General features: G+C 37.0%; 50 protein-coding genes, 2 riboswitches and 1 other annotated feature (2 of these 53 cut by a window edge). Of the genes, 14 read left to right on the top strand and 36 right to left on the bottom strand.

The window, feature by feature from the left end:
- Window positions 1-482, bottom strand: the 5' end (the start) of a protein-coding gene (locus JOD07_RS07440; protein WP_204613142.1) for a FecR domain-containing protein. Its footprint begins 2,200 nt before the window's first position; only the first 482 of its 2,682 coding nucleotides appear in the window; its start codon is at window positions 480-482; its stop codon lies off the left edge, out of view.
- A gap of 232 nt (window positions 483-714) precedes the next feature.
- On the opposite strand from JOD07_RS07440, the gene JOD07_RS15645 reads away from it, so the two are divergent.
- Window positions 715-2,253 (top strand): HD family phosphohydrolase, encoded by a 1,539-nt coding sequence (locus tag JOD07_RS15645; protein WP_279380847.1) that lies wholly within the window; start codon window positions 715-717, stop codon window positions 2,251-2,253.
- Here the strand turns inward: JOD07_RS15645 and JOD07_RS07430 are convergent.
- Entirely contained in the window at window positions 2,248-3,093 is an 846-nt protein-coding gene (locus JOD07_RS07430) for an MBL fold metallo-hydrolase (protein WP_158740045.1), read from the bottom strand. The two genes, JOD07_RS15645 and JOD07_RS07430, sit on opposite strands and share 6 nt — an antisense overlap.
- 249 nt (window positions 3,094-3,342) lie before the next feature.
- Between JOD07_RS07430 and JOD07_RS07425 the strand changes: the two genes are divergently transcribed.
- The 6 genes from JOD07_RS07425 (at window position 3,343) to hydG (ending at window position 9,670) form a co-directional block, all read left to right on the top strand.
- Window positions 3,343-4,068, top strand: coding sequence for a hypothetical protein (locus JOD07_RS07425; protein ID WP_201800579.1), 726 nt, complete (start codon window positions 3,343-3,345; stop codon window positions 4,066-4,068).
- 43 nt (window positions 4,069-4,111) lie between these two features.
- Window positions 4,112-5,416, top strand: coding sequence for a polysaccharide deacetylase family protein (locus JOD07_RS07420; RefSeq protein ID WP_204613140.1), 1,305 nt, complete (start codon window positions 4,112-4,114; stop codon window positions 5,414-5,416).
- Between the two features lie 265 nt (window positions 5,417-5,681).
- Entirely contained in the window at window positions 5,682-5,942 is a 261-nt protein-coding gene (locus JOD07_RS07415) for a TM1266 family iron-only hydrogenase system putative regulator (RefSeq protein ID WP_158740042.1), read from the top strand.
- A 13-nt stretch (window positions 5,943-5,955) separates the two neighbouring features.
- The gene (gene hydE / locus JOD07_RS07410) at window positions 5,956-7,026 is read left to right on the top strand and encodes a [FeFe] hydrogenase H-cluster radical SAM maturase HydE (protein ID WP_158740041.1); all 1,071 of its coding nucleotides are present in this window, start codon (window positions 5,956-5,958) and stop codon (window positions 7,024-7,026) included.
- Window positions 7,016-8,212, top strand: a complete 1,197-nt coding sequence (gene hydF, locus JOD07_RS07405) for a [FeFe] hydrogenase H-cluster maturation GTPase HydF (RefSeq protein ID WP_204613138.1) — start codon at window positions 7,016-7,018, stop codon at window positions 8,210-8,212. The genes hydE and hydF overlap by 11 nt, the downstream gene beginning before the upstream one ends.
- 30 nt (window positions 8,213-8,242) lie before the next feature.
- Entirely contained in the window at window positions 8,243-9,670 is a 1,428-nt protein-coding gene (gene hydG / locus JOD07_RS07400) for a [FeFe] hydrogenase H-cluster radical SAM maturase HydG (RefSeq protein WP_158740039.1), read from the top strand.
- A gap of 117 nt (window positions 9,671-9,787) precedes the next feature.
- On the opposite strand, the gene JOD07_RS07395 is transcribed toward hydG, so the two are convergent.
- Window positions 9,788-12,289: a beta-mannosidase gene (locus JOD07_RS07395; RefSeq protein WP_158740038.1), complete on the bottom strand. Its 2,502-nt coding sequence runs from the start codon at window positions 12,287-12,289 to the stop codon at window positions 9,788-9,790.
- A 131-nt stretch (window positions 12,290-12,420) separates the two neighbouring features.
- Here JOD07_RS07395 and JOD07_RS07390 point away from each other — a divergent pair, with 131 nt between their 5' ends.
- Complete coding sequence (locus JOD07_RS07390; protein ID WP_158740037.1) at window positions 12,421-13,296, top strand: AraC family transcriptional regulator; 876 nt, start codon at window positions 12,421-12,423, stop codon at window positions 13,294-13,296.
- A gap of 13 nt (window positions 13,297-13,309) precedes the next feature.
- Here the strand turns inward: JOD07_RS07390 and JOD07_RS07385 are convergent, their stop codons facing one another.
- The 14 genes from JOD07_RS07385 to yeiL form a co-directional block, all read right to left on the bottom strand.
- Window positions 13,310-14,128: an ABC transporter ATP-binding protein gene (locus JOD07_RS07385; RefSeq protein WP_158740036.1), complete on the bottom strand. Its 819-nt coding sequence runs from the start codon at window positions 14,126-14,128 to the stop codon at window positions 13,310-13,312.
- Window positions 14,118-15,128 carry an ABC transporter ATP-binding protein gene (locus JOD07_RS07380; RefSeq protein WP_158740035.1) on the bottom strand — a complete coding sequence of 337 codons (1,011 nt, stop codon included), beginning with the start codon at window positions 15,126-15,128 and terminating at the stop codon, window positions 14,118-14,120. Before JOD07_RS07380 ends, JOD07_RS07385 begins: the two co-directional genes overlap by 11 nt.
- 15 nt (window positions 15,129-15,143) lie before the next feature.
- On the bottom strand, window positions 15,144-16,412 hold the full coding sequence (locus JOD07_RS07375) for an ABC transporter permease (protein WP_204613136.1): 1,269 nt from the start codon (window positions 16,410-16,412) through the stop codon (window positions 15,144-15,146).
- Between the two features lie 11 nt (window positions 16,413-16,423).
- Entirely contained in the window at window positions 16,424-17,428 is a 1,005-nt protein-coding gene (locus JOD07_RS07370; protein WP_158740111.1) for an ABC transporter permease, read from the bottom strand.
- A 76-nt stretch (window positions 17,429-17,504) separates the two neighbouring features.
- Window positions 17,505-19,352 (bottom strand): ABC transporter substrate-binding protein, encoded by a 1,848-nt coding sequence (locus JOD07_RS07365; protein ID WP_158740033.1) that lies wholly within the window; start codon window positions 19,350-19,352, stop codon window positions 17,505-17,507.
- Between the two features lie 305 nt (window positions 19,353-19,657).
- Complete coding sequence (locus JOD07_RS07360) at window positions 19,658-21,505, bottom strand: ABC transporter ATP-binding protein (protein ID WP_204613134.1); 1,848 nt, start codon at window positions 21,503-21,505, stop codon at window positions 19,658-19,660.
- On the bottom strand, window positions 21,502-23,718 hold the full coding sequence (locus tag JOD07_RS07355; protein WP_204613132.1) for an ABC transporter ATP-binding protein: 2,217 nt from the start codon (window positions 23,716-23,718) through the stop codon (window positions 21,502-21,504). The genes JOD07_RS07360 and JOD07_RS07355 overlap by 4 nt, the downstream gene beginning before the upstream one ends.
- A 147-nt stretch (window positions 23,719-23,865) precedes the next feature.
- A complete protein-coding gene (locus tag JOD07_RS15805; RefSeq protein ID WP_204613124.1) occupies window positions 23,866-26,136 on the bottom strand; it encodes a putative bifunctional diguanylate cyclase/phosphodiesterase in 2,271 nt (756 codons plus the stop codon).
- 226 nt (window positions 26,137-26,362) lie between these two features.
- Window positions 26,363-28,003: a class I adenylate-forming enzyme family protein gene (locus JOD07_RS07345; protein WP_158740029.1), complete on the bottom strand. Its 1,641-nt coding sequence runs from the start codon at window positions 28,001-28,003 to the stop codon at window positions 26,363-26,365.
- Window positions 28,004-28,212: 209 nt separating this feature from the next.
- On the bottom strand, window positions 28,213-29,985 hold the full coding sequence (locus tag JOD07_RS07340; protein WP_204613122.1) for a 5'-nucleotidase C-terminal domain-containing protein: 1,773 nt from the start codon (window positions 29,983-29,985) through the stop codon (window positions 28,213-28,215).
- Between the two features lie 147 nt (window positions 29,986-30,132).
- A complete protein-coding gene (locus JOD07_RS07335) occupies window positions 30,133-30,927 on the bottom strand; it encodes an ABC transporter ATP-binding protein (RefSeq protein ID WP_158740027.1) in 795 nt (264 codons plus the stop codon).
- Window positions 30,928-31,821, bottom strand: a complete 894-nt coding sequence (locus JOD07_RS07330; protein WP_204613120.1) for an ABC transporter permease — start codon at window positions 31,819-31,821, stop codon at window positions 30,928-30,930.
- Window positions 31,822-31,880: 59 nt separating this feature from the next.
- Window positions 31,881-32,903, bottom strand: a complete 1,023-nt coding sequence (locus JOD07_RS07325) for an ABC transporter substrate-binding protein (RefSeq protein ID WP_158740025.1) — start codon at window positions 32,901-32,903, stop codon at window positions 31,881-31,883.
- A gap of 201 nt (window positions 32,904-33,104) precedes the next feature.
- Window positions 33,105-33,345, bottom strand: a binding site (T-box leader).
- 255 nt (window positions 33,346-33,600) lie between these two features.
- Window positions 33,601-34,296, bottom strand: coding sequence for a transcriptional regulator YeiL (gene yeiL, locus JOD07_RS07320; RefSeq protein ID WP_204613118.1), 696 nt, complete (start codon window positions 34,294-34,296; stop codon window positions 33,601-33,603).
- A 118-nt stretch (window positions 34,297-34,414) separates the two neighbouring features.
- Between yeiL and JOD07_RS07315 the strand changes: the two genes are divergently transcribed.
- Window positions 34,415-34,837 (top strand): DMT family transporter, encoded by a 423-nt coding sequence (locus JOD07_RS07315; protein WP_204613116.1) that lies wholly within the window; start codon window positions 34,415-34,417, stop codon window positions 34,835-34,837.
- 12 nt (window positions 34,838-34,849) lie between these two features.
- On the top strand, window positions 34,850-35,308 hold the full coding sequence (locus JOD07_RS07310) for a DMT family transporter (RefSeq protein ID WP_158740020.1): 459 nt from the start codon (window positions 34,850-34,852) through the stop codon (window positions 35,306-35,308).
- 16 nt (window positions 35,309-35,324) lie between these two features.
- On the opposite strand, the gene JOD07_RS07305 is transcribed toward JOD07_RS07310, so the two are convergent.
- The 3 genes from JOD07_RS07305 to JOD07_RS16055 all read right to left on the bottom strand — a co-directional run bounded on the left by JOD07_RS07305 (window position 35,325) and on the right by JOD07_RS16055 (window position 36,578).
- Entirely contained in the window at window positions 35,325-35,828 is a 504-nt protein-coding gene (locus tag JOD07_RS07305) for a GNAT family N-acetyltransferase (protein WP_158740019.1), read from the bottom strand.
- Window positions 35,829-36,155: 327 nt separating this feature from the next.
- On the bottom strand, window positions 36,156-36,299 hold the full coding sequence (locus tag JOD07_RS16060; RefSeq protein WP_243429274.1) for a VOC family protein: 144 nt from the start codon (window positions 36,297-36,299) through the stop codon (window positions 36,156-36,158).
- A 15-nt stretch (window positions 36,300-36,314) separates the two neighbouring features.
- Window positions 36,315-36,578 (bottom strand): VOC family protein, encoded by a 264-nt coding sequence (locus JOD07_RS16055; protein WP_243429273.1) that lies wholly within the window; start codon window positions 36,576-36,578, stop codon window positions 36,315-36,317.
- 288 nt (window positions 36,579-36,866) lie between these two features.
- On the opposite strand from JOD07_RS16055, the gene JOD07_RS07295 reads away from it, so the two are divergent.
- A complete protein-coding gene (locus JOD07_RS07295; RefSeq protein WP_204613114.1) occupies window positions 36,867-38,651 on the top strand; it encodes a MutS-related protein in 1,785 nt (594 codons plus the stop codon).
- 32 nt (window positions 38,652-38,683) lie between these two features.
- On the opposite strand, the gene JOD07_RS07290 is transcribed toward JOD07_RS07295, so the two are convergent.
- From JOD07_RS07290 to JOD07_RS07265, 6 genes are all read right to left on the bottom strand, one after another.
- Window positions 38,684-39,499, bottom strand: coding sequence for an alpha/beta fold hydrolase (locus JOD07_RS07290; protein ID WP_158740016.1), 816 nt, complete (start codon window positions 39,497-39,499; stop codon window positions 38,684-38,686).
- A 140-nt stretch (window positions 39,500-39,639) separates the two neighbouring features.
- Window positions 39,640-40,182: a biotin transporter BioY gene (locus tag JOD07_RS07285; protein ID WP_158740015.1), complete on the bottom strand. Its 543-nt coding sequence runs from the start codon at window positions 40,180-40,182 to the stop codon at window positions 39,640-39,642.
- 245 nt (window positions 40,183-40,427) lie between these two features.
- Window positions 40,428-42,545: an amino acid permease gene (locus tag JOD07_RS07280; RefSeq protein WP_204613112.1), complete on the bottom strand. Its 2,118-nt coding sequence runs from the start codon at window positions 42,543-42,545 to the stop codon at window positions 40,428-40,430.
- A gap of 78 nt (window positions 42,546-42,623) precedes the next feature.
- Window positions 42,624-42,750, bottom strand: a riboswitch (cyclic di-AMP (ydaO/yuaA leader).
- A gap of 93 nt (window positions 42,751-42,843) precedes the next feature.
- Complete coding sequence (locus JOD07_RS07275; protein WP_204613110.1) at window positions 42,844-43,317, bottom strand: YbaK/EbsC family protein; 474 nt, start codon at window positions 43,315-43,317, stop codon at window positions 42,844-42,846.
- Window positions 43,318-43,506: 189 nt separating this feature from the next.
- Window positions 43,507-44,118 carry a helix-turn-helix domain-containing protein gene (locus tag JOD07_RS07270; RefSeq protein ID WP_158740012.1) on the bottom strand — a complete coding sequence of 204 codons (612 nt, stop codon included), beginning with the start codon at window positions 44,116-44,118 and terminating at the stop codon, window positions 43,507-43,509.
- Between the two features lie 272 nt (window positions 44,119-44,390).
- Window positions 44,391-46,814, bottom strand: coding sequence for a beta-glucosidase (locus JOD07_RS07265; RefSeq protein ID WP_204613108.1), 2,424 nt, complete (start codon window positions 46,812-46,814; stop codon window positions 44,391-44,393).
- A 203-nt stretch (window positions 46,815-47,017) separates the two neighbouring features.
- On the opposite strand from JOD07_RS07265, the gene JOD07_RS07260 reads away from it, so the two are divergent.
- Window positions 47,018-47,860, top strand: a complete 843-nt coding sequence (locus tag JOD07_RS07260; protein WP_204613106.1) for a helix-turn-helix transcriptional regulator — start codon at window positions 47,018-47,020, stop codon at window positions 47,858-47,860.
- A gap of 155 nt (window positions 47,861-48,015) precedes the next feature.
- Here the strand turns inward: JOD07_RS07260 and JOD07_RS07255 are convergent, their stop codons facing one another.
- From JOD07_RS07255 to JOD07_RS07210, 10 genes are all read right to left on the bottom strand, one after another.
- Complete coding sequence (locus tag JOD07_RS07255; protein WP_180322446.1) at window positions 48,016-48,477, bottom strand: DUF6530 family protein; 462 nt, start codon at window positions 48,475-48,477, stop codon at window positions 48,016-48,018.
- Complete coding sequence (locus tag JOD07_RS07250) at window positions 48,474-48,818, bottom strand: GIY-YIG nuclease family protein (RefSeq protein WP_158740008.1); 345 nt, start codon at window positions 48,816-48,818, stop codon at window positions 48,474-48,476. The genes JOD07_RS07255 and JOD07_RS07250 overlap by 4 nt, the downstream gene beginning before the upstream one ends.
- 226 nt (window positions 48,819-49,044) lie before the next feature.
- Window positions 49,045-50,082 carry a pyridoxal phosphate-dependent aminotransferase gene (locus JOD07_RS07245; RefSeq protein ID WP_204613082.1) on the bottom strand — a complete coding sequence of 346 codons (1,038 nt, stop codon included), beginning with the start codon at window positions 50,080-50,082 and terminating at the stop codon, window positions 49,045-49,047.
- 7 nt (window positions 50,083-50,089) lie between these two features.
- Entirely contained in the window at window positions 50,090-51,076 is a 987-nt protein-coding gene (cbiB, locus tag JOD07_RS07240) for an adenosylcobinamide-phosphate synthase CbiB (RefSeq protein WP_204613074.1), read from the bottom strand.
- A complete protein-coding gene (locus JOD07_RS07235; RefSeq protein ID WP_204613072.1) occupies window positions 51,073-51,714 on the bottom strand; it encodes a histidine phosphatase family protein in 642 nt (213 codons plus the stop codon). Before JOD07_RS07235 ends, cbiB begins: the two co-directional genes overlap by 4 nt.
- Complete coding sequence (locus JOD07_RS07230) at window positions 51,687-52,085, bottom strand: bifunctional adenosylcobinamide kinase/adenosylcobinamide-phosphate guanylyltransferase (RefSeq protein WP_158740004.1); 399 nt, start codon at window positions 52,083-52,085, stop codon at window positions 51,687-51,689. Before JOD07_RS07230 ends, JOD07_RS07235 begins: the two co-directional genes overlap by 28 nt.
- A 10-nt stretch (window positions 52,086-52,095) precedes the next feature.
- Window positions 52,096-52,860 (bottom strand): adenosylcobinamide-GDP ribazoletransferase, encoded by a 765-nt coding sequence (locus tag JOD07_RS07225; RefSeq protein ID WP_204613070.1) that lies wholly within the window; start codon window positions 52,858-52,860, stop codon window positions 52,096-52,098.
- 1 nt (window position 52,861) lies between these two features.
- On the bottom strand, window positions 52,862-53,410 hold the full coding sequence (locus JOD07_RS07220; protein WP_204613068.1) for a bifunctional adenosylcobinamide kinase/adenosylcobinamide-phosphate guanylyltransferase: 549 nt from the start codon (window positions 53,408-53,410) through the stop codon (window positions 52,862-52,864).
- A 2-nt stretch (window positions 53,411-53,412) separates the two neighbouring features.
- Window positions 53,413-54,504, bottom strand: coding sequence for a nicotinate-nucleotide--dimethylbenzimidazole phosphoribosyltransferase (gene cobT, locus JOD07_RS07215; RefSeq protein ID WP_158740001.1), 1,092 nt, complete (start codon window positions 54,502-54,504; stop codon window positions 53,413-53,415).
- Window positions 54,473-55,981 carry a cobyric acid synthase gene (locus JOD07_RS07210; protein WP_204613066.1) on the bottom strand — a complete coding sequence of 503 codons (1,509 nt, stop codon included), beginning with the start codon at window positions 55,979-55,981 and terminating at the stop codon, window positions 54,473-54,475. The genes cobT and JOD07_RS07210 overlap by 32 nt, the downstream gene beginning before the upstream one ends.
- Before the next feature lie 164 nt (window positions 55,982-56,145).
- Window positions 56,146-56,340: riboswitch (cobalamin riboswitch) on the bottom strand.
- A gap of 249 nt (window positions 56,341-56,589) precedes the next feature.
- On the opposite strand from JOD07_RS07210, the gene JOD07_RS07205 reads away from it, so the two are divergent.
- A complete protein-coding gene (locus JOD07_RS07205; RefSeq protein ID WP_158739999.1) occupies window positions 56,590-56,958 on the top strand; it encodes a DUF4183 domain-containing protein in 369 nt (122 codons plus the stop codon).
- Between the two features lie 123 nt (window positions 56,959-57,081).
- Window positions 57,082-57,671 carry the start of a DUF4183 domain-containing protein gene (locus JOD07_RS07200; RefSeq protein WP_204613064.1) on the top strand. 679 nt of this gene lie beyond the right edge of the window, so only the first 590 of its 1,269 coding nucleotides appear in the window; its start codon is at window positions 57,082-57,084; the stop codon falls past the right edge of the window.

The following is a 57,671-nucleotide window of genomic DNA, read 5'->3' as shown; positions in this document are numbered from 1 at the left end:
ACTTCAGTGCCTTCCTGTGATTGCTTTGCAAAATACTCTGTTCCTCTTACACCCATAACTGCTGTCGGTGTGTGTATTTCATATTTCGAATTCGCATTGAGTTTTTTCTGCACATGATTAAAAACATTACCGGTCCATAGCTGAAGTTCTGTACTTTCAGCAACGGCAGAGCCCTTTAACTCCTTAACCATTATTTTTGTACTAGGCCCTATTTTTACTTCTTTGTCATTATCCAATATTACCCGAACCCAGGAATCTTTTTTCGTAATAATCGTATCTCCCTGATTTAAACCCATACCTTTAAATGCAGAGATGCTTTTTTCTCCTCCGGCTCTAAGTACACCAACTTCGCCACTTAACTCTGAGACCTTTGCCACTCTTTGATAATCGGCCGCTGCAACTTGAATGCTGCTTCCAAAACTTGTTATAAAAATAAGCCACATGATAAGGACATTTCTTAACATTTCTATATATCTTTTCATCATATCCCTCCACAACACAAAAAACTCTTTCCATCTTAAACGTTCGTACAAATTTGATTTATAATATATAATAATATATTTTTGCATGCGTGTCTATTCAAAATATTTAATATTTATTAACAATTTAAACCTATTGTATTATTTTTTACAATACTTACTCTTCAAAATTATTTACCTATTTGCAAATAAATGTTATATAATAAATTATCAATAAAAAATGGGAGGAAAATTTATGAAAGAAATGGAGCAATATCACTTTGAAGAAGTTGCTCAGCAGCTTTCAAACCTGATATCGATTGCTATTGCACTGTCTTCTGAGAAAGATTTAGCAAAATTATTGGATATGATCTTATCAGAGGCAAGACGCATTACCCATGCAGATGCAGGGACTTTATATATGATTGAAGACAATAAATTGGCAGCAAAAATTGTTCACAATGATACTATGAATACATTTCTTGGAGGAAAAGGGGACCAAATCACTATTCCCCCTGTACCCATAAATGACATCTATGTCAGCGGATACGTTGTAAATCATGGAGTATCCATCAATATTCCAGATGTTTATAACGACGACAGTTTTGATTTTTCAGGGCCTAAAAAATATGATGAAATGACAGGTTATCTGACCCGTTCCATGCTCGTTATACCATTAAAAAATCATAAATCTGAAGTCATCGGAGTATTGCAGTTACTCAATGCAATCGATAAAAATACCAATGAAGTAATTCCTTTTCCAAAAGAATACCAACTTATTATTGAATCTTTAGCTTCTCTGGCAGCAACTGCCCTTACCAACTCTCAGCTCATACAAGAAATAGAAGCTTTATTGGATTCATTCATTCAAGTCATGGTAACTGCTATTGATTCCAGAACCCCTTATAATGCTACTCATACACAAAAAATTGCTTCTTTGGCCCGTGCACTGGCAGAAGCAATTAATGAAGATACAGAAGGATTTTACAAAGATGTTTATTTTGATGAAAAGGAGTTAAAAGTCGTATCCACCGCTGCATGGCTTCATGATATAGGCAAAATGGCGGTTCCTCTTTCCGTTATGAACAAGGCAACCCGCCTGGATAAAAAACTTCCTTTTGTCCTCCAGCGAATCGATTATGCCATGGAGCGAAAAATCAATCACTATTTTGAGACTGTTTTACAAGCAGAAAATCCTTTATCTGTAACCCTAATTTTAAAAGAAAAAGAAAATATCAAGAAAACATATAAGCATTATCGTGACACGATTATAAAAGCAGATAATCCCTCTACATTTATTGATGAAGAATTAAAACAAGAAATCCTTTACATTGCCAGTACAACTTATCCCGGTGAAGATGGAACAGACCTTCCCCTTCTAACGGATGAGGAAGTAGAACAACTATGCATACAAAGAGGGACACTTACCGCAAAAGAACGAAAGATCATGGAAGATCATGTACTGTTTACTGAACGTATGCTGTCTAAGATGAGATTTGGAACGGAATTAAAACGCGTTCCAGAAATTGCTTGTATGCATCATGAGCAATTGGACGGGAAAGGCTATCCTAATGGTCTAAAAGGAGACCAAATCCCACTAGAAGCCAGAATCCTTGCCATAGTGGATATATTTGACGCTTTAACTGCTGTAGACAGACCTTATAAAAAAGCTATTCCTCTTGACAAATCCCTTAGTATTCTCCAGAGTATGGCTAAGGAAAATAAAATTGATCAAAACTTATTGGATCTATTTATCAAAAAACGTGTATGGGAAAAAGCATCCCTTCCTTTATAAGTAAATGGTCATTCCTTCTCTGGCAGCAATCGTATCAGGATATACCTCTTTTGCAGCTTTTTCAATAGCTTTCATATCTGAATCTGTATGATGAATATCGTGATGAAAGAGTACCAGCTTTTTGCCACCGGCAGCTCTGCATAATTTAATACCTTCCAGCCATGTAGAGTGCCCCCAGCCTTTTTTAGATGTTCTGCCATTATAGCCATGGTACTCTTCTTCCGTATACGTTGCATCATAAATAATAATATCTGCATTTTTTGCATGAGACACCAGAGATTCAAAAGTCTTCGCGGAGTGTTCAGTGTCCGTAAGATAGCAAATAATATAATTTTTATATTGAATTCTATAAGACAAGCATCCTCCCGGATGATTGGTAGCAGATGTCATTACAGTTATATCATCATCTAATTGAATCTTTTGCTTGTCTTCAATTTGAATAAATTCAAGATGAGCTTTTAGATGTTCAATCTGAACCGGGAAAAAATGAGAATGCATTTGATTTCTAAGAAGATCTTCGAAAGAAGCATCCTTTTTCCCTGGTCCGAAAATTCTAAAACTGTTGCCTTCTAAGAAGACCGGCCCAAAAAAAGGAAAACCCTGAATATGGTCCCAATGGGTATGGGTAATAAAAATATCCCCATTTATCTTTTGGTATCTTTTTAAAAGGCTGTCTCCTAAAGCACGAATACCAGTGCCAGCATCCAGGATGAAGAGTTTGCTTCCCAACAAAACTTCCACACAGGAGGTATTCCCTCCAAACTCTGCCGTATCTTTCCCTGGTGTAGGAATGGAACCCCTTACACCATAAAATGTAATGGACGCATTCTTTTCTCCCATTGCTTTTTGCTCCTTTGTCTTGTTGTATTTACACTTAGTATTATTGTAGTATATCACAGTTCCATTATGACTTAAATGAATACTTTAACTCATTTTTATTTTCAAATAATTTAAGAATTTCAATGAATCTACACTTCTTATTCTAGGACTTTTTTCCTATTTTTGAATATAAAATATTTCTCAACCGCTTAAAATGATATAATATAGAGAAAAGTCCTTAATACTATACTGATTATGGGAGTTGATATCGTGCCAAGTGATAAAGGCGAAAAAAAAGGAATAAGCTGGCTAAAAAATATTCGCTCCAGCCAAATTCAAACGGAACCAACTACAACAGAACCCCTATCTTCCGTTGAATTTACAGAAGAACCTGAAGCAACTGATCCACAAAACAATAGTGATTTACTCTCAAAAGATACTCAGGATAAAATTGTGCTGGATTTAATTGTCTCCCTGGAAAATATGCTGAAAGACCGCCAATTAATCCAATATAGAAATAAAGCTTTAGAAGAGCAATTACAAAATGCTAACGAAACCATCAATCGTTTAAAACAAGACCAGTTAAAGAAAGAACAACTTTTACAGGAAAAGAATAAGGAAATCCGTTCATTGGAAGACAGCCTCACAAGCAAGCAAATGAGTTACGAACAGCTCCTCGAAGATTATAAAGAATTCCAAAATACTGCAAAAATTGAATATGATAAAATTGCAAGTCATCTGGAGGCGGAAAGAAATAAATACAATAAACTGAATGAGCAAGCTACCAATGCTCAATATCAAAGTATGTTAAAAATTAATGAATTAGAAGAAAAAATCAGAACCTTAGAAATCGAGAAGCAGCAATATGCTGAACAATATCAAAAAGTACTCAAAGAAAAGACAGAATTACTGCAAACCATTAATGATTTTACAGAAAGAATGAGTTTTTCTTTCTTGCCAAAAAATAACACTTCTAATTCATCAGCTCAAGAATAAATATTTATAAACGAGATCCATACCTAAAATAAGGGGGGCAACCATGTCAGTTTATTACGGAAAATTGCTTGAGCTAGTAACAATTAATAAAAAAGATGATAAATATTTTTTACATATTAAAATATCCTTTATTGAAGATGCAGAATTTTATTGGGAAATTGATGAATATACAGCAAATAATTTACTGAATGTTACTAGCTTTGAGGGAAGGTATAAATATAGAATCTCATTTTACACTTCGTGGAATGAGATTCAAAAGCAGTATTTGGGCATATTGATCCAAACATACAGAGATCAAAGTCAACCCATAGGTTTTCATTGCTCAGAAAATTATATCAAGGCACTGAATAAAATCAGAAATATTCAGCACATTGTTGATTTGAGTAAATTATCCTTTATCTCTGTAAAGCCGTTTTCATCCAATGATGAGAAGGACAGTATAAAAAATGCTGAACTGGAGAATACACCTGAAACTGCCCCACCAAAAAAATTTGTTCTTGCATATACAAAGACAACTGCTACTTTTTTAAGTATCCTTTTTGTAATCTTGTTTAGTTGCTCAAGTCAAGGATTTATAATAGGCAAAACAAAACCGGGAAATCAATTATTCACTCAGGCTGCATTCATTCAAACAGATGTAACCCCGTCTTACAATCAAAATTCTGCTATAAAGGATGATGTTGTGATGGATGACGTTATAAATGATGAGATTGTGAAAGAGAATTCATTACCAGAAAAGCCTGTCCAAATTGAGTCCAGTATCCCTTTTGTAGAACTTGGTGAAACAATATCCTATAGTATTCCAAAAGGATCTGTTGCCCTTACTTTTGATGATGGTCCTTCCAATTATTCCAAAGACATTGTGGATATTTTAAAGAAATATGATATTGGAGGAACATTTTTCTTTATTGGACTTAACGCAAAAAAATATCCTGAGCATGTACAGTATGTATACTCCAACGGATATTCCATAGGAACTCATTCAATGAACCACAGCAATCTGACTGCTCTTTCCAATGAAAGGCAAGATGAGGAACTTACACAATCAAGTCAACTGATCGAAAGTCTGACAGGTGAAAAATTATCTCTCTTTCGACCTCCTTATGGGGCTATGAATCAAAGAATCATAGAGCTGGCAGATCAACATGAATGTAAAATTGTTCTTTGGAATAATGACCCTGAAGATTGGAAAGGCAAAAATGCAGATGCTATAGTAAGCCACATTAAAAACACAAATACATCAGGTTCAATTATTCTGCTTCATGAATCCCAAGCGACTGTAGAAGCCTTGCCAAGAATCATAGAATATCTTAAAGAGCAAAATTTAGAAATTGTAAGTTTAAAATAAACATTATATTTCTTGAAATTATAATATACTTGATTTATAATAAAATAAAACGACTTTCTGCGAGGTACGTCCTTTCAGGAGTTGTCATTTTTTTAACAAATCTTTTGTACTGATACAAGAGGGTTCGTCCCGATTGCGAAGGCAAGAGCATAATAAGTATTCAACCGAATTCATGTGTTGAATTGGGTTTGTTAATTATTATCCTTGTGCCTTTGCCTTTGGTACAAGGATTTTTATTTTTGAATAAATAATTGAGGTGAAGTATATGGAAACGAGAATTGCTGTTGTAGGTATTATTGTTGAGAATCCCAATGCTGTTGAAAAATTAAATAATATTTTACATGAGTACAGTAAATACATCATCGGACGAATGGGAATCCCCTATCACAAACGCAATATTTCCATTATCAGCATTGTTATGGATGCGCCTAATGATGTAATCAGTGCATTATCCGGAAAACTCGGTATGCTTCCCCATGTAAGTACAAAAACTGTTTACTCTAAACTCACATTTGACAGTGAATGAAAGGAAGGAACGAATGCAAAGCCTCATTGATAAGTTGCATAAAGAAAAGACATTGGAAAAAGATGAATTTGAAACCCTTCTGACTACTCTTACAGAGGAAGATAAAAAATATTTGTTTTCCAAGGCAAGATCTGTGGCTAATCAATTCTTTGGCAACAGAATATATGTCAGAGGATTAATCGAATTTACAAATTACTGTAAAAACGATTGTTACTATTGTGGTATTCGAAAAAGCAATTTAAAAGCCGACAGATACCGGCTCAATAAAGAAGAAATTCTTTCCTGCTGCGAACAAGGCTATGAACTGGGATTTCGCACCTTTGTACTCCAAGGCGGAGAAGACCTGTGGTATTCCCATGAAGAAATGCTGGATATTGTTTCATCTATAAGAAATGCTTATCCTGACTGTGCCATTACCCTTTCTCTTGGAGAAAAAACTTATGAACAGTATCTTGAATTATTTAAGGCTGGAGCGAACCGTTACCTGCTTCGTCACGAAACAGCGAACACATCTCATTATTCAAAACTCCACCCTCCCAGTTTAAGCGCTGAAAATAGAAAGAAATGTTTATATGATTTAAAAGAAATAGGCTATCAAGTCGGTACAGGATTTATGGTGGGTTCTCCTTATCAAACCACAGAAAACCTGATAGAAGATTTGCTATTTATTAAGCATTTCGAACCGCAAATGATTGGAATTGGTCCTTTCATTACCCATAAAGATACGCCATTTGCTGATTTCCCCTCAGGGCAACTGGATTTGACCCTTGTACTGATTGCTATACTGCGTTTAATGCATCCCAATGCTTTGATTCCCGCAACTACTGCCCTTGGAACCATCGATCCTAATGGTCGTGAAAAAGGAATCCTTGCCGGTGCCAATGTGGTTATGCCCAATCTTTCTCCCGTTGGTGTAAGGAAAAAGTATTCCCTGTATGATAACAAAATCTGCACCGGAGAAGAAGCTGCAGAATGCCGTATGTGTCTGCAGAACCGCATGAAAAAAATAGGATATGAACTCGTTGTGGACAGAGGAGACTATCGTCCCATTCACTCATTGAAAGGAGAATATTATGAGTCTTAACAATACCCCCCGTTCTAACCGGCTGCATATAGGAATTTATGGAAAACGAAACAGTGGTAAGTCTTCCCTAGTAAATGCCATAACCGGTACGGAAACAGCATTGGTCTCTGACTATGCTGGGACTACTACAGACCCTGTGTATAAATCTATGGAAATATACGGTATCGGTCCCTGTGTTTTTATTGATACAGCTGGTTTTGACGATGAAGGCGAAATCGGAGCACTAAGGGTTAAAAAGACGAAAGAGGCCCTTGATAAAACCGATATTGCCTTAGTCGTATTTGACGGCAGTAAAAACATAGAAAAGGAAAAAGAATGGATTAAAACGTTAAAAAATAAACGTATTCCAACAGTTGCTGTAGTAAATAAGGCAGATTTAATACATGATGTTGAAGAGGTCAGCAGCTATATAAAATTGGAAACAGGTACAGAACCCCTTGTTGTAAGTGCCAAAGAGAAATCCGGCATTGAAAAAATTCGCAATGCTATCCTAAGAAATCTTCCAGAGGACTATGACACTCAGACGATTACCGGAGGCATCGTTAAAGACGGCGATCTTGTTCTTCTTGTAATGCCGCAGGATATTCAGGCGCCAAAGGGTCGCCTCATTCTTCCCCAAGTCCAGACTTTAAGAGAACTTCTAGATAAAAAATGTGTGGTTCTAAGCACAACCACCGATCAACTGGACAAGGCGCTTGCATCACTGGCACAAGCCCCTGATGTAATCATCACAGATTCCCAGGTATTTAAGACAGTTTATGAAAAGAAACCACAAGAAAGCAAACTAACTTCTTTTTCCGTTCTTTTTGCAGGATATAAGGGAAATATCGATTATTTCACCAAAAGTGTCACAGCCATTGACAACCTAAGGGAAGATTCCAAAGTTCTGATCGCTGAAGCCTGCACCCATGTGCCTCTTACGGAAGACATCGGCAGAGAACAGATCCCCAGGCTCCTTCGTAAAAAGGTAGGGGAAAATCTTACAATCGATATTGTAAGCGGGCCAAACTTTCCAAGTGATGTATCTTCTTATGACTTAATCATTCACTGTGGCGGATGTATGTTTAATCGCAAATACGTCCTTTCACGGATTGAAAAAGCAGCTGATCAAAATATTCCCATGACGAATTATGGAATAGTCATTGCTTATTTGTCCGGAATACTTGACAGAATCAGTATAAACTAAAACCAACCTACTTTGAAGGGAGTTTACAACATGTATAATATAAAATCTTTGGATGCTAATGAATTTATCGATGATGGAGAGATCCTAAGTTCTATTGAAGAAGCTAAAAAACTGGCCAAAAATCCAAGTGAAATCGACAAAATCCTAAATAAAGCAAGGACCTGCAGAGGACTTACCCACAGGGAAGCTGCCGTTTTACTGGAAGTGGATGACGATGAAACCCTTGAAAAAATCTATAAACTGGCTAAAGAAATTAAAGAAAAAATTTACGGCAAACGTATTGTGATTTTTGCACCTTTATATTTATCGAATTACTGTGTGAACAACTGTAAATACTGTGGATACAAATGCAGTAATGAAATCAAAAGGCATCGTCTGACACAGGAAGAACTTCGGGCAGAAGTCAGAGCATTAGAAGCTATGGGACATAAGAGACTTCTTCTGGAAGCGGGAGAAGACGATGAAAACTGCCCCATCGAATATATTCTGGAATGTATCCAAACGATTTATAATGAAAAATTTGAAAATGGATCCATTAGAAGGGTTAATATTGATATAGCAGCCACCACTGCTGAAAATTACAGAAAACTCAAAGAAGCAGGCATTGGCACATATATTTTATTCCAAGAAACTTATCACAAGCCAACCTATCTTGCCATGCACAAAGGACCAAAACACAATTATGAATGGCATACAGAAGCTATGGACAGAGCCATGTTGGGCGGCGGAATTGATGATGTCGGCATCGGACCTCTGTTTGGATTATATGATTACCACTACGAAACCGTAGCCCTCCTTATGCATGCCGAGCATTTAGAGGCTGTCAGTGGCGTGGGACCACATACTATTTCATTTCCAAGGTTATTGCCCGCTGAAGGGGTGGATTATGACAGCTTCCCTTATTTGGTTAATGATCGTGATTTTAAAAAAGTAGTAGCAGTCATTCGTCTGGCGGTACCTTATACTGGACTCATTCTTTCCACAAGAGAAAGCGTTGAATTCCGTCGAGAACTTTTGGACATAGGTATTTCTCAAATGAGTGCCGGTTCCAGTGTAGGGGTAGGCGGATACGCTAAGAAAATGGCTGCCGAAGAAAAAGGCATAGAAGAAACGCCTCAATTTAATCTGGCCGACCATAGAAAACCTATTGATGTACTAAAAAGTCTTGTAAAAGACGGATATCTGCCAAGTTATTGCACAGCTTGCTACAGAGAAGGAAGAACAGGAGATCGCTTTATGCCTCTTGCAAAATCAGGCCAAATCGCTAACTGTTGTCTTCCCAATGCTCTGCTGACTTTTGAAGAATATCTGAATGATTATGGTGACGAAGAACTTAAAGCAATGGGACGAAAAATGATTGATCAAGAAATTCTGAACGTTCCCAATGAAAGGCAAAGAGCAAGAGCCATAGAATATTTGAACCGAATCCGTCAAGGAGAAAGAGATTTAAGATTCTAAAAAAATCCGCCAGCTTAGCTGGCGGATTTTTTCCCATTTTATAATATCATATAAATACATTAAATTTTTTGGGGAGATATTTTTCTGATTACTTCTACTTTTGTGATTTTGATTTATTTATCGAATGTCATATACGCTCCTTACTTCAAGTTCTTCAGGAATTCCTTGGAGTATTCTGACACGCCTTTCTCCTGCATCCATATCAAAGAAATTATCTGATAAAATAAGATTGTCTTCTTTATTTCTAATTTGTACAGCTCTCGCATAACTTTTGGCTGTAACAACAATCTCATCGCCTTCAACTCTGACTTGAAGCTGTGGATCTATCAGATGAAAGAACTTAGGTACTGTAAACAAAACACTGCCGCTGCTAATTATTTCTCCATTCTTCTCCATACGATAGCTGACATAATGAGAGAATTCGTCAGCATCCTGAAAGCATTGCCTGTCAAGCCATTTGCTGCTAAACGCCTTAACTTGCACTGTCTCTTTTCCCGCTTTTAAAATATTAGAATAATTATCTCTAAGCTCCCAAAATACCTCAACCATTTCATCCTTTGGTGATTCATTGGATACACACAAACGGATGGATTTCTTCAGTTCATAGGGTTCTGCATTTGGATTCGGATCTTGGGAAAGCACACTTTCTTCCTCACAGGATAACAACAAGGGAGCAAAAAAACGTTTTTCATAATAATGTAATGCCTTCCATCGTCCATAATAGTCAATAGAAGACCATGATGCTACCGGCCAGCAATCATTCAGCTGCCATATGATCGTTCCCATACATCGCCCTCTGTTTCTTCTGAAATGTTCAACGCCATAACGAATCGCATCCGCCTGTAAAAGTTGTGAAGCATAGATTAAAGTTTCAAAATTGGTAGGATACAGATACATCTGCTCCATATAGTTCATAATCTTTCCGTTTGCCGACGCGTTTCTCTGATGTTTTTCCATAACCCATGAAAAGATATTTCTGTCTTCAGGATTCGTAAACGATTCTATGGTACGAATAGATGGAAATGATTGAAAGCCAAACTCAGATAAATAACGAAAACGATACTTACGGTATTCTGTAAATGGTTTGTTTCCATGCCATACATCCCAGTAATGCACATCTCCTCTGTCAGGACTGTTTGGATCATCAAAGCTCCCTCCTGATGACGGACTTGATGGCCAGTAGAAAGTATCCGGATCATATTCCTTAAGAACTTTTGGAATGATATACTCATACAGTCGAATATAATCAGCAGCATAACCTTTCTCTTGATTGAAATCATGGTTGCTTAAACAGTAAAAACTTTCCATTTCGTTGTTGCCACACCATAAACCAAGGCATGCATGATTACGAATACGCTTTACGTTCTGTATGAACTCTTCGATCATATTCTGTTCAAATTCAGAATTGGTCAATCGATATACGCCACATGCAAACATGAAATCCATCCATACAACCAATCCCAGTTCATCACAAATATCCCAGAAGAAATCATCTGGATAATAGCCGCCTCCCCATACACGGATAGTATTGTAATTGGCAGCCACTGCCTGTTCTAACAAATTCCTTGTCCGCTCAGGACTGATCCTACTCAAAATGCAATCTTCAGGAATATAATTTGCTCCCATGGCAAAATATGTAATACCATTGACTTCATGAGCAAAACTCTCACCATATTCGTCCTTTGCTCTTCGGATTGTCAGTGTACGAAGTCCAATACGTTTCTCAAATCTGTCAAGTACTTGTTCATCCCGTATAAGTTCTACAATCACTTTATACAACGGTTGTTTTCCTAAACCATTTGGCCACCACAACTGAGGATTTTGGATTTCAATGTCTGATACTGCCTCTCCATCTTCTGTTTCTCTCATTATTAAGCTCTCCCCTTCAGGATTTTCAATCCTCACCCTGGCTTTCAGATTTCTTTTCCTGATCAGCTCTTTATCCATTCCAAAGCATAACGGAAAACGACTATCCATACATTTTAAATCAATCTTCAATGAAAGCGTTACTTTATCTGTCTCATGCTTCTGTCTGATATATACTCCATCCAGACGTTCTGCTTCACATCCCAGTAACAATACATCCCTAAATATTCCTGAATCCGGCAGTCTCGGTCCCCAATCCCAACCAAACATACACTGGGATTTTCTGATATGGGAAGTTCCTCTCATTGCTTCATACACCGTAGGCCAGAATCCTTCTTCCTTCTCACGTTCTTTAATGTATTTTATCGGTGAATGAAATAAAATCCTTAGCTCATTATCTTTTGGAAGTAAAAGAGATTTTATTTCATACTCCCATGTTCTGTGCATGTTGTCCACATATCCAAGATGTTTACCATTCAACCAGATGTCAGCAATTGTATCCAGTCCCTGAAACTGCAGCACTACATAAGGACAGCTCATCACATTTTCATCCGGCGTAAAAACAGTCACATATTCATAATCTTTTTCCATCAGTTTCAATGCTTCTGTTTCCTGATCCCTGAAATACGGGTCTTTCATCAATCCATGATCCAGGTATACCTGATAAACAGAACCTGGTACCTTTGCCTCCAGGTATTCTCCTGTCTGACTTTCTCTCATTTTCCAGTTCTGATTTAAAATTTGTTTAATCACATTTATCACTCTCCAATTAGTCAAATTATTTAAGTAAATTTGCTTAATTTAATTCCTCATTTTATGTTTATTTATTCAGTTTTTTATGCTAATATTTCATATGAGTAATACAGAATAGGGAGGTATAGGTTTTGGCTTTCTTTGAAAATATTGAAACGCTGGCAACCCCTTATGAAATATTTATATTTGACACCAATGTGACTACATTACCCTATCCGTCACATTGGCATTATTATATAGAACTTCTGTACTTGTATCAGGGAAATATCATTGTAGAATGTGATCACGTTCCCTATGTCCTGCATCCCAGAGATCTGATCGTCATTATGCCAAAAAGTGTTCACAGTATTTATGCTAAGAATACGGAACATATTCAGTATGGAGTAATTAAGTTTAATCCCAATAAACTTCATTTTTCCAATGAATCAGCTCCTCTTGTGCATTCCGTATTCTGCTGTACCACATTCCAAAAAAAGCTTCCTATTCATTTAAATAAAAAGATACTTACACCGTATCCTGTCAAAAATATTATAGATCAACTGATCCACGAACTTGCACATAAAGAATTGTTCCATGATGATCTGATTGATGCGCTTTTACGCGTGCTTTTAGTTTTAATCATGCGCATATGGCAAAACAGCGGAATTGACCTAAAGTCTGCAAGCGGCCAAAAAGCAGCTCATCCCCAGATTCATTATGCTTTGGAATATATCTCCAATCATTCCGGAGAACCTATTTCTATTCCCGATCTTGCACGGCACTGCAATATGAGTTATTCTACCTTCTCACGTCACTTTAAACAGCAAACCGGACGAAGTTGCAAGGAATATATTGAATATGTCCGTGTGTGTAAAGCACAGGATCTTTTGCTTTTTACAGATCAATCCCTGAATTATATAGCCGCCGAAACCGGATTTGCAGACTGCAGCCATTTTATTAAAACTTATAAAAAATTTCTTGGCATTACTCCTGCCCAGCAACGTAAATCACTGTCATCCAAACGCTGATTGATTTTTCTGTCTAATGTAATGTAGTTGAGAGATCCCATTTCTCATATATCTTAGGGACATCACTGATTAGGCGTTTTGTATATTCTGCCTTAGGATTCAGAATTACATCATCTGCCGAACCATGTTCTACAAATTTGCCGTGTTCCATAATATAAATTGTGTCTGATATATAATATGCCAGTCCTATATCATGTGTTATAAACACTATCGTCATATTCGTTTCATCTCTGAGCTTTAAAAGCATATCCAATATTGTGGAACGCGAGCATGCGTCTATCATTGATGTCGGTTCATCTGCCATCAATATTCTTGGTCGTAACAGGAATATCCGGGCAAGCATCAATCTCTGCATCTGTCCCCCTGACAATTCAAAAGGATATTTATTGGTCAGATCCGCAAATTTCAGATTCACAAAACTGCATGCTTCTGCCATAAGTACAGTTTTTTCCTCTTGCGAAAGATTTTTTTGTCCTCGTAAATTTATACAATCCATTAATACGGTATCTACTTTGGTAAACATATTAAAAGATGCAAATGGATCCTGAAAAACTGCCTGAATGTTTTTCCAGTACTCTTTTCTTTTTTTCTGGGTCTTTATATCTCTTGGCTTGCCATTAAAAAAAAGTTCTCCTTCTGTAATATTAATTAATCCAAGAATCATTTTAAACAAAGTCGTCTTTCCACTACCAGACTCGCCTACAATGGATATGATCTCTCCCTTTTTAAAATCGAAATCCACATGATCTACTGCAATAGTCTTCTTGTTACCCATGCCAAATATTTTTGTAACTCCTTTACCGCTCAAACATGATTGATTTTCATTCTCCATATCCATACGCCTCCTTTAATTCGTCCTCTTTCATCAGACATCGATAGTATCTCCCCGAAGCTGCTTTGATCATATTGGGTTTAATAATACGGCATTCAGGTTTGGCGTAGCAGCATCTCTCTGCGAAACGGCAGCCTTCAGGCGGATGTTTCAGATTAGGAGGCGCACCCGGAATGGCTGTTAATTTCTTGCTTTTTATTCCTGATTCTGGTACAATAATAGATTCCATAAGTCCCTTTGCATACGGATGTTTCGGGTAAAATACTATTTCTCTGGCGTTTCCTATTTCTACAATCTGCCCTGCATACATGACCATAATATCATCGGTAACATTGTATAAAAGAGGGAGCTCATGTGTAATAAATATCATTGATTTTATATATCCCTTATCCATTAATTCCCGTATCATCTTAATCACCATTTTCTGACTGGTAACATCCAATGCAGAAGATGGCTCATCTGCAATCAAAACCTTAGGATTTAAAATAGTGGAAACAGCAATAACTGTTCTTTGTTTCATTCCCCCTGAAAGTTCAACAGCATATTTATCCAGTACTTCTGTCGGTAGACCTAAGGCCTGAAAACGTTCCTTTGCCATCTCTCTGACTTCTGACCTGCTCATAGATTTATTATGTGTATGTACAACATCCCATAAGAAATCAATAATCTTTTGAGTAGGATTCAATGCATTCATGGCTGCTTGTGGAATGTATGAGATCTCGGTTCCAAGTATTTTTTTGCGTACATCATCCGGCTTCATTGAAGTAACATCCACACCATCTATCAGAATACTCCCGCTTATATAATGCAGAGGTGGAAAATAGTATCCCATAAGACTCAGTGCAAGGGTTGATTTGCCGCAGCCAGATTCGCCGGCAATTCCAAGTGATTTTCCTTCTTCCAGTGTTAAAGATACACTATCAACTGCATACACATCCTCATGAAAACGGGTTACATACTTTGTCTTTAAATCCTTTACTTCCAATATTATCTTGCCCATTGTTCTGCTCCTTTCCTAATCTCGCAATGTGGGATTAAATACCTGATCCATTCCTGTATTCATTAGATTCAACGAAAAGGAAATCAACGCAATCACAAGAATAACAGGAAAATATGCCCACCAGGAGCCATTCAAATGTGCTGTATAAGTCAAGGCCCAGTTCATCATAAGGCCCAAAGTTGCCGTTTTGGTTGTTGCAGGTCCAAGGCCAAGCATAGAAAGCTGTGCCTCTGCAAGTATACCGCTTGAAATCTGAAGAATAAATGCCATAACAACATAAGAGGCTATATATGGCAATATATCTACCAGAATAATCCTAAATAATCCGTGTCCTGAAAGTTTTGACATGTTAACATGGTCACGGTTTCTGAGTGAAATAACCTGTGAACGCACACTTCGTGTAGTCCATGTCCAGGAAGTCAGACCGATAATAACTGCAACCATAAAAACGCCCCTTGCTTCCTGTCCTACACTATATGATATAAGGATCAAAATAACAAACGATGGAACAACTGTAAACAAGTTTGTTACAAACATAATGAAGTCATCTGCAAAACCACCTAAAAATCCTGCCAAAAGTCCAAAAAACAAACCAATTCCGGTAGCAACTATTCCAGCAATAAAACCAATAAGCAGTGAAGTACGTGTTGCATAAATCAGTTCTGTCAAAACATCCCGTCCAAAGTTATCTGTTCCTAAGAGAAAAGTTCTCTGATTGGGAATATCTTTAACATTTACATATATGTTATCAGCCACTTTTCCCCTTTTTTCTAGTTCGCCATCCTCTCCATATTCGGAAACAATGATATCCTGAGATTTTAACAGTTCTTTTAATGAACTATCCAGACGGACATAATACTTTTTCCTGGCAGCAATAAGTCCCTTCTGAGGATTAGACGCATCATATTTTTCACACCAGGTATCAATGAGTTTACCTACCTCATCATCCGCTGTACTTAACGTACCTTCTTCTACACCCCCATATTTTTCAAGCCAATCTATCATAGCTTTTCTGTCCTCAACGCTTATCCTCGAGCTCAAACGATTAGCTGAAGTATCTATATTAAGTATGTAACTCTTTTCGGAAACCATGCTTTGTATAACAGTATCGGCCACGGATACATAGGTGCCTGGCTTATAAAAGATTCCCTGTCCTACCATTTCTAAAGGATCTGCAGCCACTATCAAAGGATAAATAATCACCAATGCCAGAACTGTTATAAATATAACAAATCCAATCATAAACTGGGGCGAACGTCTTAATTGCTTTAATGTATTTCCCATTTGACCCCTCCTCAATCAGACTGTGCCGCTTTGATACGCGGGTCAATCAGAGCATAAAGTAATTCTACAAATAAGTTTGCAAGAAGAACCATGATTGTAATAATCAACGTACAAGCCGATATAAGGGGATAATCACGTCCTGTGATCGCCGACAATAAAGTAGTACCAATACCTGGATAAGAAAATACAATTTCTGCTACTAATGCACCGCCTACCATTGTACCTAATGACATTGCAAGCCCAGTAATCTGTGGTAACATAGCATTTCTAAATACATACTTTACGATCTTACTGTCTTTGATACCAAGAAAACGGCTATACTTCACATAATCTGCATTTAATTCATAAATTGACATTGAACGCATACCTATAGCCTGCCCACCAATTGTAACGAGAACAATTGACAAAAAAGGCAATTTGTAATGATCTAATACTGACAGAATGAAAGGCAAGCTAAAATTCGGAATTAAATCAAAACCATATCCTCCACTCGTTGGTGCCCAGTGAAGTTTAACTGCAAAAATAGTCAACAACACAACTGCCATACCAAATGCCGGAATGTTGCTGATGAATAAAAATACCGGTAATATTACTTTATCAAATCCTTTTCTCATATACGCAGCAACTGCCCCCAAAATATTTCCCAAAAGCCATCCTACAATAATTGCTGGAAGCTGCAATGCAATTGTCCACCAAATACTGCTGCTTACAATGTCGCTGACTTTTCTTGGATACTGGCTAAAAGAAACTCCCATATCTCCACGTAACAAATTCCTGACCCACATAAAAAACTGCTTATACATTGGTTTATTAATTCCAAAGGCTTCTGCATATTCTGCATATACTTTCTGAATGGCAGTAGCATCTGTCATACCCTGTGTAGTCTGTGCAGCAATGGTTGAAACAGGATTACCTGGCATCATTCTTGGCAGTACAAAGTTAAGAACGACCGCAACAATAAATGTCAGCAGATACCATATCAGTTTGTTTGCATAATATTTTTTGTATCCTTTCAAAACGTAATCCATCCTTTCTAACCTTTCTGGAAAAGCAGAAACCGACATTGCTATCGGTTTCTGCGGTATTTTTATTTTATTTTTCAACCAGAGTCAGATTATATAGAGCGGCAACGCCATATCCATCCGTACAATCATAAGGTGGTATGTTGGTTCCATCATCTTGTTGAGGGAAATTAGTCCATACAGTTTCATTTACAATATGAAATGCTGCCGGACGATACATTGCTGTGAATGAAGGTACCTCTTCAAGATAAATTTTAGATAGTTCCGTATAGTATTCTTTTAATTTATTTGTATCTGTCTCATTCGGAATAAGTGCCAACAATTCATCAGCACGGTCGTTCTTCCATCTTCCGAAATTACCACGTGTCACTACTTCCAAATCATTTAGGTCAGAACCCATAAGTTCAAGACAGCGCTGCCATGGACAGGTAATGGATGCTGTACCATTTGGTGTAGCCATAATGATGTCAAAATTAGCTGTTGTTAAATCTTCCATGTATGTTGAAGCATCAGGGAAATAAGTGGTGATATCAATACCAATCTTTTTACCAGCTGCTGCAACAATCTCCAAAGTCGCATTCCAGTCAGACCAGCCTTCAGGACACTCTGCCTTGAATCTCAGATTGTTCCCTGCAGGATACTCTCTGATCCCATCACCGTCTGTATCAACAATACCAGCCTCATCCAGAAGCTTATTCGCTCTATTCGGATCATTGCCAAACTGATAATCTTTCAAGGCATCCTTGTCAATCATGCTTTGCTCTGCATCAGTAGCATTCATAACACTTCTCGGAACTTCATCAAATGTAGGTGACTGACCTGTCATGGCTGCCTTATTGATCTGATCATAATCTACTGCCATAGCAATGGCCTTACGCACTTCCTTCTTATCCAACCCATCTTTTCTTGTGTTAAACCAAATGGTCGGCATTGCTGCACAGATACCATAAGGAGCTTCATCGATATATGTAGAAATAGGTAACTTATCCTGTAACCAGAGATTCTGCACATTTGCTACAAACATCTGTGCTACATCTATCTCCCCTGCTTTTAAAGCAACAAGTGCTGTATCATTTCCACTAAAAATTGTATGTGCCAGATATTTTGGAACAGGAAGTTTACCCCACATGGACTTAGCCTGTCCCCAATAATTATCATCTCTTATGAGTACAACTTTCTGGTCATCATAATAGTATGGCTTGTAAGGACCTGTACTTACCAAGTCTTCCATTTTATCCTGCTTAATTGCATTGGCATCATTGTTGTTACGCGCTGCAACAGTCTCCAAATATTCTTTCTGCATGATATATATTTTGGGAATAAAGTCTAAAACTTTTAAAGGATTAATAGCTTTCCCCGATGCATCCTTTGTAGCATAAAATACAACTGTATAATCATCTTTAGCTTCAACCTTTTCTATATATGGTTTGAAATCTGAACCTGTTGGCGATTCATATTTAATGTGTGCATCAAATGTAGCTACAACGTCTTCTGCAGTAAATTCTGTTCCGTCATTCCATTTTGCATCTTTGTTTAAGTGTACCGTTAATTCAGTGTTATCATCATTCCAAGAATAGTCTGTTCCCAACAAACCATATAACTTACCATCAAGCATATTGTACATAAAAAGTGTTTCCCACACGATTACACGAGCACTTCCTGCCTGGTTCAGCGCCATGCCATTATTAGAATTGGATGACATTGGATTCCAGTCATTTATGGTTCCCCACTGTTGCCCTGCAAAATATAATGTCTCATTCCGTGGCGTAGCACTTGCATCCTGAGCAGAATTTTCTTCTTTTTCTACTGTCATTTCTTCTGTCTGTACTGTTGATGCTTTTTCAGAATTACCACATGCTGTCAATGAACACACCATAGCAATTGAGAGAATGAAAGAAAATAGCTTTTTAGCTTTCATTATACCCCTCCTTGATACATTATTTTAATCACTTTTCATAATTTTTTAGTGATCATATTTATTTTATTGTATATTTTATCTATATGATATATCATTTTAATCAATATATGGTATATTTTTGCCATTCTAAATTTAACAAACGCTGTATAAAATGACAAATCAATCAATTTATTTATAAACTACTGTTAGAATATTTAGTTATAATTTGCGCACAAAAAAAGGACTGTCACACTAAATAATTAGTGCACAGCCCTTTTTTATACAGCTCAAATAGGTAAGTATATTGTAAACTCTTATGATATTTTTCATGACGCAAACTGACTATTATAAAGTTCCGCGTAGAATCCATTCTTTTTCAACAGTTCTTCATGGCTGCCTTGTTCTATAATATCGCCATCTTTCATAACAAGAATCAGATCTGCATCTTTTATGGTCGACAACCTGTGGGCAATGATAAAAGATGTTCTGCCCTTCATCAGATTTTCCATAGCTTTTTGTATTAAAATTTCGGTTCTGGTATCCACAGAAGAAGTTGCTTCATCCAATATAAGAATCCTGGGATCTGAAAGGATGGCTCTTGCTATGGTAAGCAGCTGTTTCTGCCCTTGGGATATGTTGTTGGCTTCTTCGTTTATCATCATGCTATATCCATCCGGTAAAGTTTTGATGAATCGATGAACATGGGCAGCTTTTGCAGCTTCTATAACCTCCTCATCACTGGCACTAAGACGCCCATATCGAATATTCTCCATTATGCTTCCGGAAAAAAGCCAGGTGTCTTGAAGAACCATGCCAAAATGCGATCTTAAATGCTCCCGTGTAAACTCTTTGATGTCATGACCATCTATAAGAATCCTTCCGCTATTCAATTCATAAAATCTCATAAGCAATTTGACTATGGTTGTTTTTCCTGCTCCAGTAGGACCTACGATAGTGACCTTCTGGCCTGGTTTTATATCTGCTGAAAAATTTTTGATGATGATTTTATCTTCGTTATAACCGAATTTTACATTTTCAAAGGTCACTCTTCCTTCTACCTTGTCCAGCTCAACAGGCTTTGCAGATTCTGTTCCCTCTTCTTTTTCTTCCAGAAAGGCAAACACTCTTTCAGCAGCAGCAATAGTGGACTGAATGACATTACTGATCTGTGCTACCTGGGATATGGGCTGTGTAAAACTTTTGATGTATTGAATAAAGGAAAGGATGTCCCCTACCTCTATTACACCTCTGCTGGCATACCAGCCTCCTAAAATAGAAACGGCCACATAGCCTAAGTTCCCTATAAAGTTCATGATGGGCATCATCATTCCGGATAAGAATTGGGATTTCCATGCAGAATCATACAGTTCTTTATTAATTTTTCTAAATTGGTCAACCACTTCTTTCTCTGCATTAAATGCTTTCATAATGTTATGTCCGCCATATACCTCTTCGATATGTCCATTTACTTTTCCTAAAGCTTTTTGCTGCTCTATAAAGTATTTCTGCGACTTCTTTACGATGGCCAGTACTAAAACCATGGATAAGGGCAGAATTAAAATAGCCGCAATCGTCATTTCCCAGCTGATATACAGCATCATAATAAGAACACCAATCAAAGTGGTAGCAGAAGTTATGATCTGACTTAAGCTCTGGTTTAAAGTCTGACTGACAGTGTCTACATCATTTGTAACCCTTGAAAGTACATCTCCATGAGATACAGAATCAAAATACTTAAGAGGTAATCGATTAATCTTTTCAGATATTTCTTTTCTGAGATTATACGATACTTTCTGTGAAACGCCGGTCACAATCAATCCCTGAATATAAGAAAATACTGCGGAGATAATATACAATCCTAACAGTAATAAAACCGTATTTAAAAGGTATTGGAAATCTATCCCTCCACCTGATCCAGTGATCTTAGAAATGACTCCTTCATATATTTTGGTGGTAGCCTTACCCAATATTTTGGGGCCAGCTATAGAAAAGACCGTACTGCCTATGGCAAAAATCATGACTATAATAAGCTTTAGCCTGTAAGGTCTTAAATAGTCCAAAAGCTTTGAAAGGGTCCCTTTAAAATCTTTAGGCTTTTCGAAACCTCCCCTCATCCCTCCCATAGGTCCATGGCCTCCTCTTGGAAAATTATTTTTAGCATTATTTTCACTCATATTGCCAGTTCCTCCTCTGATAATTGTGAGAGTGCAATTTGCCTGTAAACCTCACAATTTTTTAGAAGTTCTTTATGGGTTCCCATCCCTACAATCCTTCCATCATCCAGCACAATAATCTTTTCAGCATTCATGATCGTGCTGATTCTCTGAGCTACGATTAAAAGGGTACTATCTTTTATTTCTTCAGCCATTGCTTTTCTTAAAGCGGCATCTGTTTTGAAATCCAGAGCCGAAAAGCTGTCGTCAAATATAAAGATTTCCGGTTTTTTCACCAGGGCTCTGGCTATAGAAAGTCTTTGCTTCTGGCCTCCCGAGACATTGGCTCCGCCTTGAGCAATTTCTGACTGCAATCCCTTTTCTTTTTCAAGGATAAACTCTTTCGCCTGAGCAATTCTTATCGCTTTCTGTACTTCTTCATCACTGGCATCGGCATTTTTACCATATTTTATATTGCTTTCTATGGTTCCTGAAAATAAAATCGACTTCTGAGGAACATATCCGATTTTTTCTCTTAAATCATGCAGCTTCATTTCCCTAATATCCTGACCATCCAGAAGAATCTGCCCTTCTGTAACATCAAAAAATCGCGGTATAAGATTAATAAGGGTTGATTTCCCGCTACCGGTACCTCCTATAAAAGCAGTAGTTTCTCCCGGTCTGGCAGTAAATGAAATATCTTGAAGAACATATTCTTCTGCTCCTGGGTACTTGAAGCTCACATTTTTAAACTCCAGAAGTCCTTTTACATCTTTCTTAACTTCTTTAGGATTTTCAGGGTCTTTTATTGTAATTTCCTTATTTAAGACTTCTGAAATTCTCTGAGCCGATACAGAAGCTCTAGGAAGTATGATAGAAATCATAGAAATCATCAAAAATGACATGATGATTTGCATAGTATACTGCATGAAGGCCATCATATCTCCTACCTGTATGGTGCCGTTTTCTATTTCTTTTGCACCTATCCATATAATGAGCAACGTAACACTGTTCATAATGAGCATCATCGTCGGCATCAATACAGTCATAATTCTGGATACAAAAAGATTTGTTCTGGTTAAATCTATATTGGCATCATCAAACTTTTTTTCTTCAACTTTCTGCGTATTAAAGGCTCTGATTACCAGCATTCCGGTAAGAGCTTCTCTCGTCACACGGTTAACATTGTCTACCAGCCTTTGCATCCTTTTAAATTTGGGCATGGCGGTTGCGAAAATAACGATCACTAAAGTCAGAATGGCCATTACTCCAACGGCAATAATCCATGCCATGGAAGTGTTCGTCCTCAAAGCCCTGATCACTCCGCCTACTCCTAATATGGGGGCATAGAATACCATTCTAAGCATCATAACCGTAAACATCTGAACCTGCTGAATATCATTGGTACTTCTTGTAATTAATGAAGCGGTTGAAAAGTCATTAAATTCACTGTTGGAAAAAGTAGTGACTTTATTAAAAACTTTATCTCTTAAACTTCTCCCAAGACCTGATGAAATTCTTGCCGATAAAAATCCAACCGCTATGGATGCCCCCATACCTACAAGGGAAATCAACAGCATCATTCCGCCTATATATAAGATGTAATTGGTTTGAATTCTGTTCATGTCGATGCCTATGTCTTCATACATGGACTTGATATAAGCAAGCGCCGACTGAGTAATGATTCCTTCAGGCAACACTTTAAACTGTTCATCTATCTTAATTTTTATGGCATCTATTTGCTCTCTGGGCAACTGTCTGAGTATCATAAAAGGATCCGTTCCCTGAGGCAAATCTACATAGGATTGATAAGCTCCTTCTTCTATAGCACTTATGATCAGAAATATTTTTCCTAAATAAGGACTCATTGTTTCCAGATCATTTTTCGATCTTGTATTTAAGATATATAGGTTTTCCTGCTCTAAAGCCGGATATTTCTTTACCAGCTTTTCATATTCTTTTTGGGTAAGAGTGTTTTTTCCTATTAACTTGTAAGTTTGGCTGATTAAAGTCTTTTCATCTTCATCTGAAAAAATCATGATTTTATCCATGGTGTCTTCTTTCATGACTTCTGGAACCAGGTTCTCTATTCCGTTTTGCTGAATACCCACATTAACTATATCTGACATATAATCAGGCAAAGCCAGCTCTGTAGCGGCCTGAAGGAAAAGGAATGCTATGGTAATAAGAATGGACGCAATAAATGGTTTAAATTCTTTAATAAGTTTTGACATACTTACCTCCTAATTGATCATAGATCCTATGACTCTAGTATTTGCAATAATAACATATTAATTATTTTACACAAAAAAAGTAAATTTATAAAATGATACAGGAGATTATCAGCAATATTTTCAGTGATAATCTCCTGTATCAATCATTTACTTATTTTGATTAAACAACATTTTTAAGGCTTTCTCTTTTGAAAGAGGTTTGCTAAATAAATATCCTTGCATTCTATCACAATGGTGGCCCATAAGATAATTCTTCTGTTCAGGAACTTCAACGCCTTCTGCCACTACTTTGAGTCCCAGTTTATGTGCCATAGAAATAATATCTCCTGTGATGATGTCTCCGCTGTCTTTAATTGAAATGTTATTGATAAAGTAGCGATCAATTTTCAAAGTATCAATATTTAACTCAATTAATCGGGCGAAAGAGGAATATCCCGTACCAAAATCATCTAAGGCTATTTCTATTTGATGATTCCTTAAATTTTTAAGTTTTTCATTAATTATATTATAATTGCCCAAAAGTACGGACTCCGTTATTTCCAGTTCAAGACTTGATGGCTCAATACCGGTATCTGAAATAATCTTCATAATTGTATCTGTAAAATCATATCTAAGAAGCTGTATTCCAGAAACATTTACTGCTACCTTTATATCTTTAAATCCCTTGTCAGTCAAGTCCCGTATAAATTCACTGGCTTGCGTGAGAATGAAATTACCCAGGGGAACTATGAGCTGTTTTTTTTCTGCCACATCAATAAATTCCATAGGAGAAACAAAACCAAGCTTCTTTGTTCTCATCCGCGCAAGGGCTTCAAACCCAGTTATTTTATTTGACTTTAAATCAACTTGAGGCTGATATTCCAGATATATTTTACTCGTATCATTTTCTGTAATAGCCGCTCTAATCTCTTTTTCAATTAGATCTTCTCTCTGAAGTTTATTCTCCATAACTTTGTTAAAAAAAGCATACCCTGCATCATTCTCTTTAACACCGCTTAATGCAATCGATACGTCTTTTAAAATTCTGTCTGAATGATCATATTTATTATGAATCTCAACTATGCCAATTTCTACATTTATATTCTGTTCTACATTTTTTACTTTAAAAGGATCTTTGAATGCTTTGATTATTTTATTCACAACAGACACCAATTCTTGTTGATCACTGTAATGCTTCATAAACAAAGCAAATCTGTCGGCCGAAAAACGAAAAAGTATTTTGCTGCCATCTTCTAAGTTCTGAATACGTTTAGTGAGTTCTTTTAAAATTTCGTCTCCATAATCATATCCATAAGTCATATTAATCATTCTGAAATTTTTACAATTAATGAGTAAAAGAGCTCTTCGAGCCTTTTCATTCTTTTCTAATTCTTTGGTTAAAATTTCTTTAAGATAATGTTCGTTCGGCAGTCCGGTCAATCCGTCGTAATAAGCCAGATGAATTAATTTTTCATTTTTTTGATATGTCGAAATCATAATATAGATCAGCAATGCATATATGATCAACAATGCGACTAAGATTACTCCAGTTAAATTTTTTATGATTTCTTCCGCTTCCCTTAGTGACTGCCCAATAGCTAACGTTCCTATTTTAATATTCTCTAAATTTTTAATGTTCTCTAGGTATACCGGAACAAAAGCCTGATATTCTTTTTCTTCGTCATATGTACTAATGTAACTGTATTCTCTGTTACCATAAATGGCATTTCTAATTTCCGGAGTAATGATCTTATTTTCATCAAAATGGGTTTTTGAACTTCTAGTAATATTAAACTGGTTATCAATAAAAAAGACCTTTGCTACACCTTCAACTTCTTGTATCTCATCCAGTAATTTACGTATCTCAAAACTGCCAAGGAAATTATAAATCTTCTCTGATTTAACGCCTATCTCAAGAAATCTATCGTCTGAAATTTTAAAATAAGCATATTTAAAGTATTTTCCAGTTTTTGAATCCTGCTTAATTGGGGCAATGTAACTTGCTTGCTCGCTCATCATGAAATCATAAAACAGATGACCTTCATACGCCTTCCATCCAACCATAGCATCTACATTGGAATAAATTATTTCTCCTTGAGCGTTGTAGTAAGCGATTTCATCTACTTTTAAAATATCAGCCAATTCTTTCAGTAATTGATTGCTGTACTGTCCGTCATATAAAGCAATTGCCCTGCTTGCCACAAGAAGTTTTTCTTCTAATAATTCATTGACAACATCCTTGGCCTCTGCCGCTTTGGATAGGCTGTAAGAATAACTTTTTGCAAAATTAATGGAATCCTCTTGCATGCGACTAAAATAGTATTCTCTTATACTATAAATTATAATTTTACTGATCCCAAAGAAAATCATCGTAATAACAAGAAAAGAAATGATAAAAACCTTAGTGTCCAACCTTTTAAACTTATGCTCAGCTTTCACCAGATTCCCTCCTCATCCAAAGCGCACGCTGCATTCACGAAAAACATTGCCTGCCAGGATTGATAAAGAATTATAGTAAAAAAAACCTATATATCTTTTCTATAATTTACAATATTCCTACACTATTCGTCAATTATATCTTTGTTCTTTTTTATGAAACGATTCAAAAATATAATTTTGTATAAAAAAATCTAGGGGTCCTGCTATTACAGATCCCCTAGCTTTTTTACTTTCGGATTTCAACCTGAGCTGCAACTAAACCAGAAGCCCCATATTTTTCCCTTAACTTAGGCTTTTCAATTTTACCGGTAGGATTGCGAGGAACTTTATCAAAAATGATTTTCTTTGGACGTTTATAGCGAGGCATCGAAGTACAGAATGCTTTTATTTCTTCTTCCGTACAGGTATATCCAGATTTTAATTCTATAATGGCAGCTGCAATTTCACCTAAACGTTGATCGGGCAGCCCAATAACTGCCACATCTTTAATTGCTTCATGGGCACGGAGGAAATCTTCAATTTGCACCGGATAGATATTCTCTCCTCCACTGATAATAACGTCCTTTTTGCGGTCCACCAAATAAATAAAACCATCTTCATCCATTCTGGCCATGTCTCCAGTAAAGAGCCATCCGTTTTTTATGACAGCTGCTGTAGACTCAGGATCTTTATAATAACATTTCATCACTCCGTCCCCTTTTACTGCCAGTTCTCCCACTTCTCCCTGAGGAACAGAATTACCCTGCTCATCAACGATCCTTGCTTCCCACTTGTATCCTGGTATTCCGATAGCTCCTACCTTATGAATATTCTCTGTTCCCAGATGAACACATCCTGGACCTGTAGATTCACTTAAACCATAGTTTGTATCATAAAGATGATTAGGAAAATATTTTTTCCAGCGATGGATTAAACTTGGCGGAACTGGCTGAGCACCGATATGCATAAGTCTCCACTGAGAAAGATCATAATCTTCCAGTTTCACATCTCCTCTTTCAATGGCATCCAAAATATCCTGAGCCCATGGAACTAATAACCAGACGATGGTGATTTTTTCCTCTGAAACTGTTTTAAGGATCCATTCTGGTTTGATTCCTCGAAGCAATACTGCTTTGCTGCCGGATAATAAACTGCCAAACCAGTGCATTTTAGCACCGGTATGATAAAGGGGAGGAATACATAAAAAATTATCCTCATGGGTTTGACCGTGATGCTGATATTCAGTATAACATGCAGCCATTAAGCTGCGGTGAGTATGTAAAATTGCTTTTGGAAATCCTGTTGTTCCAGATGAGAAATATATTGCCGCATCATCCTCGTCACTAAGCTCAACCTGTGGAGTCTCAGATGAGCAATTGGCTGTAAGCCTGTCATAACTTTCAGCAAAACTGGGACGATTTTCTCCTGCATAAAAAAGCGTTTTTACCCGTGGGATTTGATCATAAATAGATTCCAGACGCCCGATAAATTCGGGACCAAAAATCAGTGCAACTGTATCAGACAAATCCAGACAATATTTTATTTCTTCAGCTGTATATCTGAAGTTTAAAGGTACCGCAACAGCACCAGCCTTTAAGATTCCAAAATATATGGGCAGCCACTCTAAGCAATTCATTAAAAGAATAGCTACCTTATCCCCCTTTTTAATTCCTCGCTTCAGTAATAAATTGGCCAGACGATTGGCTTTTTCATTAAAAACTCTCCAAGTCATTTCCAGGCGATATTCCCCTGCCGGATTATTTTCAATCAGTTCATATTCTCGCCAAATAACATTGTGGCTTTCCTGAAGTTCTAAATTAATTTCTACCAAACATGTTTCTTGACCATACAACTCAGCATTTCGAGATAATATTTCAGTGATCGGCACTGCTTTTCCTCCCCTTTTTTAATATATCATAACTATTTTCATTAATAAAAATATTGTAACAAATATAACATTAAACTATATTATAGGATATTAAACTCCTTTAAGCAACGATTTTATAATAAGGTTTTTTGGCATAGGAAACCCGGCGGGATTTTCTGTGCAATAAAAAAAGGAAAGGCTTGATTACCTCTCCTTCTTCGTAAAACTATTTAATTTGCCGGTATGATTAATTTTTGTCCAGGGAAAATCAGATTTGGATTTTTCAAGTTGTTATATTTAGCAATCTCTTCCCATTTTACTCCGAATTTTACGCCAATCTTCCATAATATATCCCCAGCTTTTACAACATATGTTTGTGTGGATTTTTCTTTTTCAGGCTGTGTTGCAGGTACTTGCTTTACTGTTTCTTCTGCTTTTTCTTCTACTACTTCTGTAGGTTCTTCCTGAATTGTCTTTTCTATAACAGTCATTCTAGGTCTTACTTCTGCCGGTATAGATTCTAACCCTTTGATATATTCTACAAGAACTTCGTCAAGAGCAGACAATTCTGTCACTAGAATTCCTTCTTTCAACATATCATATCCGTCTCCGCCTTCTGCCAGAAAATCATTCGTAGCTACTTTATAAGTTTTTTCTAGATCAAGAGGTTCTCCGTTAATGATTACGTCAGAAACTCTTTTGCCTGCTTCTTTATTCAAATCTAAAGTAAAGGTCACACCAGCTACTTGTGGGAAACCACCCGCCAATTCCGGATAGCTGGCTGTTCCATGTTCAAGAGCAGCCAAGATCTGAGCGCCCGTATACTCTTTTACAATGACATAGTTGCCAAATGGCAGTACTGTGATAATTTCATCCATTGTGATGTCTCCTACATCTATGGACGCTCTGATGCCTCCTCCGTTTGTAATAGCCATATCAGCGCCAGATACTGCAAGCATTGCATCTGTTATAAGATTAGACAAGTTCGTTTCTCCAGCCCTTACATGCTCTCTTTCTCCATCCAATACTACTTCTGTTTTCCCTACCACTACAGATGTAATCACTTTATTTTGTTCGGTGAGCTTCGTTATCACTTCTGAAATCGCAGAATCTTCTTCTAATTCTGCAACTGCTTCGTTGCTTAAAAGTGTAGGCTCCACGGATTTTAATTTTCCGTTTTCAAAAATTAAATTTACGATACCTAAATTATTATTATACTCGCCTGTTGATACGATTTTCGTGGTTTTCCCTTCATTGTCGATAGTATCTAAAGTTGAATGGCTGTGACCGTCTATAATCAAATCTATGCCTTCTACCTGATCTCTTACACGGTAAGAAGTATCTGTACTTTCTTTGTCAATTCCCAGATGCATGAGTGCAATGATGGCGTCCACATCTTTACTTTTAAGTTCTTCAACAATCTTTTTAGCTGTTTCTACTGGATCAGCAAAGGTTAAACCTTCCACATTCTTGGGATTGGTCTTATAAGCTGTCTCAGGTGTTGAAAGGCCGAATATTCCTATTTTCAACCCTCCAACTTCCTTAATAACATATGGCTCAAGCAACGTCGTTCCATCTGCTTTTAATACATTGGCAGATATGATAGGATACTGTGCAAGATTCGCCAGTTCAAGCAATCTGTCTTGACCATAGTTAAAGTCATGGTTTCCAGGAGTCATAGCATCATAACCTACAGCATTCATAACCTTTACTATGCTTTCGCCTTGTGTAATTGTAGCAAAAGGCTGCCCATGGAAAGTATCCCCGGCATCCAAAAGTAAAACATTAGGATTGGCTTCTTTAAGTGCTTTTACTTTAGAACTAATTCTTGAAAATCCTACGCCTTCGTTTACTCTTGAATGGGTGTCATTCGTATGTACGATGGTGATTGTTGTTGTTTTTCCTTCTTCTGCACTAACTACTGCTGTCGGGGCAAAAACGAAGCCCACTACCATAGCAAACATGATCAGTGCACTAACTAGTTTTTTGAACTTAAAGTCCATATTGCTTCCTCCCCTATAGTTAATTTTTATTTTATTCACTAATAATATTCTTTAAATTGATAAAAAATCCTTTAAAATTTTTAAAAATAAAATAAAAAGACAGTCCATAAAAGGAATCTGTCTTTTTATGAAAATGATATATAGAAATTATGCCAGCAATGCACGGTCATTGGCAAATTCTTCTCCGCTAGCTTTTCCAAAACGTTCTAAAAGGTTTTCAACCGTCAGCTTTTTCTTTTCTTCACCTTTAATGTCTAAAATGATATGACCGTCATGCATCATAATAAGGCGGTTACCATACTTGATAGCATCCCGCATATTATGCGTAATCATTAATGTGGTCAAATTACCCTCTCTAATAAATTTGTCACTAAGCTCCAATACTTTCTGAGCTGTTTTTGGGTCCAGAGCCGCAGTATGTTCATCCAAAAGTAAAAGCTTAGGCTTTTTTAGGGTTGCCATCAAAAGTGTCAAAGCTTGCCTTTGACCTCCTGAAAGCAGTCCAACCTTGGTCGTTAATCTGTTTTCAAGTCCCAGACCCAAAGGTGCAAGCAGTTCTTTATACATCATTCTTTCTTTATTTGTAATACCCCATTTTAAAGTACGACGCTTTCCCCTGCGAAAAGCAAGCGCCAAATTTTCTTCTATCCACATATTAGATGCTGTTCCCATCATTGGATCCTGGAATACCCGGCCTAACATAGCCGCCCTTTTGTGTTCGGGTAATTTGGTTACATCTGTACCGTCAATAATAATCGAACCTTTATCAACAGGAAATACCCCTGCAATAGAGTTTAAGAGGGTAGATTTACCCGCGCCATTACCACCAATTAAGGTAACAAAATCACCTTCTTCAAGGGTTACTGTGACATTCCGTAAAGCTACTTTTTCATTGACTGTTCCGGGATTAAACACCTTGTATACTTCGTTCACTGATAACATTTATTTCCCCTCCTTAATAGAAATTTTGACGGGGTTCAGATAAGTTTTAAATACTGGCAGTGATAGTGCGATTGCCACAGTAATCGCTGTAAAGAGCTTCAAATCGTTCGCCGGCATTCCCATTTTTAGTACCAGTGCAATAATAATTCGGTAAGTGATTGCCCCCAGTACCAAAGAAACCAATCTGCTAAAGAAATTCTTTTTCCCAAACAAGACTTCACCGATAATTACAGATGCCAGCCCAATAACGATGGATCCTGTGCCCATCTGCACATCTGCAAAACTTTGGCTTTGAGCAATAAGTGCTCCACTTATTGCCACAAGTCCATTACTAAGAACCAAGCCGATAATTTTCATAATATCTGTATTGATCCCTTGAGCCCGAACCATCTTGGGGTTGTTACCAGTGGCACGAATAGCCGAACCAAGTTCTGTTCCAAAAAACCAATATAAGAAACATACAATAACCATGACAAAAATCAATCCCAAAACGATTACTGCATTGGTATCACTTAAGCCAAGACTTTGAAGCCAACTATATACCGTCTCCGTACGCAAAAGAGAAATATTGGCTTTTCCCATTATACGTAAATTAATAGAATACAAGGCGATCATTGTTAATATTCCTGATAAGAGCGCAGGTATTTTGAGCTGAGTATGCAAAATTCCTGTCGTTAACCCTGCGAGTAGACCGCCTACCAAAGCCAAAGCAGTTGCAGCATAAGGATTCATTCCACTGGTAATTGCCTGGGCTGCAATGGCTGCCCCCATGGCAAGGGTTCCCTCTACTGTCAAATCTGCAATATCCAATATTCTATAAGTGATGTACACTCCTATAGTCATAATCGCCCACAAAAGCCCCAGGGAAACAGCACCTAAAATAATCTGTAACACTTTATATCCCCCATTTCTGAAGTTGTCATATGAACCTGTCAATTCTGTCTGCTAAACTGCTATTTTATGATATATTGCTGAAGATCCTCAGGAATTTCTAAACCAATTTCTTCAGCCACTATACCATTAATAACAAAATCAAATTCTGTAGCAGATTCAATCGGCATTGTAGCTGGAGAAGCTTCTCCTTTTAAAATCTTTACTGCCATTAAACCAGTCTGGTATCCTAAATCTTTATAGTTAATTCCTAAAGTAGCCAAACCTCCATTATCAACCATACCTGATTCACCGCAGATTACAGGCGTTTTGGACTGAGCTGTTACACCGTGTACAATTGGCATAGCAGAAGCAAATACATTGTCTGTTGGGATATAGATTGCATCGCATTTTTCTACTATGGATTGTGTTGCCTGCTGAACATCATTGGAATTGGTAACAGTTACTTCTACATAGTTAAGACCTAAGTTTTCAATAGCTTCCTTTGCAAGCTTTGCCTGTAATACGGAATTATCCTCGCTGGAAGTATAAAGTACCCCTACTGTTTTTGCATCAGGCACTAATTTTGCTAAAAGGTCTATTTGCTCTTTAATCGGATTCATATCGGTAGTTCCGCTGACATTTCCTCCAGGAGCTTCATTAGAATCTACCAATTTTGCAGCTTCAAAATCTGTAACAGCAGTTGCTAAAATAGGTATTTCTGTCGTTTTGCCGGCAATGGATTGAGCAGCCGGAGTTGCAATGGCCAATACTAAATCTACTTTATTACTTACAAAACGATCGCTAATTGTAGAAAGGTTACTTTGATCTCCTTGGGCATTCTGATAATCAATCGTAAGATTCTCTCCTTCTACATAGCCATTAGCCTTCAAGGCTTCGATGAACCCTTCTCTTGCAGAATCGAGGGCAACATGATCCATATACTGAATAATGCCCACGGTAACATTCTTTGAACTATTTTCGCCGGACGTATCAGATGAGCCAGCTGGAGCCGGAGTATTTGCACCTCCGTTTGAACAACCTACTGCAAGCATTAATACTGCTGTAGAAAGAAAACAGGATAAAGTTTTTATAAACTTTTTCATATCTCATTCCTCCCATTTTATCATTTTTAATTTATTCATTAATTTATTAATTAAATTAACCTTTACAGGTTAAATGGTTTGCTACACAAAACAAGATTTATATAAGAGTATGCAAGAAAAACGCAAATATCCATCATTTGCTACAAAAATTAAATCTTTTTTAAAAAAATCTTTTTTATAATAAAAAAACGCCCCCTGTATCACAGGGGCGAATTTGTCGTTCGCGGTACCACCTTGCTTCGTTGTTTTCACAACCTCAGTAAGCAACTAACATTGCTTTCCACTATAACGGGTGGATCCCGATACAGCCTACTCAGCATATACCTTTGGGTGTATAGCTCCCAAGATGAATTCACAGTACCTATATCCTGCTTTCTCGCACCAACCGAAAGCTCTCTGAAGGACTCCATTACTGTTACTACTTCTTGATCATTGCCTTTGATAAGTTTAATTTTCAATAATTCTATCTTATAAAATTCTTCTTGTCAAGAATTAAATTCTTAAATCAACATCAAATTTTTAAATTGTTAAATAATTTCCTGCTACTCTAATTTATAAAAAGAAAAAAACACTTATATATTATTTATAAAACTTCTTATAGATGTCATGCAAAAATGTTAAATATAGACAAAAAACAAACTAAATTAATTCAATTAAAAGACAATTGCCAAAAAAACAAGGATTGCTTCTACTCTTTTTATCTATATAAATCCCCAGCTAATTTTTTAAGTTGTTTCAAGTCAGTGACTTCATAAGCACTGTTTTTCTTTTCTAATACGCCCATTTTGGAGAGTTCATTTAAAGTTCTTAATAAATGCCTGTAACTGGTACCTAAAAGTTCTGCTATTTCTGTCAGGTTTCCAAAGAACTCAATACTTCTTCCATCTTTATGATTTATAGGCTTTCCGGCAACCAAGATATAACTGGCTAATCTATTTTTAAGAGGATACAGCAAGTTAATAGAACTGTTATTTGAGCATCTATTAAGTTTCTTGCCAAGAGAAGTGCAGATGACTCTTAAAAATTTAGAGTCATTCAGTAGATATTCCCTTGCTCGTTCTAAAGAAATTCCGATACAATAAACATCTTCTATCGCCTGTATATTACTACTGGCGTTTTTCTTTTCCACCAATTCTATATCTCCCAAGATCGTAAAAGGCTGATAAAAACAAAGAAGCAGAGATTTTCCATTGCTAAGCGTGATATATACTTTCGCTTTTCCTTCCACAAAGAAATAAATATAAGAAATCTCTTCATTGTCTTTGCAAATGTACTCCCCACTCTTAAATAAGAAAAGTTCCATAAAAGGTTTTATATCCTCAGAAAACAACTGATGTATTTTATATTTTTCAATATACTGATTCATCTTATAAATATCATAAATTAGTTTCATGTCAACACCACATTTTTACTCGATATAAAAATATTTTCTTTAGTATGACATATGTCATAACCACAGGCAATAACTTTATGATAAATTGAACGTAAAATTCAAAGAAAGGAGCAAATATATGAACAATATACTTTCTCTTTCAATCGGAGCCTTAATATCAATCATGATAGCAATTAATGGAGTACTATCCAGTTCCATTGGCAATTATCAGTCTGTCGTCATCATTCATATTGTAGGATTTATTACCATGATACTAGTATTAATTCCAAATAAAGCCAGAATAAATTTCAGTAAGGATATTCCTCTATATTTATACAGTGCCGGTGCAATCGGAGTTTTTACGGTTCTATTTAACAATATAGGTTTTTCTGTACTGGGTGTTTCTATGCCTCTTGCTTTAGGACTGCTTGGGCAGTCTCTAACTTCAATTATTATTGATCATTTCGGATGGTTAGGAATGAAAGTAGTGAAATTTGACATAAAAAAATCTTTTGGATTACTTCTCATTACATCAGGCATCATTATTATGACTATTTTTTAAGGAGGGATCTTAATGTTTGCTATAGCAATCCTCGCGTCATTTCTAGCAGGTGTTACCATCGTTGTCTCTAGAATCATAAATGCCAATTTGGCACAAAAAATAGGCCTTCTCCAAGGTACTTTCTTTAATTATATCGTTGGTTTAATCTTCGCCTTTTTCTTTCTTATAATAAATAAGGAACCTTTAAGAATTACTAATCATTCCTTAGGTTCCATTCCTGTATGGGCATATTTTGGCGGTCTTTTTGGAGTAGTAGTTGTAATGCTTCAGAGTTATATTTCTCATAAAATACCTTCATTCAACCTGACTCTACTGATTTTCATTGGACAATTGTTTATGGGAATTGCGATTGATTATTTTACTTTACACCAATTATCCATAGGCAAGGTAATTGGGGGAATCTTCGTATTGGCAGGGCTAATCTATAATTTGATACTGGATCAGAAAAAGAATGAAGAGATTTTAGAATAAAAATAAGCACATAATTTTATATAAATCTCCCCATTAAAATGATATTGTCATATTGTCCATCTAACTTCCTTGACTTAACTCTTCTGCCTTCCTGAAAGAATCCATGCTTTTGGTAGAATTTAAGGGCATTTTCATTGCTTTCAAACACCTCTAATTCTACCTTCTCTATCCCATTTATTGCTTTTGCATGTTCAATTGCTCTCTCAAGCAAATGACTTCCTAAACCAATTCCTCGATACTCAGGCAATACTCCCATTCCCAAAGTTCCTACATGCTCAAATCCTTCAAAATTCTTGGGCAAAATATCGCACCATCCAATAACCATTCCATTCCTTATAGCATAAAATTGTGCCAAATTATTTTGCTCAATTGCTTCTACAAAACTTCTTGTACTCTCTAGTGAGAAACCTTTGGTTGAAGCTAAATATTTTCTTTCTCTCGCTACTATATCAACTGCTCTATTATATGATTCTACATAATCCGCTTTAGCTTGTACGATGATAATACTTTCGTCTTTCATTTACTTCCCCCCTATGTTTAATTACATCATTCTTTCAAAGGAATAAGTTTCTTCCCTTTCATAAAATGTTTATATTGTAATAATTCATTTAAGAAATCTGCATGATCATCATTAATATATTCTATCGTCTAAAGTTCCTAGAATTAAGGTATTCATCAACTTTCACATAATTCAACTCAGAATGATGATGAATGTTGAGGACACTCTGTTATCTGTCCTTTTAGGCAGAAATCACCATTAACCTTCTTTTTTCTTCAAATAAAAAACATTCCCAGACGGCTTTACATAAGCGAAATCCTGGGAACCTGTTTTCTGACTTTTAATTCTTTATTTCATTCGTTTAGCAATAGGATGATCTTCATTTAATTCTACCAAATCCCATAAGTTACCGTACAAATCTTTAAAAACAGCAACGATTCCATATGGAGCTTCTTTAGGCTCTCTTACAAATTCAATACCTCTCTCAAGCATTTCATTGTAATCTCTTCAAAAATCATCTGTATACAAAAAAAGAAATACTCTACCACCTGACTGATTACCAATAAATAATTCCTGTTCAGGATTTGATGCTCTAGCCAGTAATAATGTCGTACCTATTGAACCAGGTGGTGATACAACAACCCATCTCTTGTCTTGTTCTGGCTGATAAGTATCTTCAACTAATGTAAAATTTAACTTCTTAGTATAAAACTCTATCGCTTCATCATAATCTCTAACTACTAAGGCAATATGTATAATTGATTGAACCATATTATTAATTCTTCCTATCATTAAATCTATCTTTCTATACTACAAAAAAATTTATTTTAATTTATATTCTATCAAACTATTCTTAAATATCAATAAGTCATTGTAATTTTTTCTCATATTATTTTATTTAATGCCATATTATTAACTTTTTGAATTAATACGCAAAAAAGGATAAAATATTGAATTTATCCTTTCTATTTTTACTCCTTGTCCTCCTTTAAAATCTTGTGTACACTGTAAAAGTCTTCATCAAGTTTGTAGTCACTTTACAATTATAGAGGTGTTTTTATGGATAACAGATTTACTCAATTCATTAAAGAGCATGAAGCTTCTTTGAAAAAGCATAATGTATTATTTAATTTTGTAGGCTATGTGAAGCTCGGGTTTTTTCTTATATTAATCGTGTCTGGATACTCTACTTTTACTAAGGGGTTTTCTCTTTTTCTTATTGGGATAAGCTTAGGTATTTTCTTTCTTTTTATTGGCTTTTGGGTATATCAGGATAAACTTAAAGAAAAAATCGATTATTTAAGCGGAATGATCGCTATAAATAATCGACATTTAGACAGGATATCTGGTAAATGGGATAGCTTTTCGGATATTGGTGAGGAATTTATTGATTCGGAGCATCCTTATGGCTGTGACCTTGATATCGTGGGCAAGAAATCTTTATTTCAATTTCTCAATCGAACCCATACCTGGTATGGCCGTCAGGCCTTTGCCAAAGACCTGTTGCATCCTTCCTATACAAAAAATGAATTACAAAAAAGGCAGGAGGCTGTTTTTGAACTTAGTAAGGACATCGAATTTACAAATCAAATGGAATATTATTTTTCAAAAATTGGTTATAGTCCCTCTGCTCCCGATCTTGTGAGTAATTTAAAAGATTCTAAACCTTTCACCACCAATAAAATATTAAAATTCATTTTATTATGGACTCCGGCAATAACGGTTTTATTGATTGCTTTTATGCTGATCTTTCAGTTAAAAAATCTATATTTAACTGGAGCCACTTTGGCCATGATACAGGCTCTTCTTTGGGCTTTGGGATTTCCAAAAACACAAAATTATTTAGGTGCAATCCTGGATACATCGTATAAATTAGCCCCTTATAGTACCGTTATTGAAATGCTTAAAAGTAAGAGCTTTCATTCTGAAAAGCTCAAGGAAACTCAATCCCAACTTGGTGCTTCAGAAACATCTGCAGCGCAGGCAATCAAAGACTTAAATAAAATCCTTACAAAGATAAGTGTAAGAAGTAATCTCATCATCTACTTTGTTTTAAATGTATTTTTATTATGGGATTACCAATGTGCCTTTATGCTGGAAACATGGAAAGCAAAATATGCCCATCTATGCGAGAAGTGGTTTCTTGCTTTGGGAGAATTTGAAAGTTTAATGAGCTTTTCTACTCTTGGAAATGTCTGCAGTAATATTTGTATGCCTATAATTTCAGATAAAAGTAAAATAATAGAAGCAAAGGATTTAGGACATCCCCTGCTTCCTAATGAAGCCAGAGTCAACAATGATTTTAATCTTCATGATAATATCTTCATCATTTCAGGCTCAAATATGTCCGGCAAAACTACCTTTTTAAGAACAGTTGGCATTAATCTGGTACTGGCTCAAGCCGGAAGTTTTGTCTGTGCAAAGAAGATGACTTTTTCTCCTCTTAAAATTATGACTTCCATGAGGATTGTGGATGATCTGAATGAAGGCATTTCAACCTTCTATGCTGAGCTTAAACGCATAAAAACCATCATCGATACTGCAAAAAACGATTCAAATATGCTTTTTCTTATAGACGAAATATTTAGAGGTACAAATTCGGTAGATCGACTCATCGGTGCCAAAACAGTCATTGCACAGCTCAATACACTCAATGTGGCCGGCCTCATAACCACCCATGACCTGGAACTTTGTCAGTTAGAAAATATATACCCCCGAATCCAGAACTATAACTTCTCAGAATATTATAGGGATAATGCAATTTACTTTGACTACAAAATAAAGCCTGGAAAGTCCAATACGACTAATGCCAAATATTTGATGAAAATGATAGGGATTATATGATCTCATCCCCTTAATAGTAAGGGGATTTCTTTTTATTCTTCGATAAATTTAATCAATTCCTGATTGAATCGATCCTTTTCATCATAGAACAGCCCATGTCCGCTGTCTCTAAACGGTATCAGCTTTGAGTTCCTGATTCCTCGATGTTGAGCTTCTGCCAAGGCAAAAGGACAAACTTGGTCATGGATTCCGTGAAGAATCAAAGTTGGAACGAATATCTTGCCAAGATCCGTAAATAGGCCTTCCTCTCCCAGCCAGGTTCGAGCAATAGCAGCAGTAGCCCAGCCAGCTGCCTGAAGCCCTAACTGGAAAAACCATTCTTCAAAGGATTCAGTGATGAATTTGTGGAAAAATCTTTGCCCAAACCTTCTTAACATTTCCGGCCGATTGTTATATGTTTCCTGGATCATTTCTTCTATCCCCTCTTTTGGTACGCCATAAGGGAAATAAGGACGCTGAACCAAACTTGGGGCAGCCGCTGCAAAGAGAGCAAGTTTGGCTACACCATGTCCCTTATGTCGCGCCATATATCGAATTGCAATGGCCCCTCCGGTAGAGTGTCCCCCCAGCACAATATCATGTAGTTTCAGCGTATCAATAACACAGCGAACATCATCTGCCAATCTGTCGTAATCATATCCTCTCCAGGGTTTATCTGAATCACCAAATCCTCTGGTATCAATACCGATACACCTATATCCCATCATTGGCAAATAATTAAACTGATACTCAAATAGTTTATGACTGGCTGGCCAACCATGGAGAAATAAAATAGTCTTTTTTCCGGCAGGATTTAAATCCTCCACATAAATCTTAACATCTGGTTCTACATTAATATAGTATCCCATAGCAAACCTCCATTATAAAAATGACTCATCAATAGTAAATTATTCTCACTGCGGCCAGATGGAAAGTTGTACAAAAAAACTACTCATTTGATCCCTCATACAAAGGATCAATGAGTAGTTTCAGATTGAGGAGATCATCTCTAGAATAGGTTTGCTTTGATCAGTCTTTTTCGGACTTGAGGCCCTGCAAAGCTAGAAATCGCTATTTTAACCAAATCTCCTGGGATAAATGGAATAACTCCGACACTAAGAGCAGCTGCAATCTGCATATTGGCTTGATGAGCCAGCCAGGCAGTACCAATTGCGTAGCATACTATTGTCCCCAGAACCATTCCTATAAAACATAAATACCATTTTTCAAAAAAGGAATCAATAAAGAATCCTGCAATAAGCGCCATAAATATAAACCCGATAATATATCCTCCAGTCGGCCCCAGAAGCTTTGACGGACCTCCGCTAAAATTAGAAAACACGGGGATACCGATAAATCCTATCAACATATAAATGATGTAACTGATCGTTCCCTTCTTCATGCCAAGGGTATAAAGGGATAAATAGATTGCTAGATTTGTAAATGAAATAGGTACCACGCCAATGGGTATAGATAAAGGTCCAAGTATGCAAATGACTGCGGCCATAACCCCAATCATAGCCATTCTATAAACACTAGATTTTTCTTCCATAATCCTCTCCCTTTCTTTTTCATTCCTTCTGCTTTGACATGTCTCTTAAAGTATATATGAAAAAGAAAGAATTGTCAACCTTGTTTAAAAGTAAGGTTGACAATATGTTTGCACCAGCTTTTTCTGTACCAAAATTTTATACATCCATCATAAGTTATGTAAAAAGAGCGATACACCCTAACCATTATTATAAAACAGCATAAAAAAATCAGTGGTTTACGTATGTCAAACCACTGATTTTTTTGCTATACCAGAACATTTTCTAACTCAGAATCCCCTACGAATAAAATACTTGCAGGTACTTGATCAATGATGTTTTCTATCTGCCCGAGAGAATTGGACATTCCAAGAATATTTAAATCCGTTGATTGTTCTTTGATTAAATCGTAAAAGTTGCCAACTTTGACATCGATTTTAGTATTAATAGGTAGTCTCGCATCTTCTATAAACTTTAGCAGCTCTTTTTCAATATTGGGTACCTGTGAAGCATGCTCTGCTACACGGCATAAAGTCAAGTTTCCATTCCAATTTTTCATAATTTGGATAGCACTTAAAACCGCTAAATTATAGTTTTTGCTTTTACTCCTTAACCATAAATGAATATTTTTTTCCTGTCCAAATCCATATTTAGGATGAATGCGCAAACATAATAATCCTATTCTTTTTCTTACGTCCTCCAGATTTTTTACCATTTCAAAAAATTTCTTTCTCTTTTCTGTCTCTTCACTGATGGTAAAAAAGATTGTATTAGGCGGCAAAAATACATGCACTAAACTTTGTAAAACAATATTTAAATCTTGATTATAATCTTTGCTGTTAATTACAATTTTTTGAGCAAATAAGTTTTCTTCTTTTAATGGCTGTAAAACCGCATCAATTTTCTCTTCCAGTTCCTTTCTCTGATTTCCTACATTATTCATAGTTAAGTAATAAACTCTGCCGGAAGGATTGATTAAACTTCGGATCAGTCGAGATATTCTCTTAAAATCTTCAGGATTTTCTACTGGAATCAGAATAGAGGGTTTCCATAGTCTGGGATGATACGGCATGGACATGGATTTTTGAGCGCCCCATTCTGCCAGAGAGATGAATACGCCTCCTCTGACATCTCCCCATGGAGATACCAAATTCTTTCTCCTCAACATATAATAAATTACCAATATCAAAATAAACGTGATCCACGTAAACCATTTATTGATTAAAAACATGGAAAGCAAACAGCCAACAAGTCCAATTACAGGAATTAAAATAGAAATCCGAAACCTAGGGCGAAAGCTGATGACGCCTATAGCTTGTTCAACCAAAACCACCAAATTAATCGTACAATAAGTAGTTAAAAAGAACAGCGTTAACATTGCAGCCAAACTGTCTAAATTGCTGGCCAGTAATACAGCCAGTGAAATAAGTGATGAAACAATAACTGCATTGCGAGGTTCGTTGCCAGCCGTTTTCTTTGCAAAAATTTTAGCAAAGGGTACAGACCTGTTCTCTGCTAAAGCTGCCAATGTTCTAGGAGCACTTACCAAAGAGGACAATGCTGATGATAGAACCGCCCCCATAATACCTGCCACAATAAGAATCCTGAATTTTCCTAACTGAAGAATAATTGAGTGGTCAGAAAGTAATATTTCTTCTGGAACTCTGGTTGCAAACAGTAAAGCAAATAACATATAAACTGCCAATCCCGTCATAACAGCAGCCAAAGTTCCCCTAATAATGCTTTTCCTTGGACTTTTAAGCTCACCTGACATGGATGCTCCTGATAAGATACCTGTAACTGCCGGAAAGAATATAGCGAAAGTTTCCCAATACCCACTTTGCTCAAAGTTACCAATTAATACAGGGCTTTCTGAGTTTAAAGATGGACCCAGTATAAATGAAGCAATCGAAAGAACCATAGCTCCTAAAATAAAATACTGGATTCTAAAGGCTAATCGGGCACTGACTACAGATAATACAGTCAATATTCCCCATACAATCAAGCCTACCAGCCATCTAGGATGATCAAAAAATGAAGTCCATACCTCTGTAAATCCCGTAATATAAAATGCAACCGACAGGGTCTGAGAGAAATACAAAGGAATACCCACAGCTCCTCCTATTTCTAGTCCAAGAGATCTGGATACAATAGCGTATGCCCCTCCTGCACCGATATCGATATTGGTTAGCATGGAAGACATGGATAAAGTAGTACTTATGATGATCATATGAGCTAAAATGATAATACTTAAAGTTCCCAGGATCCCTGAATTTCCAACAATCCACCCCATGCGCAGATACATAACAACTCCCAGAATGGTTAATACTGTAGGGGTATAAACACCTTCAAATGTTCCAAGACCTTCTTTATGAGTATCTTTCATAAATCTTTATTCTCCTTTTATTTGCATATTTTAGGGAACACAAAAAGCCATGGAGAGTCCATGGCTGTAATGATTCCAAATATCTCCTTTCAACGCCTACGGAGTTAGCTGCCGGGCTCGGACTGAAAGAATTATCCTATCCTTACGGAATTCGCCCCAAAAAATTGGTTCCCCCGCTTCTAAAAGAATTCAGCGTATGCAATTAATTTTTATATTTTGCTATGTTTAAGTATAATATATTATTTCCTGATTATAGTCAAGATACAAAATAAATTGATTTCAAAAAGGAAATTTAGCTTTACTCTTCCCATCCTCTACATACATCCACCCAGGCAGAATAATTTGAGTATTTTTCCAGTTCTTCAATGGATAATTCAATGGCGCTATTACTGCTGCCGCATGCGGGGAACACAGTCTCGAACCGTTTCAGAGATTTGTCCAGATATACCATAACATCATCAGGAATACCAAAAGGACATACACCCCCAACAGCATGTCCTACAAGTTCAAGCACCTGATCCGGTGTAAGCATTTTTGCCTTGGTTGAAAACTGAGCTTTATACTTTGCATTATCGATTCTTGCATCCCCTGCAACCACAATTAAAATCGGTTTTCCATCCACCATGAAAGATAAGGTCTTTGCTATTCTTTTTGGTTCACAGCCTACTGCCTGGGATGCTAATTCAACCGTTGCACTGGATACATCAAATTCAAGGATTCTGTCTTCCATTCCCCATTGATTGAAGTATTCTCTTACCTTTTCTATCGCCATAATGTTTTCTCCTCATCTAATATTTGGTGCATTTTAAAAATCATTATAAGTATTATATACTTTTTCACTTTATAACACAATCGCTTTAAATTTATAAAGAAATGATGTGCTCTTAAATTATAAGTTTGATCATATCGGGCTTAAATAATTTTACTTTATTCGTTAGTCATTCCCTCGTTAAAATATACTCTAAGCCTTCCCAGTTTGGTTCAAATCTTTATCCGAATACATTACTAATCCATGTTGAATACAATAAACATATAGTTTTCCACCCTTAGCTATAGGAATTCTGCATGTGGGGCTTTGCTCCGGATATAAGCGATTTAAAAATATTTTATCCGTCTTTACATAAGCTACAAAAGAAATATAATGGTCTTTGGTCATTGGATGGTCAAAGGTTATAAAGTAATCCATTTCTATTTCCTCTGCTGTAATCTTTATGGCATCAGAAGAAACTACAGGCAAGATACGTTCCAGCTTTCTCCCACAGCAGAATATAGAGGCGCTTCCTGTACTGACCAGAATATTTCCACAGCTAGGACAGACATAAAAACGTACTTTGTCAATATTGCCGCTGTCCGGTTTATTCGACGTAATCTCTCCCTCCATCATCTGTTTCATATCCACACCTAAAATAGTAGATAACTCCGGCCACAGGGACAGATCCGGACAGCCTAAACCACATTCCCATTTTGAAACGGTTTTGCTTTGTATCCCCAATGCATCTGCAATATTTTTCTGAGTAAGATTTTTTTCTTTTCTAAGTTTGGCAATCAATTGTCCTATTTTCACACAATCCATGCCTTCACCTCCATCTCTGTTAGTATAACATCTTTATAAAAATCTTGCGATGACATCTATATTAAACTCTAAAATTGACTTGAACAACTTTATTATAACGATAAGGTAATTTTTTTATAACGATCGTCACCTATCCATATATAGCGGGTGGTTTTTTGATTCACACCCTTTCCGTGTTCAACAGGGTCACGACCCATAATAAAAAGAGCTGTTGTACGAATGAATTCGTATAACAGCTCTTTTTATTATGGTATGGATTCACACACCATTACTTAATCCAATTTCAAAATTAACTCAAGAACTCTCTTTGCACAGACTTCCATATCTCGGCGAGAGATTAGACCTAATTTTTTGGCTTCCATGAGACGTTCAGGGTAACCACAACCCATTTTAACATCATTTCCTGCTTTGACTTCTTTATAATGTTCTCCATAAGTCCACCAATCGGTAGTAACCATACCTTCGAAGCCCCATTCGCTTCTTAGTATATCTTCCAACAACTCTCTGTTTTCCGATGCCCGATGTCCATTGATCATATTATAAGAGGACATAATGCTCCATGGTTTTGCTTCTTTTACAATGATTTCAAAGGGCTTTAAATAAATTTCCCTGGCTGCTCGTTCGGACACTCTGGAATCGCTGTTCTTTCTGTTGGTCTCCTTGTTATTTAAAGCAAAGTGTTTAACAGTTGCTCCAATATGCTGGGATTGAATCCCTTTTACCATGGCTGCAGCCAGTTTGCCAGCCAAAAACGGGTCTTCAGAATAATATTCAAAGTTACGACCACACAAGGGACTTCTGTGTATATTCACAGCCGGAGTTAGCCATACTGAAATATTATTTTCCTTTACTTCTTTAGCACCTGCTTCTCCCACTGCATATACAAGATCTGGATCCCAGGTACAAGCCAGGAGCGTTGCACAAGGCCAGGCAGTAGTATGAACACCGCATTCCGGGGCAATTCGCAATCCAGCTGGTCCATCAGCAGTCATCACATTGGGAATGCCGTATTCTGGCATATTTCCATATCCAAAGGTATTGGCAACCCCTGTATTGGGCTGACCACCTAATAGATGAGCTACTTCTTCATCAGTCATTTGTGCCAGGAATTCATCTATTGAAATCTTACCCTCGGCTACCTCATAAAAAGTACGTTTACCCTTTGCATACGGTCCTTCCCATAATGCATAACGGCCTCTTGCACGAACTTCCGGCGCATACGCTTCCATCATTTCTATGGACATCTTTTCAATCCCGCATGCATCAGGATCATTAGGTTCTTTTTGCGGAAGTTTCTCAAGACTTCCATCTGCCCGCAGTCTTTCCTTCAATGAAGTGGGAGCTATTTTCTCAGTAAGCTGCTTTACAACTCTGTTTTGAGCTTCTATATAAACAAAATCAAGTCTTTTTACATCCCTTACAGAAGTTCCAACAAAGAATACATACTCCCCTGCCTCAAGAACATAGGCAGATTTCTGAATCTTACCCAAATCATCATAAGAAGCCATGTCATCCACCGAAAATTCAAGACTTACAAGCTGAGTCTCTCCAGGCTTCAATAAACGAGTCTTCTTAAAAGCAATCAAACTTTTAGCCGGCTTGCCAAGAAGTCCCTGGGGTGCTTCAAAGTAAATCTGGATGACTTCTTTTCCTTCCATAGAACCTGTATTGGTTACATTCACAAAAACCTTAATAAGATCATTTTCCTGCTTTACTGAAGCAACAGAGTAGTCAAAAGATGTATAGGATAATCCATATCCAAAAGGATAATTCACTTTATCTGCTGCACCGGGAATCGTCTCAAAATAACGATACCCTACATATATATCTTCAGTGTAATCGACATAGTCTTCAGATTCATGGAAATTATATGTGGACGGATAATCTTCCAATCTTTTTGCAAAGGTGTCTGATAATTTGCCTGAAGGATTGCCTATACCGCAAAGAAGTTCCGCAGCAGCCCTTCCTCCTTCCATGCCCCCTTGCCATGCCATTAAAACAGATTGAATGGCATCGTCGTTTACGAACCACTCTGTATCCACCATACCGCCTACATTCATAACAACAATGACCTTGTCAAAATTCTCTTTTACAATATTCACCATTTCAATTTCTTTTTTTGTTAAATAGAAATCACCATTTTCAAAAATTTCTTCGGCTTTCTTTGCCTGAAGCGCTCCAAAATCTGAGAGATCAATATTCTTTTTGTCAAAAGTGCTTTTTCGATCCCATCCTTCTCCTGAAAAGCGGCTAATAGAAATAATTGCCGTATCTGTAAATGCTTTAGCCTTTACTAAAAGCTCATGGGGAACTTCCGGCTCTACTGTCAGACCCGGTACGGCACCCTTTGCATACTGCTCCTTAACATTTTCCCGATAAAAGTCTGCCAGTTCCTCGAACACAGTAACTCTTTCTTTTAATGCCTTCATACCGTCATATAAATTGGTAACATATTCAACCGTCACATCACCACTGCCTCCGCCACCTTTAACATAATCAAAAGTACCTTTTCCAAACAATGCAACTTTTGCTCCTTTGGGCAGTGGAAGAACATGATTCATATTTTTTAAAAGAACCATACCTTCTTTTGCAGCATTCTTTGATAGTTCCCGATGCTCTTTAGATGCTGTAACTTTTTGGCCATTTTCCCCCAAAGGCAGATTGGGCTGAAACCTTGCTCTTTGCCATTTAATCATATGAAATCCCCCTAATCTGTGATAAATTAACGACTTAAATGTATAAGTCGAATTTTCTTATATTTTATACTCCATAAAAACTTTTAAGCAAGTCGATTTCTGACTTTTTATTCAGTCAATATTGACTTTTTTATAGCCCTATGTTACTTTCGTCATAGCTTATATTTTCCAAAAACACTTTATATGAAGGGATAAATTAACCAATGTCCATCCATGAAATTATTACGCCCAGACCACAGCTACCGGTTTATTTTGATATTTATCGCACTTATAATCAGCTCATCCCTAACCATTGGCATAATCATGTAGAAGTTCTGTACATTTTTGAAGGTACAAACCATATTGTTTTAAATGATGAAAAATACACCCTTCATCAGAATGATTTATTTGTTGTTAATTCCGGAGATATTCATTTTACCAGAAGTTTAGGAGCTTCTAGGGTTCTATTGCTTCAAATCCCCTATGAACTCTTTGACCAGTGTGTAGTTAACTTCGATATGATACGATTCAGACAATATTATCCTCATAAAACACTAAAAGAAGATCCTGTATATCAAAAAATGATTGCTCATCTTCTTAACCTGGCAAGACTTTATGTACAAGCAGAGAAAGGATATCAATTTTTATTTATCAGTGAACTCTATCAATTTCTGCACATACTCTGTGGCAATTATTCCATCATGAAAGATCCTGCAAAAGAAAGCAAATCTGCGAAGCATTTAGATCGGTTAAAAAAAATTATTCATTATGTGGAACAGCATTATCAAGAACCCATCACCCTGGAGCAGGTAGCTTCTTTGGTCGCTTTGAATCCGGAATATTTTTGCCGTTTTTTTAAAAAACACATGGGGCTTACTTTTATGAAATATGTTAACCTGGTAAGACTTGCCCGGATTCACAACGATATCCTGCAAACAGATGACAGCATTACAATCATTCAAGAACGTCATGGGTTTACCAACTATAAATTATTCAATCATATGTTCAAAGAAGCATACGGATGCACACCTTCTAAACTCAGGGCTAAGCATATAAGACATAAATAAGATACGATGTTTATTCAAATGCTTATAGTAACCCTTCATAGCAAAACTCCTCTACGACAAAAACCACATGTCATAGAGGAGTTTTTTATAAAAACCTTGCAATGATTTGTACCAATCTTATAGGAAGTTCTTTTAAAGCTAATGATTCATTTTTTCTAATAGTGCTTCAATTCTTCTAAAATGCTAGTCAGTACCCGTTGACGTTCTCCAATGATTTCTCCTAAATCATTCAGGCTCTGGGCAAATGCTTTAATGTCTTCGTTGATATTTTCGTTATCAACACAAATTTCTACAGACATTGCATCCCCCTGCACACCGACACGCTCTATCATAGGATTTTCCGGATCATATAAAAGAGGCATTCTATAAGCTTCCTTAAAATAAATCAATGTCCTGGAGAGTAAAATCATAAGGTCAAACACCTGATGGACGGGTAATTCCTGAGCTAAAACCAGTTCCCCGTCTTTTTCTTTCCATATCTGTGCGGCAATCTGCATCTTTTTATTCTCTTCCAGTATAGGTTCTCCTAAAGTTAAACGCTTAATGTCAGATGTATACGCATTTCTGCCGTCTACACGGTTATAATCCTTTGATACGATAACTGTTTTTTCATTCATTTCCATATCCTCCTTGCATTTGGATCAGCAGCAAAACACTGCTCTCTTAACTTTTCCAGTTTCTCTGTATGATCTTCTTTGGGATCCTCATACTTTAACACCTTGATAACGGATTGTTCAAAACCTTCCGGACCATATTGATTCCAAAGTTCCTGCAACCGTTTATTAGGATGCATCCTGGCATTTAATCTCACATTGTTACTGTTAAAATCTGCTTTAGTATCTGTAGAGATACCCAAAAATGCCTCACCGGTTTCTTTACAGCGATAAGATATGACCCCCATTTCAGGATGTCTGTTTTTATAGAGTTCTAAAAGTTCTTTTTTTCTTATTGAATCCATTGTGCTCACCTCGACTCTAGTATAAACCAATATACTATAAAAAATAATCCACGCTCCGTAGACAAATAGATACAACTATGTCACCCTTATAAAATAAAAAAGTTTGGTCCCTTGCAATGAAAATACACTTTCTTATTTCAAAAATAAAACGGATTAGTCCCATACCTTTGATATTTGACTAATCCGCAGCATCTGCCCTTTTTATAATTCAAATGTTAGAACGAGTCTATTCCTTGCCATATACTTCACTTATGGCTTTTACTAATCTCTCATTTTCTTTTCTTGTTTTTACTGCAATCCTGTAATACCCTTTTGATAATCCTCTGAAATTCTCACAATCCCGAATCAATATTCCACGCTTTAATAATGTCTCATACAAGGGCTTTTCGCTGTAAAGAAGTATAAAATTAGCCTCACTGGGAAATGTTTTGAATCCCAACTGATTCAATTGATAAATTAAAAATTGTCTTTCCTTTTTTACATAATCCACCGTTTTTGCTATGAATGAAGGCTGATTTACACAGGCAAGCCCTGCCTCCTGTGCAAATGTGGATATATTCCATTCGGGGAGCTGCTTTTTTATTTTTTCTAAAATACCTTTATTGCTGCACACCAAATATCCTAACCGAACTCCCGGAATGGCATATATTTTCGTAAATGCCCGCACAAGCAATAAATTTTCATAGCTATCGATTTCCGTTAATATAGAAAACGCATTTTCGCAGAATTCAATAAAGCATTCATCAAGTACCACCCATATCTTTCTGTCTTTACATATATCCAATAACTTCTTTATGTATTCTCTGGCCATCAGTTTTCCGGTTGGATTATTGGGATTGGCAAGAAAGAGAAGATCTATATCCTCTGTCAGTATCTCAAAAAATGACTCGTCCAGTAAAAAGTTTTTATCTTCTTTTAATTGAAAATAAATAATATTACTGTCCACAGCTTCCAAAGCATACTCATAGCCATAAAAAGAAGGGATGGGAATCAAAGTTTTTTTAGGCTTTATGGCATGAACTATACCTAAGAAAAGCTCCGATGCACCATTCCCGAACAATAAATATGCTTCTTGAACTTTCAATACACTGCTCAATGCTTTCTTTAATTTTTCAGCTTTTATGTCCGGATATTGGCTGCAGCTTTTTACTGCCTTGTGTAATGCTGCTTCTATCTCCTCCGGCATTCCAAGAGGATTGATATTGATAGAAAAATCCATATTTACAGAGTTCCTGTAAACATCTCCGCCATGTATCCCTTTCACCGGCAAGTCACTTCCCTTCCAATAGCCAAATCACAATAAACATCACAAGCAAACACAATATTTCGCAAATCCATGCCGTCATATACATTAAGTGATTGGCCCGCTTAATGTCCTCATGCTCCACCTGGCGCAACTTATCCCCTATATAGGGCTTTTTTACAAGCTTGCCAAAATAACTGGCATCTCCTGCCAACTGTATCCCCAAAGCCCCTGCACATACGGATTCTGTCTGAGCTGAATTGGGACTGGCATGATTTCGACGATCTCTTTTATAAATCTTATAGGCCTGTTTTCCATTAAAGTTTTTTCCGCCAAAAAAAGCCGCAAGGATCATAAGATAAGCGCTGATTCTGGCAGGAATATAGTTTACCAAATCATCCAGCTTTGCTGCTGCCCGTCCAAAATACAAATATTGATCGTTCTTATAACCAATCATAGAATCCATGGTATTGACTGCTTTGTAAAAGAATCCAAGGACAGGTCCTCCCAGAGCCGTATACAGCATGGGCGCAATCACACCATCGGAAGTATTCTCCGCTACTGTTTCAATAGCAGCTTTCCTTATCCCTTCTTCATCAAGGCTCTCTGTATCTCTGCCTACAATCATGGAAACCGCTTTTCTGGCACCTTCCAGGCCTTCTTCTTTTAAACTTATATATACCTTCATGCTTTCAACCTTAAGGGACTTTGCTGCCAAAATCTGATAGGTCATAAGCGTTTCGATCATGACACCAAAATATGGATGTATGTTATATGATCCTATTATAATAAGAGCAGTGACTGTAGTTGTTGTTGCCAATACTATAACAACAAGGATCATTCCGTTTTTTAACTCACGCTTTTCGTTCCTGTCTCCATCATTCTTTAATAACCTTTGTTCTAATGCTATAATCCCTTTCCCGATCCAACGAACAGGATGAGGCAGGCAGTAAGGGTCTCCCAATAACATATCCAGAATAAAACCTAAGAAAAACGCCAACGCATGATATTTCATAACTTATTCTCCCATAATTTTTTAATCTCCGCTATTTCCGGCTTTTTAAGACTTCCCTTTAGGCTGCAAATATAGCCATTGCCGTTTGGAACCTGATAATTAAAATATTCTCCTCCATGATACCTGCTAAGCAGAGACATAATTATCCCACCATGGACAATCAATCCGATGGTTAATTTAGAATCCTTCACCTGTTTAAGTAAATTCATAAGATAACTTATCATCCTCTGAAATCCTTGTTTACAACGATTATCAAAATCCTCTCGGCTTTCTCCCTCCGGAAAAGGCAAAGTACCATTGCTGTCAATCCACGCCTGATACCGTTCGTCCCTCTGTAAATCTATATAATTCTTCCCTTCAAAGATACCAAAGTTCATCTCTTCCCAATCCGGTATGATAATCGGTTCTTTATCAGGATAGAGTATCTTAGCAGTTTCCAGACAGCGTTTCATAGGGCTGGAAAACAAATAATCAATCTCAGGATAAACCCCGGCATCTTTGGCTTCCTGCAGTACCTTGATGCCTTCTTCACTTAAAGGTTCATCAGTTTTACCCAAATAACGCTGTTCTTTATTGGATGCTGTCTCTCCATGGCGTATCATCACAATCTTTATTTGATTTTCTGGCCAATGCCGCATAGGACCCGCACCACCTCATCTGCCAGACTTGCTAAACTTACAAGAATCCTGCCTGTGCGTTCTCTGTATTCTCTTTCAAAGGGATCCATGGGTACAATGCCATTGCCAATCTCGTCGCTAATAATTATGGCTTCAGGATTCTTCTGTAGAAAAGAAAGTATTTCTTCCTCCGGATTGCCTCCTTTAGCAATACATTCCCTGACCCAGCTGTGAAGATGATTAATAATAATATTCTTTCCCTGCTCCATGGCCTTCTTAAGTTGTATTTCATCTGGAATGCTTCCGTCAAAAACCACGTAATGATCTGCATTAATTTCCTGCAGGATATAATTTAATTTTCCCTGGGCATATCCGCCAATCACTAATTTCATATTCATTCTCCTATGCTAAAATATTGAGTAAAGCCGCTGCCACTATCATGCTGCCTTCGCAAAGCAATACGCAATAACCTGCCGTATCTCCTGTAAAACCGCCAAATTCCTTCTTGCAGCGATAGTAGTAATAAATAAAAGCACAAAGAGCCGCTCCAGGCACAATTATTCCGGCATATAAGGATTGCCCCACCATATACACCATACATGCTGCCCCTTGCACATAAAGAGAGATTTTCACTTTCGTTTTTTGTGCACTGCTAGAAAAAATATGAAATAATCCACTCTTTTTTGCCGGTGGAAATGAAACTACGCTAAGTCCGCTAAGACATCGTGCCAAAACAAAGCCTGCACACACAATTTTTAATAAATTCTCCTCCTGGATTTCTGAAAATGCTCCTAAATAAATGAGCCCATAGGCTCCCAGCATAATTGCAGCAAATGCACCAATATGGGAATCTTTTAAGATTTCCAGCTTCTTTTCCCTGGACTGATAGGAATGAAATGCATCCATAGTATCCATATAGCCATCCACATGAAAGCCTCCGGTGATCATAAGAGGGATAGCTCCCCCAATGAGCGTATAACAGATTTCACCGATACCAAGGCTTTGAGAAAATACTCTCCAAAAATAAATACAGAGCCCTATCACAATTCCAATCCATGGGAAAAAGCACATCATATATTCCATATCTTCTTCTTTCCACTCAAACTGCGGCACAGGAATTTTAGAATATATGGAAAATGCGATAACAATAGATTTTAAAATCCGCATACTATTTTCCTTCTTTCAGTATAACGGGAATGCCTACGACGATTTCTATCACTTTATCCGCCATCATCGCCAGTTTCTTATTGATGTCAGCCATAGCCTGTATATAATCCATAGTCGTTTCATCGTAAATCATTCCATCTTCAAATATATTGTTTGTCACAATCACCAGATGCTTAAAACTTTTATTTAATTGCTCCACTCCCCGTATAATCTTTTCGGTTATCCGTTTAATTTCTTTCGACTCATTCCCGAAAAACATTTCATTGGCAACCAAATTAGAAATACATTCTAAAAGCGCCGTACTTTCAGAAACCAGAGCTTCTCCTGTTTTTTCCAACACCTTCCCTATCGATATCGGTTGTTCTATCGTATAAAATCCTTTATTTTCTCTCATCTTTTGATGTTTTTCAACTTTAGCCTGCCCTTCTTTGTCAAAAACCTGCATGGTAGCAATATAATACTTTCTGCTGTCTTTAGAGCAAGTGGCTATATAGTCTTCAGCATAAGATGACTTTCCGCTGCCACTTCCTCCGATAATGAGTGTCATCATGTTTAAAGCCTCTTATGTTGTTCTACCTGAATATCATTAAAGGTCGCACTGCTATGATAAACACTAAGGGCCATATCCAGCAGTGAAAACATCATGACTGCACCGGTTCCTTCGCCTAATCCCAGTTTTCCATCAATCACCGGCTCTATTCCCAGTTCTTTTATAAGCATTTCTATGGCAGGCTCTTTTCCCTTATGGGAAGGCAATAAATAATCTTTCGTTCCGGGTACCATGCGCTCTGCCAGAAGGGCTGCCGCCATGCTGATCACACCATCCAATACAACAGGTACATGATAAAGTGCACCACCAATACACACCCCTGTTAGCCCGGCAATGTCCAGTCCTCCTACAGTTGCCAAAACTTTTAATGGATCCGCATGATACAAACCGTATTTCTCAATAGCTTCTTTAATTACTTGTTGCTTACGAAGGAATCCTGTATCGCTTAATCCAGCTCCTCTGCCTGTAACTTCACTTACCTCACACTGAAGCAATGCAGCAGCAACAGCAGCACTGGTGGTCGTATTGCCCATGCCCAGTTCTCCTGTACCAAGCATTTTGTATCCAGCTTCTTTACAGGAATATACCATCTCTACGCCTGCAGCAATTGCCCTTAATGCTTCCTCTTCTGTCATGGCAGGTTCCTTTACGAAATTGCGGGTTCCACATCTTATTTTTTTATTCTTAAGGCCCGGAATGGGGTCTTTCGCATTGATGCCAAGATCCACCGGGATAGTATCTGCGCCTATACTGTCTGCCATTCTTCCTACTGATGACTGTTTTTTTGCCATCAACCCGGCTACCCCAACGGTTACCTCCTGACCAGACAGGGTGACACCCTCTTCCACTATTCCATTATCTGCACACATGATCACAACAGCCTTTTTATCTATATTGATTTGCTCAGTACCTAGTATTGCTCCAATCTGTGCCGTGAGGGTCTCAAACCTTCCCATACTGTCAATGGGTTTCGCAACGGCATCCCAGTTTTTCAATACTTTTTTTCTAACCTCTTCATCAGGTGGTGTAATAACAATTTGTTCCAGAATTTCTCTTGTTAAACTATTCCAAATAGGCTTCTCCAAGGATTTCATAAATTACCTCCATATCTAAGTATTTTCTTAATGTTTCTGCTAACTTGTCATACTGTTTTTCTTTGAATATTTGATAATTCTCAAAGATTCCATCCTCTATTTTGATACCTTTCTTATTAGCCAAAGCCTGTACGATTCCATGGGCTATATTGCTTTGATCAAACAATCCATGGATATAAGAACCATATACATTTTTATTATTGGCAGAGAACACCACATTATTTCCTATTCTGCTACTGTAAATGTCTTCTGACACGTCACATGCTTCGTGATATACAGTTTGTCCCATATGAATTTCGTATCCTTTAAAAGGACATCTCGATATTCCGCTGAAAATTCCATCCAGCTCGTCTATTACCCCTTCCACCTGACAACGTTTCTTCTTTTTCTGCAGTACGGTAGCTACCGGCAATAATTCCATTCCTCGAATGCAGCCACCTTCTTCCATGGCATGAGGGTCATCAATCCGGCATCCTAACATCTGATATCCTCCACATATGCCAAACACTGGAATATCTTCTGCAAGTTTTTTTATGGCTGCTTCCAGCCCGTTCTGCCGCATCCATTTTAAATCCCCCATAGTGTTTTTGCTCCCCGGAAGGAAAATCAAATCAGGATGTCCCAGTTCGCGGACAGAAGTAACATAGCGTACAGTAACTTCGGGAATCTGCTCAAATATATTAAAATCTGTGAAATTGGAGATTCGGGGATAGCGAATAACAACAATATCTATTAATCCTCCTAGCTTTTTATTAAATCTCTCCGTTAAGCTATCCTCATCTTCCAAAGCCAGTTCCATATAGGGTACAACACCTATTACCGGTACCTTCCCCTTTTCTTCCAGCATTTTGATCCCAGGATCTAATATGGACTTATCTCCACGGAACTTATTGATGATTAATCCTTTTACTCTTTCCTTTTCTTCTTTTGCAAGCAGCATCAGCGTTCCCATTAACTGTGCAAATACGCCTCCCCTGTCAATGTCTCCCACCAAAAGTACAGGGGCGTCTACCATCCGGGCCATGCCCATATTGACGATGTCATCCTGTTTTAAGTTGATTTCTGCCGGACTCCCTGCGCCTTCTATCACAATAATGTCTGCAAACTCTTCAAGCTTACGAAAAGCTTTTTTGATTTCAGGAATCAATTCCTTTTTATAGGCAAAATACTCTTTTGCACTCATATTCCTAAGGACTTCACCATTCACAATGACTTGAGAACCTGTATGATTCGTGGGCTTTAGTAAAATAGGATTCATGCAGACCATCGGTGTAATGCCTGCAGCTTCCGCCTGCATAACCTGAGCCCGTCCCATTTCCAGTCCTTCTCTTGTAATAAACGAATTGAGCGCCATATTCTGTGATTTGAAAGGAGCTACACGATAGCCATCCTGTTTAAAAATTCTGCACAAACCTGCTACCAAAAGACTTTTCCCTGCATTGGACATAGTTCCCTGTACCATTATTACCTTTGCCATAGTTCTCCTAGCCTTTCTCACTAAACTAAAAAAACCCTTTCCAGCTACTGGTAAAGGGTTTGCACGCGAAATCACTTGCCGGATACTATATTTCTTCATAATGAAATATCATCCTGCAAATCATACCCGTACAATGACCAGTTACTCGTGGCCTAAAACAAACGTTTCTGTACGACAATCAGGCAGGTCTCCCGACTTAAAGATCATCGCATCGGCCATCTTCCCAGTTTCCCAGTGATATATCGGCTTAGCTCCCTAATTACGGTGACGAGTTCGTACAGGATTTGCACCTGTTTCCCTTTTCACCGAAGCCAACCACATTGCATGGTTGCTTCGACACCTGATTGCTCCATATTTAATTACATTTAATGTAACATATCTCTGCAAACGATTCAATCTTTTTATTTTAATCTACTTTTATGTTATGTAAAATCCTGACTAAAACAGCTGTTTATTCCCTTATCAATCATCTTCTCTATATCTTTTCTCCGTAAAAACAGAATATCATCATCGTAAAAATTTTATAAAAGAAGTGGTCAACCTGTCACCATTCTTCTTATTTCGACATAAGATATAGTGTAATGATAAAGATCAGAGGAGGTGAATGAATGGCTACTTTATTTAAACTCGTTATTTCTGCAGAAACAACTACAAACGTTTCAACAAACCCAGATGTAGAAAGATATTTTTACTCAGTAGATCCTGCCCATCGTGTTGGATCTACCTTAGAAATTCCAGCAACCGCTTTTGTAGATGATACAGATACTCCAGTAACTACAATCACTGAAGCTATAGCGGGAAATGGTTACTACTTGTTATTCATCAATGGCGTATTACAACAATCAGATTTATACACCATTTCAGATACACAAGTAGTCATCACAGATGCAGCTAGTATACCTGATGGTGCAGTGATTACTTTAGTAGTAACCAACTTTGTTCCAGATGCAGACTCCACCACTACAATAATAACTTAAAACTTAATAGGAATAAAAGGATGGGCCATCCGGCACATCCTTTTATTCTAAATGTAACTTCAAACATTATGTATGAATAAGATATAGAAAATTGTTCAAATTAACTAATTGGGAGTGAGGGTGATGTGGTTTACAAACTTATCAAAAATAGACTGCCACCTGACAGATAAACACGGAAATATACTAAATCCATACAATCCCATGGCAATTAGTTATTCCGATGTAACCCGTTTTCTCAAAACCAGAAGTAAACGGATTCGATTGCCTTCTGGAAAATATGTACGTGCCAATCAATTTGTAGTGTACATTCAAGGATATATTTCCCTTTTTGTAGAGGACAACCTTATTTCAAATCCAATACCATTCAGAATATATAAAAGTTTTTATCTGTGTGTGCCAAAAAGAACAGATTTATCTTTTAAAACATGCTACTTTAATTGTGGTACCAAGGTTATAAGTAATGAAAATGATTTGCTAAATCTAAGTATTAAAATAAATATTGGTTCAATGGCTCAGCCAAAAACTCAGCCCAAAACTTTCTGCCAACGCTATTTTACAACAGAAATCAATATTACATACAGAGAAAGTCTCCTCAGAACTGAAGTATACCAATACAATACTTTATATGAGGAAGATAAAAAAGAATATACGAATGAAGATGAAATACCCGAATATGGGAATAGAGGTATCCTGGATCCAGAAATGGTTTCTTT

This window comes from Defluviitalea raffinosedens, assembly GCF_016908775.1.
Taxonomy (GTDB): domain Bacteria; phylum Bacillota; class Clostridia; order Lachnospirales; family Defluviitaleaceae; genus Defluviitalea; species Defluviitalea raffinosedens.
Note: the sequence above shows the minus strand (reverse complement) of the source record. Positions and strands in the feature narration are given on the sequence as shown.

What these genes read in the sequence shown, in the direction of transcription:
- hydE (WP_158740041.1), top strand. Translation starts at nt 5,956, where the DNA reads ATGCAAAGCCTCATTGATAAGTTGCATAAAGAAAAGACATTGGAAAAA.
- JOD07_RS07420 (WP_204613140.1), top strand. Translation starts at nt 4,112, where the DNA reads ATGTCAGTTTATTACGGAAAATTGCTTGAGCTAGTAACAATTAATAAA.
- JOD07_RS07205 (WP_158739999.1), top strand. Translation starts at nt 56,590, where the DNA reads ATGGCTACTTTATTTAAACTCGTTATTTCTGCAGAAACAACTACAAAC.
- JOD07_RS07250 (WP_158740008.1), bottom strand. Translation starts at nt 48,818, where the DNA reads ATGGATTCAATAAGAAAAAAAGAACTTTTAGAACTCTATAAAAACAGA.
- JOD07_RS07355 (WP_204613132.1), bottom strand. Translation starts at nt 23,718, where the DNA reads ATGTCAAAACTTATTAAAGAATTTAAACCATTTATTGCGTCCATTCTT.
- hydG (WP_158740039.1), top strand. Translation starts at nt 8,243, where the DNA reads ATGTATAATATAAAATCTTTGGATGCTAATGAATTTATCGATGATGGA.
- JOD07_RS07285 (WP_158740015.1), bottom strand. Translation starts at nt 40,182, where the DNA reads ATGGAAGAAAAATCTAGTGTTTATAGAATGGCTATGATTGGGGTTATG.
- hydF (WP_204613138.1), top strand. Translation starts at nt 7,016, where the DNA reads ATGAGTCTTAACAATACCCCCCGTTCTAACCGGCTGCATATAGGAATT.
- JOD07_RS07430 (WP_158740045.1), bottom strand. Translation starts at nt 3,093, where the DNA reads ATGGGAGAAAAGAATGCGTCCATTACATTTTATGGTGTAAGGGGTTCC.
- JOD07_RS07375 (WP_204613136.1), bottom strand. Translation starts at nt 16,412, where the DNA reads ATGGGAAATACATTAAAGCAATTAAGACGTTCGCCCCAGTTTATGATT.
- JOD07_RS07235 (WP_204613072.1), bottom strand. Translation starts at nt 51,714, where the DNA reads ATGCGGCATTGGCCAGAAAATCAAATAAAGATTGTGATGATACGCCAT.
- cobT (WP_158740001.1), bottom strand. Translation starts at nt 54,504, where the DNA reads ATGAAATCCTTGGAGAAGCCTATTTGGAATAGTTTAACAAGAGAAATT.
- JOD07_RS07380 (WP_158740035.1), bottom strand. Translation starts at nt 15,128, where the DNA reads ATGGGCAAGATAATATTGGAAGTAAAGGATTTAAAGACAAAGTATGTA.
- JOD07_RS07265 (WP_204613108.1), bottom strand. Translation starts at nt 46,814, where the DNA reads ATGATTAAATGGCAAAGAGCAAGGTTTCAGCCCAATCTGCCTTTGGGG.
- JOD07_RS07270 (WP_158740012.1), bottom strand. Translation starts at nt 44,118, where the DNA reads ATGGATTGTGTGAAAATAGGACAATTGATTGCCAAACTTAGAAAAGAA.
- JOD07_RS07365 (WP_158740033.1), bottom strand. Translation starts at nt 19,352, where the DNA reads ATGAAAGCTAAAAAGCTATTTTCTTTCATTCTCTCAATTGCTATGGTG.
- JOD07_RS07290 (WP_158740016.1), bottom strand. Translation starts at nt 39,499, where the DNA reads ATGGGATACTATATTAATGTAGAACCAGATGTTAAGATTTATGTGGAG.
- JOD07_RS07315 (WP_204613116.1), top strand. Translation starts at nt 34,415, where the DNA reads ATGAACAATATACTTTCTCTTTCAATCGGAGCCTTAATATCAATCATG.
- JOD07_RS07220 (WP_204613068.1), bottom strand. Translation starts at nt 53,410, where the DNA reads ATGATGACACTCATTATCGGAGGAAGTGGCAGCGGAAAGTCATCTTAT.
- JOD07_RS07295 (WP_204613114.1), top strand. Translation starts at nt 36,867, where the DNA reads ATGGATAACAGATTTACTCAATTCATTAAAGAGCATGAAGCTTCTTTG.
- JOD07_RS07325 (WP_158740025.1), bottom strand. Translation starts at nt 32,903, where the DNA reads ATGAAAAAGTTTATAAAAACTTTATCCTGTTTTCTTTCTACAGCAGTA.
- JOD07_RS15645 (WP_279380847.1), top strand. Translation starts at nt 715, where the DNA reads ATGAAAGAAATGGAGCAATATCACTTTGAAGAAGTTGCTCAGCAGCTT.
- cbiB (WP_204613074.1), bottom strand. Translation starts at nt 51,076, where the DNA reads ATGAAATATCATGCGTTGGCGTTTTTCTTAGGTTTTATTCTGGATATG.
- JOD07_RS07260 (WP_204613106.1), top strand. Translation starts at nt 47,018, where the DNA reads ATGTCCATCCATGAAATTATTACGCCCAGACCACAGCTACCGGTTTAT.
- JOD07_RS07305 (WP_158740019.1), bottom strand. Translation starts at nt 35,828, where the DNA reads ATGAAAGACGAAAGTATTATCATCGTACAAGCTAAAGCGGATTATGTA.
- JOD07_RS07340 (WP_204613122.1), bottom strand. Translation starts at nt 29,985, where the DNA reads ATGGACTTTAAGTTCAAAAAACTAGTTAGTGCACTGATCATGTTTGCT.
- JOD07_RS07230 (WP_158740004.1), bottom strand. Translation starts at nt 52,085, where the DNA reads ATGAAATTAGTGATTGGCGGATATGCCCAGGGAAAATTAAATTATATC.
- JOD07_RS07255 (WP_180322446.1), bottom strand. Translation starts at nt 48,477, where the DNA reads ATGAATGAAAAAACAGTTATCGTATCAAAGGATTATAACCGTGTAGAC.
- JOD07_RS07415 (WP_158740042.1), top strand. Translation starts at nt 5,682, where the DNA reads ATGGAAACGAGAATTGCTGTTGTAGGTATTATTGTTGAGAATCCCAAT.
- JOD07_RS07385 (WP_158740036.1), bottom strand. Translation starts at nt 14,128, where the DNA reads ATGGAGAATGAAAATCAATCATGTTTGAGCGGTAAAGGAGTTACAAAA.
- JOD07_RS16055 (WP_243429273.1), bottom strand. Translation starts at nt 36,578, where the DNA reads ATGGTTCAATCAATTATACATATTGCCTTAGTAGTTAGAGATTATGAT.
- JOD07_RS07210 (WP_204613066.1), bottom strand. Translation starts at nt 55,981, where the DNA reads ATGGCAAAGGTAATAATGGTACAGGGAACTATGTCCAATGCAGGGAAA.
- JOD07_RS07225 (WP_204613070.1), bottom strand. Translation starts at nt 52,860, where the DNA reads ATGCGGATTTTAAAATCTATTGTTATCGCATTTTCCATATATTCTAAA.
- JOD07_RS16060 (WP_243429274.1), bottom strand. Translation starts at nt 36,299, where the DNA reads ATGCTTGAGAGAGGTATTGAATTTGTAAGAGAGCCTAAAGAAGCTCCA.
- JOD07_RS07275 (WP_204613110.1), bottom strand. Translation starts at nt 43,317, where the DNA reads ATGGCGATAGAAAAGGTAAGAGAATACTTCAATCAATGGGGAATGGAA.
- JOD07_RS07310 (WP_158740020.1), top strand. Translation starts at nt 34,850, where the DNA reads ATGTTTGCTATAGCAATCCTCGCGTCATTTCTAGCAGGTGTTACCATC.
- JOD07_RS07360 (WP_204613134.1), bottom strand. Translation starts at nt 21,505, where the DNA reads ATGAGTGAAAATAATGCTAAAAATAATTTTCCAAGAGGAGGCCATGGA.
- JOD07_RS07280 (WP_204613112.1), bottom strand. Translation starts at nt 42,545, where the DNA reads ATGAAAGATACTCATAAAGAAGGTCTTGGAACATTTGAAGGTGTTTAT.
- JOD07_RS07335 (WP_158740027.1), bottom strand. Translation starts at nt 30,927, where the DNA reads ATGTTATCAGTGAACGAAGTATACAAGGTGTTTAATCCCGGAACAGTC.
- yeiL (WP_204613118.1), bottom strand. Translation starts at nt 34,296, where the DNA reads ATGAAACTAATTTATGATATTTATAAGATGAATCAGTATATTGAAAAA.